The 57,671-nt window shown below is 51.0% G+C and carries 51 protein-coding genes (2 of these 51 running past the window's edge); 42 read left to right on the top strand and 9 right to left on the bottom strand.

From position 1 onward, the window contains the following. The 4 genes from K2F33_RS23845 to K2F33_RS23830 all read right to left on the bottom strand — a co-directional run. A protein-coding gene (locus tag K2F33_RS23845; RefSeq protein WP_076165561.1) for a carbohydrate ABC transporter permease crosses the window boundary here: on the bottom strand, window positions 1-449 show its 5' end (the start). Its footprint begins 481 nt before the window's first position; 449 of the gene's 930 nt are visible here — the first part of the coding sequence; its start codon is at window positions 447-449; the stop codon falls past the left edge of the window. Window positions 450-462: 13 nt separating this feature from the next. Continuing rightward, the gene (locus tag K2F33_RS23840) at window positions 463-1,419 is read right to left on the bottom strand and encodes an ABC transporter permease (RefSeq protein WP_263878928.1); all 957 of its coding nucleotides are present in this window, start codon (window positions 1,417-1,419) and stop codon (window positions 463-465) included. A gap of 260 nt (window positions 1,420-1,679) precedes the next feature. Then, a complete protein-coding gene (locus K2F33_RS23835) occupies window positions 1,680-2,558 on the bottom strand; it encodes an alpha/beta fold hydrolase (RefSeq protein ID WP_263878926.1) in 879 nt (292 codons plus the stop codon). A 145-nt stretch (window positions 2,559-2,703) separates the two neighbouring features. Then, complete coding sequence (locus K2F33_RS23830) at window positions 2,704-4,122, bottom strand: MocR-like pyridoxine biosynthesis transcription factor PdxR (RefSeq protein ID WP_263878924.1); 1,419 nt, start codon at window positions 4,120-4,122, stop codon at window positions 2,704-2,706. A gap of 464 nt (window positions 4,123-4,586) precedes the next feature. Between K2F33_RS23830 and K2F33_RS23825 the strand changes: the two genes are divergently transcribed. From K2F33_RS23825 to K2F33_RS23810, 4 genes are all read left to right on the top strand, one after another. Further along, entirely contained in the window at window positions 4,587-5,258 is a 672-nt protein-coding gene (locus K2F33_RS23825; protein ID WP_089547296.1) for a helix-turn-helix transcriptional regulator, read from the top strand. Between the two features lie 41 nt (window positions 5,259-5,299). After that, entirely contained in the window at window positions 5,300-6,475 is a 1,176-nt protein-coding gene (locus K2F33_RS23820; protein WP_263878923.1) for a MalY/PatB family protein, read from the top strand. A 34-nt stretch (window positions 6,476-6,509) separates the two neighbouring features. Then, the gene (nhaC, locus tag K2F33_RS23815; RefSeq protein WP_263878921.1) at window positions 6,510-8,036 is read left to right on the top strand and encodes a Na+/H+ antiporter NhaC; all 1,527 of its coding nucleotides are present in this window, start codon (window positions 6,510-6,512) and stop codon (window positions 8,034-8,036) included. Window positions 8,037-8,153: 117 nt separating this feature from the next. After that, window positions 8,154-8,540, top strand: coding sequence for a RidA family protein (locus K2F33_RS23810; protein ID WP_076165546.1), 387 nt, complete (start codon window positions 8,154-8,156; stop codon window positions 8,538-8,540). A 156-nt stretch (window positions 8,541-8,696) separates the two neighbouring features. Here the strand turns inward: K2F33_RS23810 and K2F33_RS23805 are convergent, their stop codons facing one another. After that, entirely contained in the window at window positions 8,697-9,308 is a 612-nt protein-coding gene (locus K2F33_RS23805) for a nitroreductase family protein (protein WP_076165544.1), read from the bottom strand. Window positions 9,309-9,640: 332 nt separating this feature from the next. Here K2F33_RS23805 and K2F33_RS23800 point away from each other — a divergent pair, with 332 nt between their 5' ends. From K2F33_RS23800 to K2F33_RS23710, 19 genes are all read left to right on the top strand, one after another. Next, window positions 9,641-11,773, top strand: coding sequence for a GMC family oxidoreductase (locus tag K2F33_RS23800; protein WP_076165542.1), 2,133 nt, complete (start codon window positions 9,641-9,643; stop codon window positions 11,771-11,773). A gap of 171 nt (window positions 11,774-11,944) precedes the next feature. Then, entirely contained in the window at window positions 11,945-12,802 is an 858-nt protein-coding gene (locus tag K2F33_RS23795; protein WP_076165540.1) for an SDR family oxidoreductase, read from the top strand. A 241-nt stretch (window positions 12,803-13,043) separates the two neighbouring features. Then, window positions 13,044-13,970 carry a VanZ family protein gene (locus K2F33_RS23790; protein ID WP_076165538.1) on the top strand — a complete coding sequence of 309 codons (927 nt, stop codon included), beginning with the start codon at window positions 13,044-13,046 and terminating at the stop codon, window positions 13,968-13,970. Window positions 13,971-14,215: 245 nt separating this feature from the next. After that, window positions 14,216-14,761 carry a helix-turn-helix domain-containing protein gene (locus K2F33_RS23785; RefSeq protein ID WP_076165536.1) on the top strand — a complete coding sequence of 182 codons (546 nt, stop codon included), beginning with the start codon at window positions 14,216-14,218 and terminating at the stop codon, window positions 14,759-14,761. Between the two features lie 158 nt (window positions 14,762-14,919). Beyond that, a complete protein-coding gene (locus K2F33_RS23780) occupies window positions 14,920-16,443 on the top strand; it encodes a response regulator transcription factor (RefSeq protein WP_263878906.1) in 1,524 nt (507 codons plus the stop codon). 32 nt (window positions 16,444-16,475) lie between these two features. Continuing rightward, on the top strand, window positions 16,476-18,266 hold the full coding sequence (locus K2F33_RS23775) for a cache domain-containing sensor histidine kinase (protein ID WP_076165531.1): 1,791 nt from the start codon (window positions 16,476-16,478) through the stop codon (window positions 18,264-18,266). Window positions 18,267-18,378: 112 nt separating this feature from the next. Continuing rightward, window positions 18,379-19,758 carry an ABC transporter substrate-binding protein gene (locus K2F33_RS23770; protein ID WP_076165529.1) on the top strand — a complete coding sequence of 460 codons (1,380 nt, stop codon included), beginning with the start codon at window positions 18,379-18,381 and terminating at the stop codon, window positions 19,756-19,758. A gap of 39 nt (window positions 19,759-19,797) precedes the next feature. Next, a complete protein-coding gene (locus tag K2F33_RS23765) occupies window positions 19,798-20,688 on the top strand; it encodes a carbohydrate ABC transporter permease (protein WP_076165527.1) in 891 nt (296 codons plus the stop codon). A gap of 5 nt (window positions 20,689-20,693) precedes the next feature. Then, a complete protein-coding gene (locus K2F33_RS23760; RefSeq protein ID WP_076165525.1) occupies window positions 20,694-21,524 on the top strand; it encodes a carbohydrate ABC transporter permease in 831 nt (276 codons plus the stop codon). A 127-nt stretch (window positions 21,525-21,651) separates the two neighbouring features. Continuing rightward, window positions 21,652-22,722, top strand: a complete 1,071-nt coding sequence (locus K2F33_RS23755) for a M24 family metallopeptidase (protein ID WP_263878901.1) — start codon at window positions 21,652-21,654, stop codon at window positions 22,720-22,722. Window positions 22,723-22,744: 22 nt separating this feature from the next. Continuing rightward, window positions 22,745-23,941, top strand: a complete 1,197-nt coding sequence (locus K2F33_RS23750) for an NAD(P)/FAD-dependent oxidoreductase (protein ID WP_263878898.1) — start codon at window positions 22,745-22,747, stop codon at window positions 23,939-23,941. Next, on the top strand, window positions 23,938-24,939 hold the full coding sequence (locus K2F33_RS23745) for a proline racemase family protein (protein WP_263878896.1): 1,002 nt from the start codon (window positions 23,938-23,940) through the stop codon (window positions 24,937-24,939). The genes K2F33_RS23750 and K2F33_RS23745 overlap by 4 nt, the downstream gene beginning before the upstream one ends. Before the next feature lie 27 nt (window positions 24,940-24,966). After that, window positions 24,967-25,965, top strand: coding sequence for a proline racemase family protein (locus K2F33_RS23740; protein ID WP_263878894.1), 999 nt, complete (start codon window positions 24,967-24,969; stop codon window positions 25,963-25,965). 43 nt (window positions 25,966-26,008) lie between these two features. Beyond that, window positions 26,009-26,908, top strand: a complete 900-nt coding sequence (locus K2F33_RS23735) for a dihydrodipicolinate synthase family protein (protein WP_263878892.1) — start codon at window positions 26,009-26,011, stop codon at window positions 26,906-26,908. 28 nt (window positions 26,909-26,936) lie between these two features. Further along, on the top strand, window positions 26,937-28,376 hold the full coding sequence (locus tag K2F33_RS23730; protein ID WP_263878890.1) for an aldehyde dehydrogenase family protein: 1,440 nt from the start codon (window positions 26,937-26,939) through the stop codon (window positions 28,374-28,376). A gap of 10 nt (window positions 28,377-28,386) precedes the next feature. Further along, window positions 28,387-28,659: a (2Fe-2S)-binding protein gene (locus tag K2F33_RS23725; protein ID WP_263878888.1), complete on the top strand. Its 273-nt coding sequence runs from the start codon at window positions 28,387-28,389 to the stop codon at window positions 28,657-28,659. Then, window positions 28,659-28,991 carry a 2Fe-2S iron-sulfur cluster-binding protein gene (locus K2F33_RS23720; RefSeq protein WP_076165512.1) on the top strand — a complete coding sequence of 111 codons (333 nt, stop codon included), beginning with the start codon at window positions 28,659-28,661 and terminating at the stop codon, window positions 28,989-28,991. Before K2F33_RS23725 ends, K2F33_RS23720 begins: the two co-directional genes overlap by 1 nt. Beyond that, on the top strand, window positions 28,988-30,235 hold the full coding sequence (locus K2F33_RS23715; protein WP_263878884.1) for an NAD(P)/FAD-dependent oxidoreductase: 1,248 nt from the start codon (window positions 28,988-28,990) through the stop codon (window positions 30,233-30,235). Before K2F33_RS23720 ends, K2F33_RS23715 begins: the two co-directional genes overlap by 4 nt. A gap of 1 nt (window position 30,236) precedes the next feature. Continuing rightward, entirely contained in the window at window positions 30,237-32,552 is a 2,316-nt protein-coding gene (locus tag K2F33_RS23710; RefSeq protein ID WP_263878882.1) for a glycoside hydrolase family 127 protein, read from the top strand. A 104-nt stretch (window positions 32,553-32,656) separates the two neighbouring features. Here the strand turns inward: K2F33_RS23710 and K2F33_RS23705 are convergent, their stop codons facing one another. Together K2F33_RS23705 and K2F33_RS23700 are read right to left on the bottom strand one after the other, a co-directional pair. Next, window positions 32,657-33,940 (bottom strand): MFS transporter, encoded by a 1,284-nt coding sequence (locus K2F33_RS23705; protein ID WP_263878880.1) that lies wholly within the window; start codon window positions 33,938-33,940, stop codon window positions 32,657-32,659. Window positions 33,941-34,331: 391 nt separating this feature from the next. Continuing rightward, the gene (locus tag K2F33_RS23700; protein ID WP_263878878.1) at window positions 34,332-35,207 is read right to left on the bottom strand and encodes an NAD(P)-dependent oxidoreductase; all 876 of its coding nucleotides are present in this window, start codon (window positions 35,205-35,207) and stop codon (window positions 34,332-34,334) included. A 151-nt stretch (window positions 35,208-35,358) separates the two neighbouring features. Here K2F33_RS23700 and K2F33_RS23695 point away from each other — a divergent pair, with 151 nt between their 5' ends. After that, entirely contained in the window at window positions 35,359-36,216 is an 858-nt protein-coding gene (locus tag K2F33_RS23695; RefSeq protein WP_089547318.1) for a LysR family transcriptional regulator, read from the top strand. 102 nt (window positions 36,217-36,318) lie between these two features. Here the strand turns inward: K2F33_RS23695 and K2F33_RS23690 are convergent, their stop codons facing one another. Further along, window positions 36,319-36,873 carry a TetR/AcrR family transcriptional regulator gene (locus K2F33_RS23690; RefSeq protein WP_263878875.1) on the bottom strand — a complete coding sequence of 185 codons (555 nt, stop codon included), beginning with the start codon at window positions 36,871-36,873 and terminating at the stop codon, window positions 36,319-36,321. Window positions 36,874-37,035: 162 nt separating this feature from the next. Here K2F33_RS23690 and K2F33_RS23685 point away from each other — a divergent pair, with 162 nt between their 5' ends. The 6 genes from K2F33_RS23685 to K2F33_RS23660 all read left to right on the top strand — a co-directional run bounded on the left by K2F33_RS23685 (window position 37,036) and on the right by K2F33_RS23660 (window position 43,285). Next, window positions 37,036-38,010 carry a ketopantoate reductase family protein gene (locus K2F33_RS23685; protein ID WP_212968480.1) on the top strand — a complete coding sequence of 325 codons (975 nt, stop codon included), beginning with the start codon at window positions 37,036-37,038 and terminating at the stop codon, window positions 38,008-38,010. A gap of 81 nt (window positions 38,011-38,091) precedes the next feature. Then, window positions 38,092-38,673, top strand: a complete 582-nt coding sequence (locus K2F33_RS23680) for a dihydrofolate reductase family protein (protein WP_263878873.1) — start codon at window positions 38,092-38,094, stop codon at window positions 38,671-38,673. Between the two features lie 78 nt (window positions 38,674-38,751). After that, the gene (locus K2F33_RS23675; RefSeq protein ID WP_263878871.1) at window positions 38,752-39,435 is read left to right on the top strand and encodes a response regulator transcription factor; all 684 of its coding nucleotides are present in this window, start codon (window positions 38,752-38,754) and stop codon (window positions 39,433-39,435) included. Next, the gene (locus tag K2F33_RS23670) at window positions 39,432-41,291 is read left to right on the top strand and encodes a sensor histidine kinase (RefSeq protein ID WP_263878869.1); all 1,860 of its coding nucleotides are present in this window, start codon (window positions 39,432-39,434) and stop codon (window positions 41,289-41,291) included. The genes K2F33_RS23675 and K2F33_RS23670 overlap by 4 nt, the downstream gene beginning before the upstream one ends. Window positions 41,292-41,477: 186 nt before the next feature. Further along, window positions 41,478-42,155, top strand: a complete 678-nt coding sequence (locus K2F33_RS23665) for a GDSL-type esterase/lipase family protein (protein ID WP_263878867.1) — start codon at window positions 41,478-41,480, stop codon at window positions 42,153-42,155. After that, entirely contained in the window at window positions 42,152-43,285 is a 1,134-nt protein-coding gene (locus K2F33_RS23660; protein ID WP_263878866.1) for an acyltransferase family protein, read from the top strand. The genes K2F33_RS23665 and K2F33_RS23660 overlap by 4 nt, the downstream gene beginning before the upstream one ends. A gap of 79 nt (window positions 43,286-43,364) precedes the next feature. Here K2F33_RS23660 and K2F33_RS23655 read toward each other — a convergent pair whose 3' ends face one another. After that, entirely contained in the window at window positions 43,365-44,441 is a 1,077-nt protein-coding gene (locus tag K2F33_RS23655; RefSeq protein ID WP_263878865.1) for a GntR family transcriptional regulator, read from the bottom strand. 202 nt (window positions 44,442-44,643) lie between these two features. On the opposite strand from K2F33_RS23655, the gene K2F33_RS23650 reads away from it, so the two are divergent. The 12 genes from K2F33_RS23650 to K2F33_RS23595 all read left to right on the top strand — a co-directional run. After that, window positions 44,644-45,360, top strand: a complete 717-nt coding sequence (locus K2F33_RS23650) for a MerR family DNA-binding transcriptional regulator (protein WP_263878864.1) — start codon at window positions 44,644-44,646, stop codon at window positions 45,358-45,360. A 118-nt stretch (window positions 45,361-45,478) separates the two neighbouring features. Continuing rightward, on the top strand, window positions 45,479-46,216 hold the full coding sequence (locus tag K2F33_RS23645) for an SDR family oxidoreductase (RefSeq protein WP_263878863.1): 738 nt from the start codon (window positions 45,479-45,481) through the stop codon (window positions 46,214-46,216). A gap of 208 nt (window positions 46,217-46,424) precedes the next feature. Beyond that, window positions 46,425-47,339: a tetratricopeptide repeat protein gene (locus K2F33_RS23640; RefSeq protein ID WP_263878862.1), complete on the top strand. Its 915-nt coding sequence runs from the start codon at window positions 46,425-46,427 to the stop codon at window positions 47,337-47,339. Window positions 47,340-47,398: 59 nt separating this feature from the next. Further along, window positions 47,399-47,830 carry an SRPBCC family protein gene (locus K2F33_RS23635; RefSeq protein WP_263878860.1) on the top strand — a complete coding sequence of 144 codons (432 nt, stop codon included), beginning with the start codon at window positions 47,399-47,401 and terminating at the stop codon, window positions 47,828-47,830. Between the two features lie 94 nt (window positions 47,831-47,924). Beyond that, entirely contained in the window at window positions 47,925-48,392 is a 468-nt protein-coding gene (locus tag K2F33_RS23630) for a MarR family transcriptional regulator (RefSeq protein WP_152404539.1), read from the top strand. Between the two features lie 156 nt (window positions 48,393-48,548). Next, window positions 48,549-49,961 (top strand): MDR family MFS transporter, encoded by a 1,413-nt coding sequence (locus K2F33_RS23625; protein WP_076165474.1) that lies wholly within the window; start codon window positions 48,549-48,551, stop codon window positions 49,959-49,961. A gap of 302 nt (window positions 49,962-50,263) precedes the next feature. Beyond that, a complete protein-coding gene (locus tag K2F33_RS23620) occupies window positions 50,264-52,093 on the top strand; it encodes a cache domain-containing sensor histidine kinase (protein ID WP_263878857.1) in 1,830 nt (609 codons plus the stop codon). After that, window positions 52,068-53,582 (top strand): response regulator transcription factor, encoded by a 1,515-nt coding sequence (locus K2F33_RS23615; protein WP_263878855.1) that lies wholly within the window; start codon window positions 52,068-52,070, stop codon window positions 53,580-53,582. Before K2F33_RS23620 ends, K2F33_RS23615 begins: the two co-directional genes overlap by 26 nt. 167 nt (window positions 53,583-53,749) lie before the next feature. Beyond that, entirely contained in the window at window positions 53,750-55,081 is a 1,332-nt protein-coding gene (locus tag K2F33_RS23610) for an ABC transporter substrate-binding protein (protein WP_263878853.1), read from the top strand. Window positions 55,082-55,102: 21 nt separating this feature from the next. Next, complete coding sequence (locus K2F33_RS23605; RefSeq protein WP_145133505.1) at window positions 55,103-55,969, top strand: carbohydrate ABC transporter permease; 867 nt, start codon at window positions 55,103-55,105, stop codon at window positions 55,967-55,969. Between the two features lie 98 nt (window positions 55,970-56,067). Then, window positions 56,068-56,874: a carbohydrate ABC transporter permease gene (locus K2F33_RS23600; protein ID WP_263882436.1), complete on the top strand. Its 807-nt coding sequence runs from the start codon at window positions 56,068-56,070 to the stop codon at window positions 56,872-56,874. A gap of 168 nt (window positions 56,875-57,042) precedes the next feature. Further along, a protein-coding gene (locus tag K2F33_RS23595; protein ID WP_263878850.1) for a Gfo/Idh/MocA family protein crosses the window boundary here: on the top strand, window positions 57,043-57,671 show its 5' portion. Its footprint extends 478 nt past the window's final position; 629 of the gene's 1,107 nt are visible here — the first part of the coding sequence; the start codon lies at window positions 57,043-57,045; its stop codon lies off the right edge, out of view.

Raw genomic sequence — 57,671 nt, 5'->3', positions numbered from 1 at the left:
TCTTTCAGACCCAATAAATTCGTATTGATAAAGTAGCTGGACACCAAACCGCCGTTGAACACCATCGGAATGAATACGATCCAGGTCAGAAACCCCTTCAGCTTGTAGTTGGGGCGGGAAATGACGTAACCCATGGATGCGGTCAGCAGGACGCCGAGCACGGTCCCAATCACAGTGACAAGAACCGACACACCGAGCGCCCTCAAAATTGTCGTCCCCTGCTTGGCGATATAGGCGTATGCATCACCCGATAGTACGGTCGGCAGTAAATGATATCCCGTCTCACGGATCGAGTCTTCACTGGAAAATGAGATGGACAGAACCACAACGACAGGAATGACACAGATCAGCGCCAAGACGATAAATATCAGATGGAAAATGACGTCGACGACTCTGTGGGTACGATTAAATTTCTCCAGGCCCGTATCGTAAGCCGTTCTTGTTGACATCGACCCTACCTCCTTACATCATTGCGCTTTCCGGATCGATTTTGCGGACAATCCAGTTAGCGATCAGAATGGTGGCACAGCCCAGGACGGACTGCACGAATGCAGCAGCGGAGGCCATCCCGACAGTAGCGGTTTTCAGCTGCTTGTATACCATGACATCGATGGTCGTAGACACGTTGAACAAGGAATTGGAGTCCCGCGTGACCTGGTAGAACAAGCCGAAATCGGTGTAGAAAATGCGCCCGACCGCCAAGATGAACATCATGACGATGACCAGCTTCAGCATCGGCAGCGTAATGAATCTCGTCTGCTGCCAGATCGAGGCGCCATCGATAACCGCGGCTTCGTAATACGTGCTGTCAATGCTCGTGATGGTGGCCAAGTAGATAATCATTCCGTAGCCAAGGCCTTTCCAGACGTTTAAGAGAATCAGGAAGAACGGCCAGTATTTCGGTTCCATGTACCAGTTCACCGGATCGCTGCCCATACTGACGAGCATTTGATTGACGATCCCCTTATCGAAGCTTAGGAAAGCCCAGCCTACGGCGGATACGACCACCCAAGATAAAAAATAGGGAAGGAACATCATCGTTTGATAGATTTTGCTGGCCTTCCGGCTGTGCAGCAGTCCTACCATAATGGCGAATAGAACAGGGAGGACGATGCCAAGAACGATAAAGATCAGGTTGTATCCAATCGTGTTGCGGATAATGATCCAAGCATCGTTCGATTTGAACAGGAACTCGAAGTTTTTGAAGCCGATCCACGGGCTGTTGAACACATTGCTCAGGAATCCGCCGCTAATTCTAAAATTTTTAAAGGCGATAATGATCCCAAACATAGGCAGAAAGCAGAAGAGGATATACCATATGGTCGTCGGCAAGGCGAGCAGGGTCAGTTCTGTATCCTGCTTGTGCCAATGCGGACGTAAGCGCTTACGTTTGTGGCTTTGCTCGGCTTTTGAACTCATGTTAGTCACTCCTTCCGGTGGTTTCTCTATTGCAGCTTGCGCTTCGTAAATTCATTGTATAAAAGGAAGATTCCATGCTTCCAGATAACAAACTTGATACTATAGTCAAAAAACGTTAGGTGAACATGAAATTTTGTCGAAATAAACGCATAAAGGCACCCGGTTCCTACGACCGGATGCCTTTTTTAAATGGTGAATTAAGGAGCTTATTTGAATGATTATCGATGGGATCATCTTGAAAAGCGTTAGCGGAATATCTTCTATCCGTCCAACAAATTAGACACGAGCCAGGGCTTGATGACCTGAAGCACGGTCTCCGGGTGCATGGCTTTGGTATGGTCCATCCCGTCTCCCGTTAAGATACGAACGTCCCAGCCCCTTTCTTCCAAAGCTTGTTGGTTTCTCTGCAATATCCCGGCAATGTCCACAGTGACGCCGCCGAAGTTTTCCCCATACACGATCGTATCTTTCTCTCCGGCAAAAGCCAGCTTCGGAACGGCCGGGTTCAGACTCACCGCCCGATCGTCAAAATCCATCAAATGCTGGTACAGCGTCATAAACTGTTTGGTCTGATTCGCGTCGATCTTGACCTGAACCTGGTCCCAATCCACCTTTTCCGGACTGCTCGAATCCTGCCAATCTTTCATGATAGGGGTATTTTGATTGCGTACAGCTTGTTCATAAGTACTGCGGGTCACCACCATCATTTCTTTATAGGGCCCGTCCAATGGCGGAAATCCGCCCATGATCAAGCTCTCCAGCCGCTCCGTACGGATAGCCAGCTGCAGACCGACCAGCGCCAGCCAGGAGTAACCATAATAGCTAAAATGGCGGACATTCATTTCGTCGGCGATGAGCAGGAGATCTTCTACGATCTGGTCTGGTGTCAGATGGTCGGGATTGGGGTGCTTCATGCGATGGCCTTCATAGTCAAAGTACAAGACTTGGAACATATCAGCCAGTCCCTCGACGAAATGCTGTCCGGATTCGGGGTCGACCCCCCACAGCTTAAGGCTCTCAGCTTCTTGGCCGTACACAGATTCCTTGGCGACAGGCAGCATGATTGTTTTGCCTCCGGGTCGTCCTGCCAAACCAACTTTGATTTCGGATGAATCCTTGAGCTTGATGACTTTCTCCATTTATTTCACTCCCCAATGGTTTATACAGTCATCATATAACATTCATGCAATCTTTCGGTTTCGGTGATTAACTTACTTGATATACTTGAACTTATTGCAAAAGTATATTGTTGTAGCACTTGAAGGTACAACTTTAAACTATATCTCAGATCCTTCTCCAAGATTCCGTAAATTGCTGGATTCTTCGCAGCCCTTCAGCGATTTCCCTCTCTGTCAGATTCCCGTATCCGAGTACCACCTTACCGGGGGAGCGGCCTTTTAACACCGCATAGTCTTCAAAAGATGAGAGGCGGACGCCGAGCCCTTCCATGTTGTGCCAGTCCACCGGCCCGTAAGCATGCTGCTTAAAATGGAGCTGGACATGCATTCCAGCTTCGTCACCCAGCAGTTCGACGCGGTCGCCGAATAAGCGGCGGCATTGTTCCGCTATATATACGCGTTTACGTTTGTATATCGCTCTCATTTTGTGAATATGCCTGTCAAAATGCCCGTCCAATATAAAACGCGCAAGTGCCGATTGCATGATACCGGAAGTTGTCAGGTTTAGTTCCGTTTTGGTGCGAATGACCGGCTCGATCAGTTCCGGGGGGGCAACGAGGAATCCGATCCGCAGGGCGGGCGACAGCGTTTTGCTAAACGTGCCTGCATAGATGACCTTGCTCGGGGCAAGAAGCTGCAGCGGAGGGACCGGCCCGCCTTTATGCCGGAACTCGCTGTCATAGTCGTCCTCTATGATATAGTGTCCAGCCTTTTCAGCCAGCGCAATAGCCATCTGCCTCCGTTGAATCGAGAGAATGCTGCCTGTCGGGTATTGGTGGGAAGGCGTCAGCACGATCAGACCGGCAGGTGAGTTATGCTCGATCCGTTGGATCTGCATTCCTTGATGATCAACCTCGACCGGATGGATAGTATAGTTTAATCTTTGGAAAATATCACCGACAAACCCGATCGTCGGCTCTTCGGTGTAAACCGTATGAAAACGGTCCGAGAGGGTAGACGCCAGCAGCAGGATTCCTTCGGAGGTTCCCGACGTAATGACGATTTGGTCCATGCTGCACGCCATACCTTTGACCCGGTACAAATAATCGGCAATAGCCTCACGCAGTGCAGGCAGCCCTTGAATATTGCCATACGAAAATATGTCTTCCACCGCCGAATCGGTAATTTCCCGTACGTATTTGCTCCAAAGCCTGCGGGGGAAATGAGACAAATCAGGCAGACCTCCGTCAAAGTCGATGAGCTTCGGTTTCTTAGGAACGGACTCGGATTGAGCGGTTGATGCTGATGAAGGCATAGGGTCGATTTTCATAGCTTTGCGGGTTTCGATGCCCTCAGCGACAAACGTTCCGGAGCCGGCTCTGGACGTCAAATACCCTTCGGCGGTCAATTGCTCATACACTTCGATCACGATGTTGCGCGCAATCCCAAGGTCCAAGGCGGCCCGACGTGTCGGAGGCAGCTGGAGACCGGGTGTGAGTGCACCACTCTCAATTTCCTGACGCAGGTAACTGCATAACTGCTTGGTGACCGAACCTGCCCCTGCAGCAGCTCTAAATCCGAACATAGCCATGTCTCCTTTACATTGGTTCTTCTTATATACAACTTTCCGGCTCCTATGATGACCAATTATCACCATTATACGGAAGCTGAAGAACACGCACAAAGGGGGTGAAAGGATGTTTAAACGTGCAATGGGTGCCGAGTGGGGCAGATTGCCGAGCTTGTGGCTTTGAAAGAAGAGGAACTTCCAGATTGATTAACGTAAGATATATTATGTAAACTAAAGCTAATTTGATAAAAATTTATCATGCTGAAGCCGCCTGCCTTGCGGCTTTTTTGCGCTATTAAAGCATGGGTAATCCATGTCCTTATCAAAAAAACAAATTCCGACATGTTTCGCGCACTTTTGCAAAATAATGATTGAAACCGTTTTAAAAATGTAATATACTCTTATCACGATAATAAATTATTATATTGATAAATTTTATAACAACACATAAGGTTTACAGGGAAGGAGACCATCCGTACATGAATGATAACCGGCAGTTCCTTGAGAAGTTTTTTCCAATTGCCTCATTTATTGCGGCTATTATTGGGCCCAAATGCGAGGTCGTAGTCCATGACATCAGTGATCCGGAACGATCGATTATTTTTATTGAGAACGGTCACATCAGCGGGCGTAAGGTAGGAGACGCGTCCACGGACTTGGTCTTGAAACTGCTGAAAGCGGAAGCATACCGGGAAGAACAGTTTATCGCCAACTATAAGGCTTCGGGAAAGATGGGGCAAAGCTTTAGATCGTCCACCTTTTTTATCAAAAACGACGACAACGAGCTCGTCGGGCTGATGTGTCTGAACATTGACATCACCCACATGGAGGCTGCGGCAGAATGGATTCAGCATATTTTACAAGGCGGTTCGCCGCTTCCTCCAGCTTCAATTGAGGCTCCGCAGGAAGACAAGCAGTCCAAGGAATATTTGCAGGGCAACGCGGATGATCTGCTTACTCATATGATCGCATCCGTCATCAGCAAAATAAATATTCCTGTCGACCGGTTATCCTCACAAGAGAAAATCGAGCTCGTGCGTGAGTTAAACGAGCAGGGGGTATTCTTGCTGAAAGGCGGCGTTTCCCAAGTCGCCGCAGCATTAGCGATATCCGAGCCTACTGTCTACCGTTATTTGCAGAAGCTTAAGTAATCAGGAACTGGCATACGCAGGATTAAGGAAAGGTGACATCCATGAAATATAATTTTGACCACATCATCAGCAGATACGGCACGAACAGCGCCAAATGGGACGGAATGGCCCAATCCCAGGGGAAGGACATGATCGCACTGTCCGTCGCGGACATGGATTTGCCGGCGCCGCCGGTTGTGGTGGACCGGATAACGGAAATGGCCAGACACGGCATTTACGGTTACACCGATCCGTTCCCGCCATATTACGAAGCGGTACAAGGCTGGCTGTCCAAAGCTTATGATTGGCAGGTGCCGCAGGAATGGATCGTATTCTGCCCACGAATCGTACAAGCCGTCTCGGTTCTGATCCAGAACCTGACGGAGAAGGGGGACCGCATCCTCATTCACACACCTGCTTATCAACCCGTCGCGAAGGCGGTAGCGATCAATGGCAGGCAGTTGGTTGAAAGTCCGCTGCTGCTTGTGAACGGACGATATGAGATCGATTTTGCAGATATGGAAGCGCAAATGAAGGATGGCGTGAAGATGGTCTTGCTAGTCTCCCCGCATAATCCCACCGGAAGGGTCTGGACGATCCATGAGCTGGAGCGGATCAGTGAGCTGTGCATCCAATACGATGCGCTGATCGTATCCGATGACATCCATGCGGATTTCATCCATCAGGGGCACGAGCATACCGTGATCGCCAAGCTGACGGAGCAGGTGGCAGACCGTTCGATCATTTGCACATCCCCGGGAAAAACGTTCAATCTCGCGAGTCTGGAAATCGCCAACATCATTATTCCTAACGAGCAGCTGCGGAAACGCTTTAAAGATGGGCTGCAGCAGGCAGGGATTCATAATCCGACCTTTTTTGCCGTGCCTGCCCTGGAAGTGGCCTATACGGCTTGCGATGAATGGCTGGACGAGCTTCGCGCATATATAACGGACAACATCGCCTATACGATCGATTTTATACAGGCCAATATGCCCGAACTTAAAGTCATTCAGCCTGAGGGTACCTATTTATTGTGGGTGGACTGCACCGCCTGCGGGAAGGTTGAAAGCGATTTAGTGGATTGGATTCAAAACAAGAGCAGGGTTAGTGTCAGCTACGGAACCTCATTCGGGGCGATTGGCGAAGGCTATATCCGCATGAACGTTGCCACTCCGAGGTCTCTTCTTCGGGATGCGCTGCAGCGTATGGCAGATCATTATCCTTTGCACGAGAAGTAGTTCACAATTCATTTATCCCAGGGGGAATACAACGATGACAGAGCAAACGAAGGGAAAACAAATCAAAGAACCGACGCTGTTTTTGGCCTTACTTCCGATCATAACGATGGTGGTACTGCTGTGCTTGGGATACGTCATGTTCGAGCTGCCGCCTGAACCGCTCATTATTGCTTCAACGGTTGTCGCGGGGATCATTGCAGTTAGGCTGGGGCACAGTTACAACGATATTTTGAATTCCATTGCCCAAAAAATAGCCAAAACGATGCCGGCCATTCTAATCCTGATTGCCGTAGGGCTGATGATCGGGGCATGGATGGTGGGCGGCACGATTCCGATGATGATTTATTACGGGCTTAAAATTATTAACCCGCAGTTTTTGCTCATCACCGCCTTTTTGGTGACGTCGGTCGTATCGGTCTGTACCGGTACGTCATGGGGCTCTGCAGGAACGATCGGGGTAGCATTTATGGGCGTTGGCGCCGGACTGGATGTGAATCTGGCAGCCGTTGCCGGTGCGGTGGTTGCCGGTGCCTACTTCGGCGACAAGCTGTCGCCGCTATCGGATACGACGAATATCGCGGCCCTGTCCACAGGCGTAAACTTGTATGAGCATATCGGTCATTTGCTGTACACGACGCTGCCTTCGTTTATCGTAGCCGGAATCGTCTATGTCATCACAGGTTTGAATACACATACGGCAGGTGCAGGTATCCCTGAAAAAGTAGGGACCATTATGGATACGCTGGGCACGATTTACCACTGGAATTTACTGCTCATCGTCCCGATCCTCATCGTGTTGTACGGCTCGATCCGGAAAAAGCCTACGCTGCCGGTCATGCTGCTGTCTTCAGCCTTTGCCATGGCGAACGCATTGATATTCCAGGGCTTCACATTGCATGATGTCGTAAGTTCTGTATTGAACGGGTTCGATATCGGGATGGTTCACGTCCAAGGATTCGATCCGGCTGCGGTCATTCCGGATGTACCGAAGCTTTTGAACCGCGGTGGAATGAACTCCATGATGGGAACATTGTTAATCTGTTTCAGCGCAATTACGTTTGCCGGCACCATATCGCTCACCAAATCGCTTGAGCTGATCGTGAACCGAATCCTGAAGCATGTACGCTCGACAGGGTCCATGATCGTTGCAACGATCGTGACCGGATTGACAATGATCGGCGTCACAAGCAACGGCCAAGTGTCCATCCTGATGCCGGGCGAAATGCTGCGCGAAGCATACATCCGCCGTGGACTGCATCCAAAAAATCTCGGGCGGACCGTCGAAGACTCCGCTGCGATTACGGAACCTATCTTGCCATGGACGGCAGCAGGCGCCTACATGGCCGGTACGCTGGGCGTCGCAACGCTCTCCTATCTGCCATGGGCCATGCTGTGCTGGACAGGGATCATTTTCGCCATGATTTGGGGCTTCACTGGTTTTGGGATCGCCAAACTGACGCCGGAACAGCAACAAGAAATGCTGCAAGAATATGACGGTCCGAATGCAGAAGAGTTGAATTTGAATACAACGGCTCCGACGAAGGCAGCCCATACGAACTAACGATAACCTTAATTTCCATTCAGGTACTTGCAAAAATACAGGTTGACGTTGACCAGGTTTTTGCAATTCCCATAAACATTTATACGTGCTTTCAAGCGCGACAAGGAGAGAGAAACCATGACAACACAAGAGAGACAAACCATCGCAACAACCGAAGCTCCAGGAGCGATCGGACCATACTCCCAGGCAGTTCAAATCGGTAATATGCTGATTACATCCGGACAACTCGGTATGGACACAACAGGCGTGTTCCCAGCATCCGTAGAGGAACAGACACAGCGATCGCTCCTCAATGTAAAAGCAATTCTCGAATCAGCGGGCTTTACCATGAACGATGTGATTAAAACGACGGTATTTTTGCAGGATATGAACGATTTTCAGAAAGTCAATGAGGTGTACGCCACGTTCTTCACAGAACCTTATCCGGCACGCAGTGCGGTTCAGGTAGCCAAGCTGCCAAAGGGTGGTCTGGTGGAGATCGAAGTGATTGCCGTCAGGGTTTAATTTGAAAATGTAGACATAACAGCCCCTTGGTTCTCCAAGGGGTTGTCCTCTTTTCGCGGGACTAAATGCAGCACAACAAAAGCTGGCCAAGATCGGCCAGCTTTTTAAATAGGTGGTATACATAATGGTTAAATAGATGCGATGGAGCGGCTTACTTTACTCGAATTTCCCTTCAAAAACAAGTTCGTTCAGCGGGCGGCGGTCATTTGGCACTTCGCGCTGCTGGATTGCTTCCGGAAGTACGGATTTATCGCCCAGGTAGCCGAGAGCAATCACGGCGTGAAGCTCGATGTGATCCGGTACGTTCAATATGTCACGGGCTTTATTGCGGTCAAAACCGCCGATGGCATGCGTATGCAGACCGAGGATCGTCGCTTGAATCGCCAAGGAAGCCCAGGCTGCGCCGGCATCAAAAGCGTGCGCACCGTTCGGGTCGCCGTTTTCTCTAAGCTTGTCGGAAGCGACAACAATGAGAACTGGCGCACTGGATGCCCATGTTAAATTGAATTCGTTTAAAAATGAATGAAATGTGCTGAGCTGCTCTTCGGTTTTAGCGACGATAAAGCGCCAAGGCTGATCATTATAAGAAGAAGGAGCCCAATGTGCGGCTTCAAGGATGGTATAAAGGTCCTGATCACTGACTTTACGGGTGGAAAAAGCCCGTGTAGACCAGCGATTTAGAAATAGCGGGCTTACCGGGTATTCGGATTTGCGCTGTCCTTGCACCTCCGGCAAAATTTCATTGACGATGGATTGAACGTTGCTCATATGCGATTTCTCTCCTTTTTAAATAAATATTTGCAGTGTTGTCATTGCTGCTTACTTAAACTTACGTACTTACTAATTAAATATAATTAAATATATGATTTAACTTGGATATAGTCAAATCAAAATCTTTAATGGATGATTAGGTATATTTACAGAATGACCATGGCCGCAAGCAGGGTTTAGAGACGAATAAAGAGAATTCTAGATGCATCTCTTATAGTGAGAACGGTTACGGTGAACCGGCAATTTTGCATGAAGAACAATTGTAGTCTCTACGAATGTATCGAAAAAACAAGAAGCGAATATCCGAACGAGAAGAAAGGTGGCAGCAAATGAATCAGAACGATCAAACATCCCGGTTAGTCGAGTGGCATTCTATATTGGAAGCGGTTTCTAACCGGTTTATCCCGGAAAATGAATGGCCGTCTGCGGCCAACGGAGGAGCACTCGTCTATATGGAACGTAGGGCGGATGAGGATCCTTCAGCTTGGAACAAGCTGATCGAACCCGGCCTCCGCGCACTCGAGTCGGAAGCATTGGCCCGGTATGGGCACGCATTTTCAGAAATGTCCGAGGAACAACAGGATGGATTGCTGCAGGATGTCCAGCATGACCGGGTCCGCGATTGGCCTGTTTCGTCCGCAATGTTCTTCAACGCATTGTTGGAGCTTGTCGTCGAAGGCTATTATGGAAATCCTGAATCCGGCGGGAATCGCGAGGGTAAATCATGGGAAATGATCGGTTTTCGGCCGGGTCCGGTATCCGGCCAGCAGGGATCGCCAATCGAAGCCGATTTGCCTTTACGAACACTAGATCAGCTTCAAGACCGCTACGATGCCGTCGTGATCGGAGCCGGGGCGGGCGGATCGGTAGCGGCGGCGGTGCTGGCTGAGTCGGGCATGCGCGTTCTCGTCATCGAACGGGGCCGTTGGCTTCGGTACGACCAGGTAGGCCGGGACCATTTGCGCAACCACCGGCTGAGCAAATTCGGCCACAACACCGGACCTGATCTGGAGGGCAGTCCGCGTACGTTTCTTGCTGAGGCTGGGGAAGAGAGAATCACAGCTCCGCATGAAGGAGATTACCACAACAATGCCATGACGGTTGGCGGCGGTACGCGGGTGTACGGCGCTCAGGCCTGGCGGTTCCATCCGGAGGATTTTCGAATGGCAAGCCACTACGGCATCCCGGACGGGAGCTCCCTTAGCGACTGGCCGATCTCGTACGAGGATCTGGAACCTTATTATGTGAGGGCCGAATGGGAGGTGGGCGTATCCGGTGACGGGAACGCCCACACCGGGCATGCCAAGCGAAGCCGGCCTTACCCGATGCCGGCGATGCCCTTGACGACGGAAGCGCGGCGGCTGGCGGAAGCGGCAGCCCGTTTGGGATGGGACGCCGGATCGGTCCCGCTGCTGATCAACTCGGTCGAACGGGACGGCAGGCCGGCATGCGGACAGTGCGGCCAATGCGTTGGCTTCGCTTGTCCAACCAACAGCAAAAACGGGGGACATAACACGATGCTCGTCCGGGCGGCCGCCTCCGGTAACTGCGATATCATCTGCGATACGATGGTGGAGCGGATTGAGACGGAAGGCGGGAAGCGGGCCACCGGGGTAAGGCTGGTGCAGGAAGCAGGCGGGAAGATCCGGCGTCAACTGGTGGCAGCCGGTCAAGTCATCGTAGCTGCCGGCGCGATCGAAAGCGCGCGTTTGCTGCTGAACTCGGCTACCGATGCAGAGCCGGACGGCATCGGCAACCGTTCCGGCCAAGTCGGCCGGAATCTGCAGGGGCATGTCTACACGGGCGCGTACGGTCTCATGGACGATCCGATCCAGGACGGTCTTGGCCCTGGTGTCAGCATCGCTACGCTTCGCTTCGCCCATGACAATGGCGGCGGCGTGATCGGTGGCGGACTGCTTGCCAACGAATTTACCCGGCTTCCCCTTATTCATTGGTACAGGGCACTTGCTCCAGACGCTCCGAGATGGGGGCTGGCAGGCAAAGAAGTGATGCGTGACAGCTATTTGCGCACCAGCCAGATCCAGGGACCGATTCAAGAGATCCCGACGTCGGAATCGAGAGTACGTCTCTCACGAACGGTCAAGGACCGTTTCGGTATGCCAGTCGCCCAGCTCTCGGGCCAGGTTCATCCGGAGTCGCTTCGGGCGGCAGCGATGCTGGGCGAACAGGCCGAGAAGTGGCTCTGGGCTGCCGGTGCGCGCCAGGTTTGGCGAACAACTCCGGGAACCGGGCTTAGCGGCGGACAGCATCAGGCAGGCACGCTTCGGATGGGGGATGATCCCGCCACTTCGGTCACCGATCCGATGGGACGCGTACACGGTTACGACAACCTGTGGGTGAGCGACGGATCCGTGCATGTAACCAACGGTGGAGTGAATCCGGTACTGACGATTCTAGCTTTGGCATTCCGCACTTCGGAAAACATCGTGAAGCATGGCTAAAACGGTTATCAGCTGTAAATACCAGAATGTTAGTGAGATAACCCTCCATCAATTGGCGTGAGGAAAGTTCGGTTATAACCTTTTATTACCATTTGATTGTGGTAGGATGATTGTATATGGAATCGAAATGATTCCTCACGCACAATACCTTTCTGAAAGGAAGCACATCGGATGAAGCTGGTTATCACAGGAGCCACGGGAAACTTAGGCGGGCTCGTTATAGACCATTTACTGAAAAAGATTCCGGAAAGCCAGATCATTGCAGTCGTTCGAAATCTGGATCAAGCTGCTTCGCTGACGGAGGCAGGGCTGGAAGTCCGCCAAGGCGATTACAACGATCCGGAAACGCTTCGCGCAGCTTTTGCAGGCGGGATCAAACTGCTGTTTGTATCCAGTCCGGATACCGATGATCCGCTGCGGATCGTTCAGCATGCCAATGTAATCAAAGCCGCCAGAGATGCGGGGATCAGGCATATTGCCTACACCAGCTTCGCTTTTGCCGAGGAAAATCCGTTTGCACTCGTTCATATGGCGACCGAATATGCTATCCGCGCGACCCGTATTCCATATACCTTTTTACGAAATGGCGGATATGCGGAGTTTTTCATCAATGACCACCTTCAAGAAAATGTAGAACGCGGGGCGATCTTCACCAACACAGGCACAGGGAGATTGAATGCGGTCAGCCGCAGCGATCTGGCACTTGCTGCCGCGACGGTACTGACCGGGGAAGGACACGAAAACAAGGAATACACGCTGGTTTCCAATCGTCCATGGAGTTTCGATGAGTTGGCGGAAATTCTCTCCGAAGTTTCAGGTAAGCACATCATCCATCAAAAGGTTTCCTTCGACGAAGAGAAGGCCATGCTCGTTCAAGCAGGCTTATCGGAATCTTTAGCTCAAACGACGGCCTTTATCTATAACACTGTTGCAGAAGGAACTATGGAGAAAACGACCGACGATTTACATCAATTGATCGGACATCAGACGACGCTTAAAGAACTTATAACAAAAGCTTTGCAAGCCTAGGCAAAACTGGTAGACAGCCGCTTGAAGTGTTCGTGTCCACTGCGAACTGCTGGTCCTAGGTAACATTCAAGAAGGGCAACGGGTGAGGGTTCACCTGATGCCCTTCTTTTTGCCGCGTCCCAATGTTCCCTTACATGACAACCGTGTAAGTTTGGTGTAAGAATGAACCCTAGGAGAAGTATGAATCTTGGGATAAAATTGCATGAGATATCCACTCATTTCGCAATAGGGAGCAGAATTTATGGCAAAGAATCGCAAGGTTATCCTGATCATCACCATCCTTTATACAGTCCTCATTTTGTACTTTATGTTTTTTGCTTTTGGTAGAATCGGGGCATCGCACCAGATTACAGAGTACGAATTTATTTTTACGCCCCTTGATTTTTATCATGTACCGGATTTGACTGATTTGTTTCGATTTTCCTTAATGGCTCTGTTTGGTTTTGGCAACTTCGCTGCATTTATTCCTTTCGGCTTTTTGATTCCGATGTTGTTTCCCATGCGCTACGTTCGATTTATTACATTGTTCTTTTTGTCCATCATGGTGGTCGAAACGGTGCAGATGCTCTCTTATCTGGGCAGCGGCGATATCAACGACGCGATTCAGAATTCAATAGGGGCTTCCATCGGATACGCGGCTTACAAATTAGGATCAAACGCAAAAACGATAAAGAAGCAGCTTGTGATTTCCGGATTTTCCGCATTGTTCATTTTCGCTGCCGTATGGGGCTGCTGCGAAGTTATCGAAACGGCGCTGACAAAAAAAGAAGGACCGTTCATTGCAATCAACGAAGTGAAGGACGCCAGTGGAAATACAGTTCAACACACAGCACCATATCGTTTTGAGTTGGGCCGCGAACAGGTGCTGCCTCAGTACAATGTGTTCAGTTTCAAAGAGCAAACTGCAGCAGTTTACACCTCTGAACTAAGGGGAAGAGATATCATCCTCTACTTCAAGTATGGAGCAACGGGGAAGCTGGGAGGAACACTTGCGATTTCGGTCGATGGGCAGCAGCTTCTGCTGACAGAAGCACCAACCTATCAAGAGGGAACTGCTGAAACGTACGAAATTCCAATTGAGAAAGCGAATAAACTAACGATCACCGTTAAGGGAAATGCGAGATTGTGGGATCTCGGTTACAGGGAAATGAAGTATTTCTGGAATTAGTGCTTGTTGAAGCGCGAAAGTTTATGATTCATTATATTAATCATTTATGTGATTAATTATCGAGAACAGGGAGTGTCCTTGCTGCGGAGATTCCTTGTTTTTTTGCTGTAAATGGTGGTTTTCCGTCCTTTCGCACACAGCTAAAATGCTGAATACATTGGAAAATTTTATTGACAATCGTCATTAAATATTGTTTCATTTTATTAAACTAAGTTGAATTTCATTCTATTTAGGAGATCAATCTGATGGAATTGGGGAGTAAGATCCGAAAAATTCGCAAGGACCAAAATCGGACCCTGGACGAAATCGCTCATGCCTGCGGCTTTACCAAAAGCCTGCTGTCCAAAATCGAAAACGGAAAAACGGTGCCGCCCATCGGCACGCTGATCAAAATCGCCGAGGCGCTTGGAACCAAAATATCCATCTTGCTTGATGACAGCGACCAAAACGGGACGGTGTATACCACAATGTCGGGGACCCTGGATAAGATGGTCACGTCGGAGAAAGGATATTCGTTCTCGGCCATCGCGGCCGAGCGGCCCGAGAAGTTGATGCAGCCCTTTTATTTTGTAGCGAAAAAAGGGAAGACGGAGAAGCGGACGGTCTCCCATGTCGGGCAGGAATTCATTTATGTGCTCGAAGGGACCATGATTTATTATGTCGGCCAGGAAGCTTATACACTGCATGCCGGCGACAGCCTGTATTTCGACTCCTACGAAAATCATAAATATACGCCCATCACGGATGAAGTAAAGTACTTGTCGGTTTTCTGTTCGGATTCCAAAGCTTGAGTCCGTCTAACCGACAATGCCCGGTAAGTTGATGTCTGTCCTTGTTGTAACATGCTCATACAGGATTCTTGTAAACGGTTGGCAGCGCCATCACCTTCAATTTACTTGAAACCCGGATGGGCATTTTTTGTACCATTCATACGCAAGGGGGATTGGATATGCTGAACGTCTTAGTCGTTGACGACGAACCAAAGCACAGACAAGGGTTGTCGCGGATGCTGAAAAATCTGAAGCCAGAGTATCACATCTTTAATGCCCGGGATGGTGCGGAAGCGCTGGAAAGGATGGAGCTCCATCCGATCGATTTGGTATTTACCGATATCCAGATGCCGATCATGGACGGACTCGAATTCGTGGAACATTTGACCCGCCGCGGGGGGAGCGAAAGCGTGGTAATTTTGAGCGCATACTCGGATTTCGCCTATGCACAGCGCGCGCTGCAGCTCGGGGCAAGCGATTACCTGCTCAAGCCGGTGGAAGCCCAGAAGGTTACGCCTCTCCTTCAGAAAGCCGAACATAAGGCGGGAGCCCTGCGTGAGGCGACCATCGAATCGGCTTTGTCCGAATTGCTGAAGGGAAGTCCTGCCGAAGCAGAAATCACTTTGCTGCAGAGATCCTTTTCAGGCTGGAGACGCGGAATCTCGCTGGGTGCCGTGATCCACACAAGCGGTGCGGACCGGAAGCGGATGTTGTCCCTGCTTAAACGCATGCTTGCCCGCATCATGGAGGAAGCCGGACTTGCCCATGCCTTTTACGTTACGGATCAATGGTTGACGGGGGTGATCCTTAGCGCCGACGTATCTTTTGACATCATCTATGCGCTTGAAGCGCAACTGCAGGAACTGATCGATCATTTTCGAAATGACCATGAGAGGGAACTAACATTTGGCTTTGGCAAGTATTTTACGGAGTGGGGGCAAGAAGCACATTCATCTAATCAGCAGGCCCGAATTGCACTTCAAAGCTTATTTTACGACGGGCCGGGGAAATTGTATAAGTCTGACCAACAGAACCCTAAAGACCCGTCCGCGATCATCCATTTAGATGCAGGCAAACTGGCCAAAGCGATTCTATCCGGCAAAAAGGATGGCATTCATGCGTGTCTTATGACTGAACTGGATCGTACATTGGCCCAGGGTTATCCCGATCCTTCCAGGTTGAAGTATTCCGTCGCCGCCTCGATCCACCATGTCACTTCAATTTTGAAGGAGAAGGGGCTCTCTCACACTCCCGATGCCGTTTTTGAAGGAGCACTGATGCGCTGCAGCCGCATGGACGAATTACGGGAGACATCGTGCCAATGGGCTCTAGATATGGCCAATCATATAGACCAACGGAGACAGTGTAAAAGTGAGACCGTGGTGGACAGCTGCAAAGCCTATATTGAAGCCAACTATGGTGAGGAGGATTTGTCCCTGAGCACGCTGGCCGTGAAGTTTCATTTTAACCCTTCGTATTTTTGTATTCTGTTTAAAAACCACACCCGTATGACCATCCACCAATACATCACCCATATCCGAATGAGGGCGGCGGCCAGCCAGCTGCTGCATACCTCCCAGAAAGTTTATCAAGTGGCCGAGAACGTGGGCTACAGGGACGTGAAATATTTTATCCGGCTGTTTCGGAAGGAGTACGGCACAAGTCCGGATGAATACCGCCATTTATCCGCTACCCGCATATAAGGAAGGGATGTTCATTGAGAAGCCGCCGATGGATGCCGCGATTTCAGGATCTGAGCTATCGAACCAAGCTGATGTTATCCTATGCCCTCATCGTCACAATTCCCCTAATGATACTTAGCTATAGATATTTTGTGTCGAGCAGCGGGTTTATTTCCGACTTTGCCAGACAGAACCTGTACTCCATTGTGAAGCAGAACAACGAAATTATGGACGCCGAGCTCGCCAGGGTCGAAGACAGCAGCCTCGCTTTGATCGCGGAGCAGGTTCTGTACGAACAATACCTCACCGCCGACCCGAAAGACGAATACCAAATGTTCACGATGGAGAAAAAGGTAAGCCGGGCGCTGAATACATATTTTCCAGACTTGAAGCACATGTACTCGATCCACTTAATCACCAGCTATTCAGACATCGGGCCAACCGGTGCTACGACCTTCATCCCTTATGAAGGGTTTAACCAAACAGCCCTGTATCAGGCTGCCGTACAAGCGGATGGGGGAATGGCTTGGGTCCCGACGTTTTCGTTCGGTGACATGTTTCATCGGGATGATGGTTCTCCCGTGCCCTCTGAGAACGTTCAGCTTCTGGCCGGCGTCCGTCTGCTAAAATTGTTTCGGATCAATAACGGGGAGGTGATCGAGCTGCAGGGTGCAGCCGAGCTTCCCGTGCTGGTTATTACCTATCAGCCCGATTATTACCGTTCCCGCTTCGCCAGCGTGCTCCCATCCACCGGGGCTTCTTTTTTTATCATGAGCCGGGACGGTCAGAGGGTAGCCGATTCGCAGGAAAAGGATTCCACGATGGATGAAACCTCATTGAAAAGAATGGCGGGGATGAAAAGCGGCACTCTCACGATCACAAGAAACGGTAAACCGCTCATCGTATGCTTCGACACTTCCGATGTGACCGGCTGGATTTCCGGTGTCACGATCTCGCCGGAGGCGCTCGGCAGCGCCTTTTTGCCGGAGGTGAAGTCGTACACGTTCTATTTGACGCTGATCCTTCTGCTGCTCTCGCTTCTCTTGGCATTTTTTCTGGCCAACTCCATCACCAAGCCCATTCAACAGCTGCTTCGAGCGATCAAAAAAACAGGAGAAGGGGAATTCGATACCCGCATCCCGGTCAAATCCTATAACGAGATGGGACTGCTCATCCACAAGTACAATCAAATGAATGTTAAAATCAACAACCTGATCGAAGAGAATTATAAGGTGAAGCTGAGAGAAAAAGAAACCCAGATTATGTCTCTGAACATTCAGCTGAATCCGCATTTTCTGTATAACACGCTCAACATCATGAACTGGACGGCGCTCGAAAACGAGCAAAACGAATTGAGTGCCATGATCGTCAGCCTGTCTTCCATGCTGCAGTATACTTCCGCAAGCAATCAGGACATCGGCGATCTGGAGGAAGACCTGAATTGGTTGAGGCATTATTTTTCGATTACCGAGCAGCGGTTTGAAGGCAAATTCACGGTAACCTATGACATCTCGCCTGAGCTGTATGCCTTCAAAGTCCCGAAGCTGTTCCTGCAGCCCTTTGTTGAGAACGCCATCGTTCATGGCTTCGCCCGCCTGCACAGCGGTGGAAAGATTGTGATCCGGGGGCGGCTTATTGGGGACGAGCGGATCTTCATGGTAGAGGATAACGGAATCGGCATCCCGCATCACAGATTGGCTGGTTTGACACGGGAAGAGAGCCGCTCCATCGGCATCCGCAACGTTGATCTGCGAATCAAACTCATCTACGGTGATTCCTACGGCGTGACCGTAACCTCAGAAGAACGCAAGGGGACAACCGTCATCATCAAACTGCCGAAATGAACAACACATAAAAATTGTCCACCATTCCAAAAATGTTCGAATTTTCTTTGAACCTCCGCCTTTTTACAATGAATTTACAAACATCAATTCCATGTGATTGGAGGGTAAAAGAATGAGGATTTCCAAATTTCTCGCTGGGTGCGCCTTACCCGCTTTACTGGCTATAACCGTTTCCCTTTCGGGCTGTTCGGGCAGCGGAGGATCAGTCCAAAGTGAAGGTGGCACCAAGGATGGGGGCAACGGGGAAGAAAAGGTCACGCTAAAGTTTGCTTTCTGGGGAGACACGATCGAAAAGAAGACGGTCACGGAAGCGCTCGAAAGCTTTGAGCAGAAAACCGGGATTCAGGTGGAGCCTATGCACATTCCGGCGGACTATTTGACGAAACTGACGACAATGGTCGCAGGCAATGTCGCACCCGACCTCGGATATTTATCATCCGGAGCGGCATTAAGCTGGGGGAAAGACGGGAAGCTTCTGAACCTGGCTCCGCTGATCGAGGAGGACAAGGAATTCAAAAAGGAAGATTACCTGGATCAAGTTTGGTATGAAATCGAACCGGGCAATACGATCGGCATGAGTACGGCTGTAGAAGGTTACGGACTCATGTACAACAAGGATATGCTTCTTGAAGCAGGTGTGGAGCTTCCTCCCACGCAGGCAGATAAGGCATGGGACTGGGACACGTTCATTCAGTACGCAAAGAAGCTGACCTTGGACGATCAGGGACGAAATGCGCTCGACCCTAATTTTAATCCGAATAAGATCAAGCAGTTCGGCCTCCAATACGACCCGTACAACATGATGGCTGCGGTGGTCTCGAACGGCGGCAATTTCCTGACGGAAGACGGTAAGGGATTCGGCCTGGCGAAGCCGGAGGCGATCGACGCGATTCAAAAGCTGGCGGACTTGATGTATGTGCACCACGTATCGCCGACTCCGCTGCAGACCAAGAGCCTGCCTGACATGGCGCTCCAAACCAAGAAGGTCGCCATGACCGTATCCGGCAACTGGGCGCTTCAGGCTTTTGCAGAACAGGATTTCAATCTTGGCGTCGGTGTCCTGCCTAAATTAATGAAAAGCAATACGCTGCTGGACGGCGCGCCGACGGTCATTTTCAAATCGACCAAGCATCCGAAAGAGGCATGGATGCTGTATAAGTACATGGCGGATCCAGAATCGGTGCTGCCGCTGATCGAAGGCGGCTTGTGGATGCCGCTCAAGAAAGAGTGGTATACGAATCCGGACCTCATCAATAAATGGGCGTCGGGGAACAAGGCTCACCCGGAGGGATACACAGATGCTTACATGAAACAGACGATTGAAAACGGCATCCGGACCCCGGGCTTTGAAGTGAAGAACCTGGATAAAATCAATGCGCTGGTGACCCCTGCCCTTGACTTGGTATGGACCGGCAAGAAGTCAGCGGAGGAAGCACTGAAAGAGATCGAACCTAAAGTACAGCCGCTGATTGAAGGCTATTACGGCAAATAACCCCGTCCGAACGAACCGATCCAGAAAGGAGGGATTCCAATGCTGCACAAACGCCGTATCGCCGTGGCGGGCATTCTCTTCGCCCTGCCCAGCATCTTTGGTATTATGCTGTTTGTCGTTCTGCCCATGCTCACCAGCTTGTTGCTCAGCTTTACGGATTACCGGATCGTGAATACGCCCAAATTCATCGGGTTTACGAATTATAAGCGGCTTTTCGACGGAACGGATCCTTATTTTTACAATTCGCTGTGGGTGACCTTTAAATACGTCATTCTCCGCGTTCCGCTCGGACTGATCGTCTCATTTATCGCCGCTTTCCTGCTGAACATGGAATTTATCCGCGGCAAATCGGTGTTCCGCACGATCTTCTATCTGCCGGCGATCGTGCCTGCTGTTGCGTCCTCGATGATCTGGATCTGGCTGTTCAGCCCGGACCTAGGGCTGTTCAACAGCTTCCTGGAAGCGCTGAACCTGCCTACCCTAAATTGGCTGTACTCTGAAAATACGGTGGTTCCTTCCATTGTGATCATGAGCCTGTGGGGAATGGGGAGCACGATCATTATTTTCCTGGCCGGCCTCCAGGGTGTACCCAGATCCCTGTATGAAGCGGCCATCGTGGATGGGGCAGGGGCGGTCCGGAAGTTCCGCCATATCACCATTCCGATGATGACGCCGATCATTTTCTTCAACCTGATCATGGGGTCGATCGGGGCTTTCCAAGTATTCACGGAAGCCTTAATTATGACGCAGGGAGGACCGAATAACGCCAGCTTGTTCTACAACTACTATATTTACCGTCAAGCTTTTCAGTTCGGCGAAATGGGGCAGGCCTCAGCCATCGCCTGGATCCTCTTTATCATCATCCTGATCGTCACGGCGATCTTTTTCCGGACATCCAAGTCCTGGGTATTTTACGAAAGTGAGGTGTAGCGCCCATGAGGAAAAGCCGCCGGGTCTCGCAGATCATCGTATACGCCATTCTCATCCTGGGGAGTGTTTTCTGTTTGCTGCCATTGTTCTGGTTAGTGCGCAGCTCCATGATGTCATCCATGCAGATTTTCGAGATGCCGCCCAAATGGATTCCCTCGCCGTTTAAGTTTCAGAACTATGCGGAGGCGCTGACGACCATCGATTTTCTCCGTTTTTTTCGGAACACCTTGACCATTACCGCCAGCTGTCTGATCGGAGCGCTCATCAGCAGCTCGCTCGGGGCATACAGCTACGCAAGGCTTGACTGGCCGGGGAAGAAGTTTTTCTTTGGACTGCTGCTCGCCAGCATGATGCTTCCCGGCGCGGTCACGCTGATACCCACCTTTATCGGGTGGAGGCTTGCAGACCTGATTAACACTTACGTACCTTTGATATTGCCGGTTTGGTTCGGTTCCGCATTCGACATCTTTTTGCTGCGACAGTTTTATGCCGGCATCCCGAGAGATCTCGATGAAGCGGCTTATGTGGATGGTGCGGGCCCATGGACGATTTTCTGGCGGATCATCATCCCATTATCCAAACCGCCTCTGATCGTCATCGGCTTATTCTCGTTCATGAACTCGTGGAACGATTTCATGGGACCGCTTGTGTACTTGAACGAAGAAAGCAAGTTTACGCTGGCCCTTGGACTGCAAATGTTCCAGTCGCTTCACAGCGCGCAGTGGCATCTGCTTATGGCAGCCTCCACCGTGGTCATCCTGCCGGTCATTATCGTGTTTTTCATCGGCCAGCGGTATTTTATCGAGGGGATTACGCTGACTGGCATGAAAGGATAAGGAAGCAAATTTGCAGATTTGTGCAGCCGTCATTCAACAGGGTTGAATCTCGTTACATTAGATTGATTATCAAGAAACCATTGCATCCTTTGCAGCTGCGAGGATGAATAAGGAGTGTGAACCTAACATGGAAGCACAGCGCCTCATCAAGGTAAGGGAAGAGCTTGAGCGTCATGGTATTGATGGCCTCTTGATTTCAAGCCCGTATAACCGCAGATATGTGACCGGATTTACGGGTACAGCCGGCTTTGTTGCCATTACGAAAAATCAGGCCTTGCTGATCACCGACTTTCGCTATACCCGTCAAGCGTCGGAACAGGCCAAAGAGTATCAGGTTGAACAGCATACGGGCCAGCCGCTTGAAATGATTCGGGAGAAGCTGAGTGCCGCAGGAGTGCGGAAGCTCGGCTTTGAGCAAAATCATCTCACTTACGAGTCATATCAAACCTATGTTGAAACCTTTCAGGGCTTTGAACTGATCCCGACGCAAAATATTGTGGAAAAGCTGCGTGGAATCAAAGATAAGCGGGAGCAGGAGCACATTCGAAAGGCGATCGAAATTACAGACTTGGCCTTTGAGCACATTCTGGGCTTCATGAAGCCGGGCGTTACCGAATTGGACGTTGCCACGGAGCTTGAATACTTTATGCGCAAAAATGGTGCCATCTCTTCCGCGTACCCGACGATCGTGGCTTCCGGTGTACGTTCGGCGCTGCCGCATGGTCTGGCCAGCTCCAAGCCGCTGGGAAGGGACGAATTTGTGACGCTCGATTTCGGCGCGAGCTACGAGGGATATTGTTCCGATCTGACGCGGACAGTTTTTATTGGTGATCCGACGGAGCGGCATCAAGAGATTTACCGGATTGTGCTTGAAGCCAATCGAAAGACCTTGGAAGGCTTAAAGCCGGGGATGACCGGAAAGGAAGGAGACGCTTTGGCTAGAGACTCCATTGCCGGCTATGGGTATGGGGAGTATTTCGGACACGGGCTCGGTCATGCATTTGGCCTGGAGATCCATGAACTGATGCGCCTTTCCGAAAAGACGGAGGATCGGCTGGAGCCCGGCATGGTTTTGACCGTTGAACCCGGCATCTATCTGCCCGACTTTGGAGGCGTCCGCATTGAGGATGACATTCTCGTAACGGACACCGGGATTGAAGTGCTGACGAAATCAAACAAAGAGCTGATTGTCCTATAAAACGAAAGAAGTGATTGCATCCATGCGTGATGAAACCGCAGAAATCGTCATCATCGGGGGAGGGATCATCGGCATGTCCATTGCCTACTATACCGCGAAAGCCGGCATGGACGTACTCGTCGTGGAGCAGGGGGAAATCGCCGGCGGTACCTCTTCCAAATGCGACGGCAACATCCTCGCCATCGACAAGGATCCGGGCTTCGACAGCCAGATGTCGTTGAAGTCCCAGGAGTTGGTCAAGGAGTGGGTACGGGATCTCGATGAGGAGTTCGAATACCGGGCTCCCGGAAGCATTCTGGTCTGCGAGTCGGACGATGAGATGATTGCCGCCGAATCCTGGGTTGCACGCCAGCGTGAAGCCGGCCTGCCCTTCCGCATGCTTGATCAAAAGGATCTAAGGGACGAATGGCCTTATATGGCCGAAGACCTGCCAGGCGGATTGGAATGCGCGACGGATTCAACGGTCAATCCGGTGCTGCTGACCTACTCGCTGGCGTCCACAGCCCGGCGTTATGGGGCAAGGCTTCGAACCCATACGTCCGTCACCGGCATTCAGCTTGACGAGGGCAGGAAAGTACGCGCCGTCGAAACCTCGGAGGGCAGAATCCGCACGAGCACCGTCATTAATGCAGCCGGGGTATGGGCGAAGCATATCGGACGGATGGTGGGCATCGATATTCCGATTGAGCCCCGCAAGGGACATATTCTTGTCGCATCGCGGTGGGCGAACATCGGGAAACGGAAGGTGATGGAGTTCGGATACTTGATGAGTAAATTCGGCGGCACCCGTTCCGTGGACCCCAAATTCGACCGATATGGCGTTGCACTGGTCTTCGAGCCTACCGCTTCGCAAAACTTCCTGATCGGCTCCAGCCGCCAATTTGTCGGGATGGACAGCGGCGTAGATCAGCAGGTTATCAGCTTGATAGCGGAAAGAGCCATTCGGTTTTTTCCTGTGCTGGAACAGATTCCGCTCCTGAGAACCTATGCAGGACTGAGGCCGTGGACGGCGGATCATCTGCCGATCGTTTCCGCAATCGACGAAGTCCCCGGATTCTATGTGGCCGCGGGGCATGAAGGGGATGGGATCAGCCTGGCGGCCGTAACCGGGAAGGTGATCAGCGAAATGCTCAGCGGGGCGGCGACCTGCATTCCGGTGGACCGTCTTCGGTATGACCGCTTCCGTAACATGCCGCACCCCCAGGAGGTGATTCGATGAGATGGTCCAAGATGGTTACCACGATCGACACGCATACCGGCGGGAATCCGACCCGGACCGTCATGTCCGGGGCTCCGGAGCTCTTCGGGAAAACGATGACCGAAAAGATGGTCTACATGTCCGAGCATCATGACGATTTCCGCCAAGCGCTGATGTTCGAACCCCGCGGGCACGAGGTCATGTCCGGCTGCATCTTGACTCCGCCATGCGATGAGAAGGCCGACATTGGGGTCGTGTTTATCGAAACCGGAGGGTATTTGCCGATGTGCGGCCACGATACGATTGGGCTCTGTACGGCACTGATCGAGGCGGGATATTATCCGGCAACTAAGGACATGATCCGGCTCGACACGCCGGCCGGCCTTGTGGAAGCCAGGCTCGAGATCGAGAGAGGAAAGGTCCGTCAGGTCACCTTTACGAATATTCCTTCTTTTCTCTACAAGCAGGATGTCCGGGTGCAGGTCGGCGATCTCGGTGAGGTCTCCTTGGATCTTGCTTACGGCGGCAATTTTTACGGGCTCGTCGATGCCCGATCACTGCATTTGCCTCTGGTTCCCCAGCGGGCTTCCGAGATCGTCCGCACCGCCGTCCGGATCCGCGACGCGGTGAATATCAGCTTTGAAATTGTACATCCCGAAATTCCCGTCATTCGCGGACTGACCCATATTGAGTTCTACAGCGATCCGGTGTCGCCAGTCGCCCACTGCCGGAATACGGTCGTCGTCCCTCCCGGGGGGATTGACCGCTCCCCCTGCGGAACGGGCACATCCGCCAAAGTAGCCGTGCTGCGTGCCAAGGGCGAGCTGGCAGTCGGAGAGGAATTCGTCCACGAGAGCATCGTGGGTTCGATGTTCCGCGCCCGTGTCCTGGAAGATACGACTGTCGGCCATCTGCCGGCTGTGATTCCGCAGATTTCCGGCTCGGCTTGGGTGATGGGCTTTCACCAATTCATTCTTCAGGAACGGGATGAACTGAATACGGGGTTCTTCCTGCTCTAAACATCACTACGACGGGGGGCCAGCAGTATGGAAACGAAAAAATGGTATGCGGCGATCGATGTGCATTCCTGCGGACAGCCGCTGCGGATCATCACGGGCGGCCTGCCGCCATTGGCCGGTTCGACGATGCGCGACAAGGCTTTGTTGTTCCAGCAGCATCATGATGACGCAAGGAAGCTGCTGATGTCGGAGCCGCGCGGCCACTATGCAATGACCGGTGCCATCATTACAGCGCCGGTGACGCCGGAAGCGCGATTCGGTTTGCTGTTCCTGAACCAGCAAGGTCTTGCATTCGTCAGCGGGCACGGAATCATTGCCGCGGTCACGGCTTGGACCGCGACGGGGCAGATTGCCCCGTCCGATGCGGCAGCGGGTATATTGATCGATTGCCCTTCGGGAACCGTCCAGGTGGTCGCTGATGTGGAGGGAGACGAGGTTCAGTCGGTGTCGTTTCGGAATGTACCCAGTTATGTGCATACGGAGCAATTTCCCGTCACAATCCAGGGAAGGGAAATCAGGGTGGACGTCGCTTTTAGCGGGGAATTTTATGCCGTGGTGGAAATGGGCGAGTTCGGAGCAACGTCCTTAGAGCCCCATCAGCTTAGGGAATGGGCGGGTATGATCCGCAGTGAAGCCGAATGCCGGCTTGAACTTCGGCATCCGCAGCTGGATTGGATATCCGGTATTCACGGCGTGTTCTTTTATCAGCGGGATGAGCGTGATCGTCTGTTCTTCCGCAGCGCTTGCGTATTTGCCGGGGAGCAGCTTGACCGGTCGCCAAGCGGGGCCGGAGTATGCGCTCATTTGGCGGTCCTTAGCTCCCGCGGACGGCTCGAACCCGGACAGCAGGCCGTGTATCAGGGGATCAGCGGGGTTAGAGTCATAGGAAGCATCGCCGGGGACGGCCTGCTGGCCGGCAATAAAACCGTCATTCCTCAGTTGACGGGAACCGCCTATGTACTTGGTTTTATGAATTTCGTATTGGATCCGGACGATCCGCTACCGGATGGGTTCGTACTGAATTAGCCTTACGAATATCAACTTGAACCATGAGAGGAGACAGCTTGATATGCCAAAATTTGAAGGGGTTTATGTTGCGATCGTTACACCGTTTACGGCCACATTTGATGTGGACTACAAGCGTCTAACTGAACTATGTGACTGGCTCATCACACAGGGCGTCAACGGCTTGGTTCCGACAGGATCGCTAGGAGAATATGCCACGTTGACAAATGAGGAGCGGGCAAAGGTCGTTCATACCGTCATAGAAGCCGCGGCGGGACGCGTACCGGTTGTCGTCGGTTCAGCCGCTCCATCCACGAGGCAAGCCGCGGAGTGGGTCCGGCATGCGAAGGATTCGGGTGCTGCAGGCGTTATGGCCCTGCCGCCGATCCAGTACCGTCCGCTGGAGCATGAGGTCATTGCCCATTATGAAGCGCTGAATGAAGTCGGCCTGCCGATGATCGCCTACAATAATCCGCATGATTATAAGGTCGATTTAACGCCGCAGCTGCTCGCCAGGCTTTCGAGACTGGAGCATCTCGTGGCGGTGAAGGAGTTTTCGGGCGATATCCGCAGGGTGCACGACATCCTCGAATATACCGATCTGGATGTGATGATTGGCGTCGACGACTTAGCCATGGAAGGTCCGCTGATGGGGGCCGTGGGCTGGATTTCCGGGGTGCCGAATGCGCTGCCTAAGGAAGGCGTGGAGCTTTTTAATCTGGCGAGACAAGGGAATGTTCAGGAAGCGACTGCGCTGTACCGCCGCCTGCTCCCATTGTTCCATTATGATGCGAGTCCCCAGTTAGTGCAGTCGATCAAGTACATGATGGAGCTTGCCGGATTCCCGGTTGGTCCGACCAGACCTCCGCGTCTTCCGCTTCCGGAAGCTGAGTATGAAGCGATTCAAAGGGCATTTGAGCATGCCGTTAACCGTCATCCTGCCGGTGAAGCGAAGAGCTCATAAGAAGAGATTGAAAAAGGAGGGTTAGCGTATGGTACACAGCCGAAATTGGATTGGCGGAGAGTGGATCACCCCCGCGTCGGATGAGCTGGCCGTGAAGAACCCGTCCAACATTCATGAGGAGATCGGGGTGCTTCATCTGTCGGATGCATCGCATATCGCTCAGGCGGAGCAGGCAGCCCGAGCAGCATATCGTTCCTGGTCCCGTTTGACCGGTGCCGCCCGAGGTGAGCATTTGTATCGCATGGCGGGAGCGCTCGAGTCCGCCTCCACGGATGTCGCCCGCCTCGCCAGCATGGAAATGGGGAAGCCAATTACCGAAATGCAAGGCGAAGTCATCCGGGGAGTCAACCTGCTTCGGTATTATGCGGCGGAAGGCGTCCGCTCTAACGGAGTGGTCATCCCCGCAAGCGAGCCGAACGTGCTCCAGCATACGAAGAAGGTTCCTTTGGGTGTGGTAGGTGTCATTACGCCATGGAATTTCCCGGTGGCGATCCCGTTATGGAAAATCGCACCTGCGCTCATTTGCGGCAATACGGTGGTCTGGAAGCCAGCGGAGAACGCCTCATTGACCGCCACCCTGCTGTGCGAAGTTTTTGCGGCAGCAGCTCTTCCGCCAGGCGTCCTGAACCTGGTGGTCGGCAAAGGAAGCAGGATCGGCGACGCCCTTCTGGAGCAGATTTCCCTTGACGCCGTAAGCTTTACTGGCTCCACGGCGACGGGAACCCGCATCGCCCAAATTTGTGCGAAACGAAACATCAAGTATCAGACCGAAATGGGCGGAAAAAATGCCGCCGTGATCCTGAATGACGCCGACCTGGAGAAGACGGTTCCGATGATTGTGAGCGGCGCGTATCGTTCGGCCGGCCAGAAATGTACGGCAACCAGCCGAATCATCATTGAATCCGGAATTTATGACGAATTTATTGAAGCGATGAAGAAGGCGATCGACGGAATTAAGCTGGCTCCATCGCTGGATCCGTCGGCTTATCTTGGACCTGTCGCTTCCGCAAGCCAGTATGAAACGGTAATGTCCTATGTGAAGCTTGCGCGGGAGCAGGCTGATATCGTAGCCGAAGGCCGCTCTGCCGAGGCGAACGAAGAAGGGTATTATATTCCGCCGATCGCAGCTACTGGCGTAGACCCGAACCATCCATTGATTCAGGAAGAAATTTTCGGACCGGTTACCGCGATGTTGAAGGTTGCTGATTTCGACGAGGCGATCGCCTTATGCAATCAATCTCTATACGGACTCAGCGCTTCGTTATTTACCCGGGATTTGTCTTATGCGCATCGTTTCCTGGATGAGGCTCAGGCCGGGATGGTCCGCGTCAACCAGGAAACAGCCGGCGTGGAGTATCAATCCCCGTTCGGCGGCTTGAAGCTGTCGAGCTCACATTCGCGCGAGCAGGGGCAAGCCGCGCTCGATTTTTATACCGAGCTGAAAACCTGCGCCATCCGGTATTGGTAGGAGGCCGGCTATGAATACATCAAACCTGATCGTTTGCCGTTGTGAAGAGGTGACTATGGAACAATTGGAGGAAGCCTACCAATCGGGCTGCTGTACAGCCAGGCAGATCAAAATGAAGACGAGAGCGACAATGGGAGCCTGCCAGGGCCGGGTGTGCAGACAGATGCTCGACGCCTGGGTTCATATGAAGAACCCGCAGTTACCCCGGGATGCGGAGCAGCTGTCTTACCGTCCGCCGATCCGTCCCGTCACGTTCGGGCAGCTGGCGAAGGGAGAGGTGTAATGGACAGAATTGAAAATCATCCGATCTTGGGACCGAGGAAAACAAAGCGGGAACCCGTAGATTTCACGTTTAACGGGGAGAAATGGGCCGGGCTGAAAGGCGAGCCGATTGCGGCTGCGCTGCTCGCCTTGGGCCTACGAACACTGCGTCGGCATGAGGAGTCGGGCAGCCCCCGCGGTCTGTACTGCTCCATCGGCCACTGCATGGAGTGCCGGGTGAACGTGCAGGGCAAAGGTTCGGTGAGAGCCTGCCTGACTCCTTTGGAAGCGGGGATGTGCATCTCGGAAGGGGAGCGTCTTCCCAATGAGATTACGGGGAGGAGGCTTCCATGACGCAGGCGATTCCTTTTGATCTGTTGATCGTCGGTGCCGGTCCGGCAGGATTGTCGGCGGCTGCGGAAGCTGCCAGCCGAGGTCTCCGCGTTGCCGTGGTGGACGAATTTCCCGAACCAGGAGGCCGCATGTTAGGGCAGTTTCACGAGGAGAAAGGACATTGGTGGGTCGGAAGACAGGTGGCCGAGCAGCTTCTCGACAAGTGCTCCGCGCTAGGAGTAAAGATTCGGTGCGGAGTATCCGTCCACAGCATCCTGCGAAGCGGCGCCGTTTGGGTCCTGAAGACCTCCGAAGGATCCATGCAGGCAAGGAACGTACTGCTCGCCACAGGCAGCGCTGAAATTCCCCACCCCCTGCCGGGGTGGACGCTGCCGGGTGTCATGTCGATCGGCGCCGCACAGGTGATGGCCAATGTCCATTACGTCAAACCGGGACGCCGTGGCTTGATCATAGGCGTCAATGTGCTCGCCATGGCGATCTCCCGCGAGCTGTCGGTGAGCGGCGTTTCGATCGCAGGCATCGTCCTGCCCGGGATTGGGCCGATAACCGGCAAAGAAGCATCGCCAAAAGAGAGCCTGAAGGAACTGATGGGGATGGCCCATTTGGCGCCGTCACCGCTGATGAGGATCGGAGGAAAAGCTGCAAACGCTTTGGGGATAGCGGGTTTCGTATCGAGGTTCATTCCAAGGAGCGGGATCAAGATTTGGGAAATCCCCTTACGTTTGCGAACCGTTGCCGTATCCATTAACGGGCGCAGCCAGGTTCAATCGGTCACCCTTGCGGATGTCAACGGAGAAGGCGCCGTTATTCCGGGAAGCCAGCGGGAGGAGCTTGTTGATTTTGTGGCGATTGCTGGAGGGTTATACCCTTTGGCCGAATTGGCGTCGGTAGCCGGCTGTTCGTTTGTGTATGCGGAAGAGCTGGGGGGCCACGTACCGGTTCACGATGAGCAAATGCGGACTCCGGTGGAAGGGCTGTACGTAGCCGGAAATATTACCGGAATCGAGAGCGCGCTTGTGGCCATGGCTCAAGGGCGCCTTGCGGCCGCCACGATTTGCGGTGACACTGGACTTCCCGGTCAACATCATGAGCGCGAAGTGCTGGAAGCCATGCAGGATGTGCGACGCGTGCGCGCCTCCGCGCTCATTCAATTCCGGCCGGGCATCCAGGAGGCCAGGGATCAATTTTACCGGAAGTGGGGCAGGTTTCAGAGGGAGAAGCACGGGATAAAGAAGGAGGGATGACATGAGTTCCAATCACGATGACGAAATGATCGTCTTAAAAGACATGGAAGCCCTGTATCTGGGTAATCTCGGCACAGTCGAATTCGACATCAACCTGCCCAGGGAAGGAAAGTACGGATCGGAGATCTCCTGGCAGTCGGGAGACAGCCGGTTCATCAAGGATGACGGCAAGGTGGCCCGTCCAAAATACGGTCTCGGCACACGGACCGTTCCGCTTATTGCGACGTTCCGCCATGGAGAAACCGTAAAGGAACAAGTGTATCATGTGACCATTTTGGAAGAAGAAAATAACATCAAAGTTTCACGGATTCATCCCATATCCCTGAGGGCTGAACTCGGTGAGGTGGTATATTTGCCTTCCGTCGCGGTGGTTGAAACCGAAGAGCACGAGGTCATAACCCATGCTGTGAATTGGGTAGGCGGGGAAGAACGCGTGTTTCAAGAAACCGGACCTGCAGCCGCACGAGGCTTTCTCAAGGATACGGAAATTCCGGTCACTGCGGAAATTTTGGTTCAAGCCGAAGTTGAACAGGAAAAGATGGATCCGCTTCCGACTGTACTAAGCTTTTCTCCAGGCGCAGTCCGGCTTGGCGGCGAAACAGCCTTTCAGGCTGCCCAAAACCGAAGCTTGGCATTTCTGAAATCCGTCAATGACGATCAAATGCTGTATAATTTCCGGGCTGCTGCCGGATTGGATACGAAGGATGCCCCGGAAATGCTCGGCTGGGATTCGCCGGATTGTTTGCTCAGAGGACATACGTCAGGGCATTACCTGTCCGCCCTGGCACTCTGCTACGCGGCAACAGGGGATAGAGACATCAAGAAAAAGGCGGAATATATGATCGGCTCGTTAGAGGAATGCCAGCAGGCTTTTTCTACAAAACCCGGTTATCAAGAGGGATTCCTGAGCGGTTACTCCGAGGAGCAATTTGACCGCTTGGAATCATTTACGAGATATCCGGAAATTTGGGCGCCTTATTATACGCTGCATAAAATCCTCGCCGGATTGCTTGACGTTCATCGTCTTCTTGACAGCGACACCGCACTCGGGATCGCCGACCGTCTCGGCGACTGGGTATATCACCGATTAGGCAGGCTGCCCAACCACGTGCTGAAAACGATGTGGAGCATGTACATCGCCGGCGAGTTCGGCGGCATGAACGATTCGCTTGCGGAGCTGTACCAATTGACCCGTAAACCAAGCCATCTGGCGGCGGCTAAATGGTTTGACAATGACCGGCTGTTCGTTCCGATGCTGGAGCGCATCGATGCGCTCGGCGGGCTTCACGCCAATCAGCATATACCGCAGGTTATCGGTGCCCTGAACATATTTCGGGCTACCGGCGAGAAGAAATATTATGAGATCGCGCATTTCTTTTGGCATGCGGTGACGAATGCCCACATCTATTCGATCGGAGGAACGGGTGAAGGCGAAATGTTTCGGCAGGCGGGCAAGATCGGGGAATACCTCAGCGATAAAACCGCTGAAACCTGCGCTTCCTATAATATGTTAAAGCTGACGAAGGAATTGTTCGGTTATGAACCTGCGGCGAAATACATGGATTATTACGAACGGACGATGTTTAATCATATCCTGGCTTCGGGCGACAGCAAACCAACGGGAGGAAGCACGTACTTCATGCCGCTAGAGCCAGGAGGCAGAAAGTCATTCGATTCGACAAGCAACACCTGCTGCCATGGCACCGGCTTGGAAAATCATTTTAAGTATCCTGAAGCGATCTATTTTTACGATGAGCAGTCGCTGTTCGTCAATCTCTTTGTGTCTTCCACCTTGGATTGGGCGGAGAAGGGGATAACCATAGCACTTTCTGCGCAGAAGCATGAACCGGGGCAGATTACACTGCGGATACAGGGTGATGGTAGGTTTATTTTGAAAATCCGCCGACCTTACTGGAGCCCGGAAGGCGGCGGCGTCGAGATCAACGGCCGCCAGGTCGATTACATGCTGGGGCCAGACGGTTATTGGTCCCTGGATCGGGATTGGAAGGACGGCGATGTGATTTATTTGAGGCTCGACTGCCGGATTCGTCTGGAATCGGCTCCTGACCGGAAAGAATGCGTATCGCTTGCTTACGGGCCTTATATTTTGGCTGCGGTATCGGACTCGAAAGAGTTCCTGCGGCTTCCGCTTCAGGAAGGAGATTTGGACAGCCAATTCGTCAAGGAAACCGGACCGCAAGGGCTCCAATTCCGCTATATAAAGGACGATGTAACATTTATTCCGATGGCAGATGTCCACAACGAGAGCTATCACGTTTACTTTTTAGCCGAAGGTTCAACCATGGATCGGGGATAAAACAAAATTCGGCAAGTCACAATAGGAGTTATAATTTGATTAATCGAATCAGATTAAAACCTTAACGCCGCCGGTAATATACCGGCGGCGTTAAATTTTCTATCCTATAGGTCGATGTCTGAATCTAAACGGCGAACCTGGCGGGAGGATAGCGTCCACATCGCCCCGAGGAGCAGCAGAAGACCACTTACTATGAAGATGAGCCCAATCGAGGTCGCATTTTCTGAACCGATGATCCAGGTAAGCCAAGGGGACAGCTTCGTTCCAAGGAGGAACCTTTCGAGCCATTGATCGGCCATCGGTCCCGTAATAAGGAAGGACATGGGCGCCATGAGGGCACATAACTGGCCATATGCGGCAAATACTCGTCCTTGAAGGGAAAGGGGCGTTTTACGCTGCAAAATGGAGTAAAACAAAGCCCCTGTCATCGCGAGTGGAAGCATAAGCAAAAATACGGCGGCTCCCAGAACGATGACATGAGTGCTCGTTCCGAGCAGGACAAACATCAAGGAGGTGAGGATTGAACCGCTGAAGATGAACCGGATTTTATACCGAAAATGCCCCCACCATACAGCAGCAGCCGCACCGGCCAAAGCACCGGCATTCATTGCTCCCAACAGCAAGGTCAAGGCATCGCTGCTCCCTGTGCGCTGCAGGAAAAAAGGGATAGCCAGCTCAAGCGGCCCGTTCAGAATAAAATTCCACCATCCAAAATACAGAAGCAGATAGAGCAGCGGTTTGTTTTGCCACAAAAATCGGAAACCTTGAATGGCATCGTTCCATATGCGAATTTTCTCCAGCGGTCTTTCTTCGTGCTTCATTTCAGGCAGCGGGAGAAAAGCGACCACGCCGGTTCCTATCAGGAAGGTGAACAGATCCGCCGCCAAGATGATGCTAATTCCATACGGTTCGTAGAGTAAACCAGTCAACGGAGGGGCGATCACCCCTGCAAGCGGAAAGAGCAGCTCTTTCATGGCATTTATGCGATCCAGCTCTTCATCCATCACCATAAGCGGGATCATGGCGGAGGTTGCCGTGCTCTGAAGCGCTACAAACAATCCCTGCACGGCAGCAATAACATAGACCGGCCACAGCGTGGAATGGATGTTCATCAGGCAGATCACGAGCAGCAGCGTACAGACCGCCTGGCCTGTATCTCCGGCAATAATGGCCGTTTTGCGCTTCCAGCGGTCAGCAGCGATGCCGATCCAGCCGCCAAAGAACAAGAGGGGAAGCTCATTGAAAAGTGCCAGCAGCAGCAAGGGGGTCGATTGACCCGTTTCATGGAATAATATTAGCCCGATCGCAATGGAGGTCATGCGGCTTCCCAACATGGAAAAACCCTGCAAACCGAAAAAAACGTAAGGTAAAGCTTTAGAAGGGTACATGGCTATTCTCCTTTTATGGCAGCAAAAAAGCTCCCATGGAACTACAGATCCACGGAAGCTTGTAACTTCGGAACTGAGGAGCGCGAAAGAGCGCCTGCCTCCGACCAAAGTGCTGCTTGTTGTGCTGATGTTCTGAAGTGGGAAGCAGGAAAAAGGCGCATCGAATCAAAGCTCTGCGGATGGACAGAACGTCAAAGATGGCGATTTCCTGCTTTCGTATGCGATTAAGCCTGCACTTCAGAACGACCAGTGAGGAGCATATCCTGTCGATTCCCCTTTTTCTTTACCGATAGTAAGTGTACATATTCTATCACGCCGAATTTCTGCAGACAATATGACTTAGGTGTCGATGGAAATAAAATTTTATTTGCACCGAGGGTTTCCGTTTGCCTCATTCATTGTCCGTCCGGAGAACTTTAATGACTGCAGCAAGCTCTTCGTTTTCGTACCCGGCTTGTATCGCCTTTTCGTATAATCTCTTGGCGAAATTGGGGAAATCCGGATTGATCCGTGCTTCGCGCGCCTGCTTCACCCATAACTCTGCCGTTGACATGCAGGTTTTGACCGAGCTTTGGGGCTGATCATAAGTCTCCGACTGAATCACTTCTCCTTCATGCTTGATCATTTGCCCGAAAACAGGGGAGATGTCGGCTATCATAGAACCGAACGTATCGACCCGGTGGCCTTCGGATTCAAGAATGCGCGCGCCGTGAAAGAAGCCGAACATCGAGCCGAACATCGTGGAAAGGGCGGCTAAATCCCATGCAGAGGCGGATCCAACCGATTCGCCCAGATATATCAGGTTTCCGGCCAAGATTCTAAGAACCGGCTCACTCCGCCGATATGCGCCTTCCGAGCCTGACAGGAATAAAGGTGTATCAGGCATTCCTATCTGAGGAGGTGTTGCCATAATGGCACCGTCCAGATAATCGGCACCCTGCTCATGAGCCCACGTCTCGCTGTTCCTTGCGTCTTGAGGAGTCCCCGTGCTGAGTTCCACCACTAACTTACCGGCCATTCTAGCGGCGACATCCTCTGATCCCAAGATGCTCCGCGATATCTCATAGGTTGCCACGCATACGATAATGATTGGGCTGGCATTCACAGCAAGTGCGGCATTGGGTTCAAAAACCGCTCCTTCCTGAACGAGAGCCTCTGCCTTCTCGCTTGTCCGGTTCCAAACCGTCACCTTCTTGCCGCTGCGCAGCAAGGTCCGGGCTAACGCTGAACCCATAGGACCCGCCCCAATAACCGTTATATCACTCATGTTTGTTCATTCCTCCCCATGATTTTTTGCCGTTATTCGTGTTTGTAATCCCTCGGCTATTTCATTGTAAGGCAGGATCGATTTGGCGTATAATGATTGAAAATCATAAAAGCATCATTATTATTGATACCGAAATGAGGGTTGGTCGTACATGGAGCTATCGGATATGAAGGTGTTTCTGGCCATCGCAGAAGAAGGGAACATTTCCCGGGCTGCCGAACGATTGGGCTATGTACAATCGAATGTGACGGCAAGGATTCGCAAGTTGGAAGAAGAGTTAGGTCTTCCCTTATTTTACAGACATCCTAAAGGAGTAACGTTGACCGATAAAGGAGTGACCTTCAGTGAATACGCGAAGAGTATTCTGAATTTGTCGGAAGAAGCGGTGCAAGTCGTTAAAGAAACGGAATTTCCCAGCGGACCGCTTGCGATCGGCGTGGTGGACAGCGTAACTTGTCTGGATTTCATGGATACCCTGGCAGAATTTCAACGCCGGTATCCCGATGTTTCGCTGTCCATTTGGTCCGGGACGTCACCGGATCTTCTGACTAAAGTGCTGGACCATCAATTGGATGGAGCGTTCGTGACCGGCGAATTTGCTTCTCCGCACCTGGTATCTGAACATATCCAGCGCGAAGAGTTAACTTTGGTAACCCCGTCACATATGCGCGGGTTCCCGGATTTGTCACAGACGAGATGGGCCGTGTCGCCGGCAGGTTGTCCATTCAGGCGGGCATTGGAGGATTGGCTGCGAAGCGAGGGAGTTTCTTTCGATAATATCATCGAATTCAGCTCGCTGGAGACGCTGATCGGGTGCGTACGCTCCGGACTTGCTGCCACGCTGCTGCCGGCCTCCGTCTTAGCAGGGGACTACTCGGCGTTTGGGGCATTTCCGATTCCGGAACAGTACAGATATACGCAGACCTGTCTTATCCGCCGCAAAGATCGTTATTCCAGCAAAGCTTTCGTAGCATTCTCCAAGTTGATACTCGAATCCATGGCTGTGTAATGATGGAGGGGAAAAAATCAGACAGCGTCCTTATAGGAGGTACACACGAAGAGCCGCCAATCAGGCGGCTTTTTTGCTGCTTGTATGCGTGTCTGGTTTGCATCAGGATACCGTCGGCAGATGCTGTTCCAGCAGCATCACCAATTGTTTAACCATCACTTCTGGCGGATACGGCATCGAATTTACGACCCACCATTCCACCAGCCCCGTGATTGCAGCCGCCACAAATTGTACCGTGATCTCCCGATTCGCTCCTTGCGGAAGGCCATAAGTTTGGACCTGCTCCTCGACACCCCTGATGATGAAAGTCATCATTTGGCCTCTGAACGCGTGGGTTCCTTTTCTTGTCAACAACGTTTCGTAGATGTGCGCATGCCGTTCCAAATATTCAAACGTTTCAAGCAGCGGGCCATCGGACGCAAACAAGGTTGTGTCTTTTCCAGGCATGCAGGTCTCGTACAATTGCTTCAAGTAGCTGTCGATACACTGATCCAGCAAGTCGTATTTGTCGGCATAATGCAAATAAATGGTCCCCCGGTTTACATTAGCCCGATCCGCAATTTCGTTGATCGTAATATGCTCGATTTTTTTCTCCTCCAATAATTCGACGAAGGCTTTGAGTATCGCTTCCCGCGTTTTTGCAATCCGTCTATCCATCGTTTCTCCTTTTTTTGAACACTCGATATGTGTTTGTTGATTTATCGACAAAAGCAAGAACATTACCGATTGATGCCGTCTTATCGCATTGATATGCTAAGTCTAATCAACATTTGTTGATAAATCAATATTTGTTAAAAATAATGGAGCGGAGGAGTATTTATGAACATATTGGTTTACGGGGCAGGCGTTTTAGGCAGCTACTTGGCGCACGTACTGGTGCGCGGAGGCCATGATGTGACTGTATTGGCCAGAGGTAAGCGGGCGGAGGAACTGGAGCAGAGCGGCCTCGTCATCCGCCACTATTTTCAGCGCAAAACGACGGTCGATCGGATCCGGGTTATTCGTTCTTTGGACGCAGAGGAGAGCTTCGATCTCATCTTTGTCGTCATGACCTATCCGGATTTTCCATCCGTGCTGCCTGTACTGGCTGCGAATCAGAGCCGTCATATCGTTCTGGTAGGAAATAATGCGGATTCTCGCAGGATGCAGCATGAACTGCAGCAAATGAGCCGGACCGATAAACAGGTCGCCTTTGGTTTTCAGATTAGCGCGGGGCGGAGGGAAAATGGACGCATCGTCTGTATCCGCGCAGGCGGGCAAATGGTACTGGGCGGGATTGACGGGCCGGTTTCTTTTCGGTCATTGCTGGAAAAAGCGTTCGAAAGTACCAAATACAAGCTGGTGTTTCATAAGGATATGGACGCTTGGTTAAAGAGCCACATCGTTCCAATTTTGGCGATGAATGCTGCCTTGTTTGCCAAAGGCGGAAGGCTGCAAGAAATAGCCAAGGATAAAGAAATACGTACGCAGATCATTGCGGCGATTGATGAAGGTTTCGGGGTGCTTGAAGCCTTGGGATATACGATTACGCCTGCCGGTCAAGCAGCATTTTTCCGCAACCATAAACGGACGGCCAGCCTGGCGCTGAAAATTTACCACAGCGTGCCGGTAGCCCGATTGGTGGACGGATCTTTCGAGGAAATCGCCGCCTTCTTCGAAGCGTTCGGCGATTGGAAGCGTAATGCGGGTATACCTACTCCCCGGTTGGACGATCTTGAGAAACAGTTTTTCTTCAGTAAAAATACTGACAGCCAACACCTCCAACTGTCTTCAATTGACCGAGTTGGAGAATGAGCAATCGGTGAGAAACATGCTCCCGGGATCACTGATATAATGCATTTAATTACAACGCTTTTATGGGAGGTTGTTATTGATATGGGCGAAATCATTCTTACCATGCAGGTCTCGCTGGATGGCATTGTGTCGGACGAGCATCTTTGGATGACGCTTAGCAGGGAAATTCTTGAAGATTATCTGGATTATTATCAGACGATCGATACGATCATCGTCGGCAGAAACTCGTACGCCTCATTAGCCGAATACTGGCAGCAGGCGGAGAACTCATCCGATGCATTGGAGCAGGCCATTGCCAAAAAGATGAACGACATTCCTAAACTGGTGGTATCGCACTCCGATGTGGAACTAACCTGGAGAAACTCGGAATTATTGCTGGTGAAGGATGAGCACTCCCTTGCTGAAGAACTCCAAGCCCGTAAGAAAACCGTGCAGCGAATTTCAGTGGAAAGCGGCGTGAAGACGTGGCAAACCTTTATCGAGCACGGGCTTTACGACAAATTATGGCTGCTGGTTCATCCGGTCGTCGCATCCCAAGGCGAGCATTTATTCGCACTGGCCGGACAGCGGCAGTCGCTGCAGTTGACGCAAACCAAAACCTATTCCAACGGAGTCGTTGGTTTACAGTATCAGGCGGCAAATCAAACAGGACAACCTTTTTAGGAAGGTTGTCTTGTTTTATGGGCTTCGTTTACAATAAGATTTTATGGACTAAGAAATGCGAAAGCCGGGAGAGATTCCATGCAAGAAACGATATTAATTGCCGAAGACGAAGCCATTTTAAGGGAAATTGCCAAAGATTATTTTGCGAATGAGGGGTATGAAGTGCTGGAGGCTGCTGATGGGGAAGAAGCCCTGCATCTATTCCAAACGAACGATCCTGCGCTAATTATTCTGGATATTATGCTGCCTGAGTTGGATGGATGGTCGGTATGCCGGCGGATCCGCAAAACGTCAAATGTTCCGATCATCATGCTGACGGCCCGGTCGGATGAAGAGGATACACTGCTCGGATTTGAGCTGGGTGCCGATGATTACGTAACCAAGCCCTACAGCCCGCCTATTTTGATGGCTAGAGCGAAGCGTCTGCTCGACAGCCGTCGTCGGCAACCGGTCAACACCGTCCATCAGAGCTTGTCGCTTGGCGGCATTAGCCTGAATCTCACTTCAAGATCCGCCGCTGTTGACGGCAGAACACTTCACTTGACGTTTACGGAATATGAAATTTTAGTCCTGCTGATGAAAAACCCGGGAATGGTCATCACCAGGGAACAATTCATCGCCAAAATATGGGGGTATGAAGATGCGGGGGACGACCGGACTTTGAATACCCATATCCGCAATTTGCGCATCAAGCTCGGCGATAAGTCAAGTTTGATCACAACCATTCTTCGGATCGGCTACAAATTCGAGGATCCGGCATGAAGACGAGGATCGTTTTTAAGTTATTTTTGCTTACGGCCGCGCTGTGCATGCTGATTTTGGGTGCGGTCGTCATAGGACAGACGGTATTTTTTAAACAGTTTTACGCGAACCAGAAGGTAAAGGAAACGGTTAAATCCATCCGGAATTTCGCCAATGAATACGAGCAAACGCCGGGTAGTGAAAAAGCCATACTGCAGCTGGAGCAGAAGTTCTACGACCAGTACCATGTATGGATCACCCCGCTCGATCGATACGGGAACATGCATCAAGCGAACGATTTTGCGCTGGAAGTCAAACTGGACTCTTCCCAAGAGCACCCGGAGCTCTCGAACAAAGAAATCCGGATACCCCTCTACCATCTAGTCAACCAGGAGGAGATCCTTGGCGGGAAAACTCCCCAATTATCTCCGGGAATGCGAATCAGTATTTACGGTGTCGTCAAGGATTCCGCGCTTATTCCTTACATCATCGGAAAAACCGGAATTTTCCCTCCCGGCACGCTAGGCGCTTTAACACCGGCACAGCTGGAAGGGGGCAAAGGGCAGCCCTTTTGGGAAAACCGGCAGCTTGAGGAGCAGGTGAATCAGTATCTTCATGAGAAGTATTCCGGCACAGCGGAAACTTCACTGGTGACGATGATCATTGGGACCGTCCAAGCCGTTCATGTACCGCAGGATAGTTTCACATCTCTGTCGTATCTTGCTCCCCAATCTTTCTTTATGGAGCGGGCGCGGGCTTATCAGGCCGAGCTCCTGTTGAACCCTGGTAAAGCGGACGAACCATCCTTGCAGATTACCGACGAACACCGGAACGATATTCCCTATAAGCAGGTCGTCCTGCGGGTGAAGGATTCGGTGGGCGGAGAGGGATATCTGTTCGCTATGGTATCCCTGCAGCCTGTAGACGATGCGTTGAATATGGTCAAGGCTTATTACGGTTATGTCCTTGGTTTTGCCATCGTGTTGATTCTGTTTGCGTCCTACTATTACTCAAGGAAAATTGCCGGTCCCTTACTGCAGATCAACCGGGTTACTGAAAAAATTGCCAACCTGAATTTTTCCGAGAAGGTTCCTGTCTTGTCCAGAGACGAAATCGGCGATTTGGCCAAAAATATCAACACACTGTCTGACGCCCTGCATTCCCGTATTGAACAGCTGAAACAGGACATCGAAAAAGAAAAGAAGCTGGAAAACACACGCAAAGAGTTTATCGCGAGCGTGTCCCATGAGCTAAAAAATCCGCTCAGCGTGATGAAAAGCTGTCTCTCCGCCGTGAAGGACGGCGTAGCCCGGCACAAGAACGATTACTACATGGCAGCGTTGGAGAAGGAAGTGGACCGCATGAATTTGCTGGTCGTGGATATGCTCGAGCTGGCTAAATTCGAATCCGGCACCTACCAAATGAAGGGAGAGTCGTTTGACATTGATGAAGCCATTCACGATGCGTGCGGGCTGCTGACGCTGGATATGGAGAATAAACATTTGAATTTGATGATTCAAGTCGACCAAGCGAGAGTATGGGGCAACCGCCAACGGATCGAGCAGGTGCTTGCCAATTTTCTGACGAATGCCATTCGGTATACACCGGAAAACCAGTCGATCCATATTTCGGCCAGAGAAGAAGGAGAGGCTGTTAAAGTCAGCGTTGAGAACAAAGGTGCCAGAATCCCTGAAGACCAGCTGGATAAAATCTGGGACCGCTTTTACCGGGGAGATGCTGCACGGAAGCGGTCGGATGGAGGAACGGGACTCGGGCTAGCCATTTGCAAAAATATTCTGGAGCTCCACGGCTCCCGTTATGGCGCCATGAACACGGAGGATGGTGTCCTGTTTTACTTTTACCTCCACAAGGCTTGATGAATGCAACCATTCCCTCGCAAGGAAACGCCGGTTCTGTATGATGCAGGACGGGCGTTTTTCTTTTGTCTAGCTTGGAAGAACCATTCTTTAGCTCCTGTTGACTTCATCTTTATCTGATCTTGATTTGGGTCTTTTATGCTGTCTTACGAACTCAAGGAACAGAAATCAAGGAGGTCCTTCAACATGAAGAAAAAAATGGGGTTTATTCTGCTGGCCGGGGCGATGGCTTGTTCCATATCGGCTTGCAGCTCGGGAGTAAATGGCAGCGCGGTTTCGACAGATACACCAAGTGCGGTGAATGATCAGCAAGCGAGCACCGAAGCAAATGCTGCGCGGTCGGCATTTGCATCCAGTATGTTCGTCGGAGATTCGTTTGTGGAAAAGATCACTAAATGGCTGGACAAAAGTCAAACCATCGCCAATGCGGGAGCAACCGCTCAATTTGCCATTGAAGACGTGGATCAAATCGCCGCAAGGCAGCCGGCGCATGTGTTCATCATGCTTGGATCCAATGACCTGCTCATGCCGGTAGACGATCCTATCGCCAATTCCATGAACCATTATGCCAAGCTGATCGAGGGGATTCGTAAAGCCGTACCGAATGTGAACATCCACGTCCTATCGGTTACGCCAGTGACGGACCAAGTATTAAAAGAAGAACCGCGCTACAAACAAATCCCGGACTACAACCGTTCGCTGAAACAGATGGCCGCCCATGAAAACGTTGACTATATCGACTTGTCATCCATTTTCCAGACGGGTGCGGATCTTCATACCGAGGATGGCGTTCACTTCAAGGATGAGTTTTATCCGCGGTTTCTTCAAAAAGCGGAAGCCCATCTGAACACACCCGAGTCATGAGTAATCCGGGACAAGCTCACTATATCCCCGGTCTGGATGGGATCAGAGCGCTGGCTGTATGTGCAGTCATTGCTTACCATCTGAATTTGGGGTGGTTTCCCGGCGGTTTTTTAGGTGTCGGCATCTTCTTCGTTCTCTCCGGATATTTGATTACGGATCTGCTCGTCCGGCAGTGGGAAAGAACCGGGCGGATCGATCTGCGGGACTTTTGGGTCCGACGCGCTCGAAGGCTGCTTCCCGCCATGTGCTCGGTACTGCTCATTGTGATCGTCTGGCTCGCCTTATTTCAAACCACGCGTTTGGCCGAATTATGGGGCGATATTGCAGCGTCCTTGCTGTATGTAACCAATTGGTGGTTTATCGTTAACGACACAGCGTACTTCTCGCGGTTCAGTACAGCTTCACCGCTTATGCATTTCTGGTCTTTAGCCGTTGAAGAACAGTTTTATCTGGTCTGGCCGGTAATACTCATGCTGGGACTCCGCTTCGTTACCAGCCGCAAACTATTGTTCGCGATAATTCTTATAAGTGCTTTGGCTTCAGCCTTAGCCATGTACTTCCTCTACGTACCAGGGCTGCTGGATACGAGCAGGGTGTATTATGGAACCGACACGCGTGCGTTCTCGCTGTTGATGGGAGCCGGACTTGCTCTGTGCAGGCCCGCTGGTAATTCGGGCAAGGAGGGAAAGGGGAGAACTGGACTTTCGACAATCGCAATGGATTTCACGGGATTTGTTGGGCTAGCTGTTCTAATTTGGATGATCTGCGGGACAAGCCAATACGAACCCTTCCTGTACCAAGGCGGCATGGTACTGCAAAGTACGGCCACAGCAGCGGTCATCGCCGCGGCCGTTCAGCCCTCTACATGGATCGGGCACTGCCTAAGCTGGAAGCCGCTTCGCTGGTTGGGTATTCGTTCCTATGGAATATATCTGTGGCATTACCCGATACTCTTGCTTACATTTACAGGAGAGGAACGGTCTTTCCTTCATACAGCCGTGCAAATGACTGCTGTTCTGGTCATCGCAGCGATATCCTGGACGTACCTGGAAAAACCCATTCGCTATGGCTATAGCATCTGGAGTAGACAACGAGGAAATACAGACAAACGGTCTTCCAGGGAATCCTAGAGTTTAAAGTCAAAAAAACAACAACCTTTGCTTTTAGCGCATTCGGGTTGTTGTTTTTTTAGGAGCGGCCGCGGCAAGGCTACAGCTTTTTGACCGATTCGCGTATGACAAGCTGAGTGGACAGCAATATCTTTTTGTAACTGTTGAGCGTTTCACTGCTGCTGTTCTCGAACAGAAGCTTTGCCCCCTCGTAGCCGAGTTCCTCAAAATTCTGCTTGACGGTGCTCAGCGATACTTTGGCGTATTTGGCGCTTTCGATGTCGTCGAAGCCCATGATGGATACTTGCTCGGGAATTTTGACTCCCCGCTGGGTAAGCTGCCCGATCATTTCGAGCGCCCGCCGGTCGTTCACGCAGAAGAGTGCGGTCAGCTCGCCCTGCTGAATTTGTCTGCATAGCTTCGTATAGTCCAAATCCCGCTCCAGGTATAACAGTTCGTCAGCCGGGGCAAGGGAGGCATGTGTCATGGCATTCCGGTACCCGTTAAACCGGTCAACCTCGGTGCTCAAATGAAAATCATAAGCCGCAAATCCGATTTTTCGATGACCTTGGCCAATCAAATACTCCACGGCTTCGTAGGCGCCGTCATGGTTGTTGCACGTAATGCAATTGACGGGATAACCTGCAGGAATACGATCGAGCATGACAAAGGGAATCGACTGTCGGCGAATCTCGTTCAGATATCCCTTGGCCAACTCCGGATGGGCGGAATAAATAAGAAGTCCCCGGTTCTCGGATTGGATCAGTTTTTGAATGACCTCACGCTCCTGATCCACGTCGTTTTCCACAAATTCAATGATGAGCCTGCAGTCCTGCTGGTTTACGAACGACTGAATCCCTTTAATAATCTGCATATACGAAGCGTCATACATTTCGTTGCCGGAAATCATAAATGTGACGTAACTGGATGTTTTATGTACAGAAACGGTCGGATCGGCGACAAAGCTTCCTTTTCCCCGAATGCGGTAAATGACTCCTTCATTGACCAGCTCCGCCAGCGCCTTTCGCACCGTGATCGAGCTGACGTCAAGCAGTTTGGAAAACTCGGATTCGCTCGGAATTCGGTCATGGGTGCCAAGCTCTTTATTTTCTATTTGCAAAAGCACATAATCCTTCACTAACTGGTACTTGGGCAATGTTGAGTCGTTCTTGCTCATGTAGGTTCACCTCTTATAGACATATCCCTAATTATATCGTACATCGGGGTAAAATATATGGTTCTGCACTGCAAGGCTTGAAACAAGTTGCGACAGATACCGTATGCATGCTGATAACCCAACATTCCTTGTAGGTCAGGCCCGTAATTATTATAATATGGTTACTTAAGTTTAAGGTTTTACTTTAAAGAAGGGACCGTCCATGGACAAAAACTACACGCCGAAGCAGATGGCCACGAGACTTCATGTCAGCACCACCACCTTACGGAGATATGAAGAACTCGATTTGGTGCCAGATGTACCTCGCACATCCAGCAATAGACGGTATTACACACCGCTGCATGTACAAGCTTTCATTGCTTTACGTGCCTTAATCAAAGGATTCGAAATACCGGTCAGTTACGATGTCATGAGTTTGCTAAAAAAAGGTCACGTCGAACAGGCACTATGGACAATCAATCTCCATCAATACCATATTCAAGTAGAGAAACAACGCGTGGAAGAGATCATGGGCCTGATCCAAAAAACCGATTTCACCAAGTACAGAAACGTACATGTAACGGAAGAAATGAAAATCGGGGAAGTGGCCGCGATTGCTGGTGTAAACCCCTCCGCCATCCGCCATTGGGAAAAGGAGGGGCTTATTCGCTCCAAAAGGAACCCGGAAAACGGGTATCGGGTCTTTACGTCAGGGGAATTAAAAAAGATCATCGTACTGAGCAGTTTAAGGAAAACCGTCTATTTTATTGAAAATATGAAGCAGCTGCTTGCCGCTTTAGAGACATCTGATCTCGCTGCGATTGAACGCTCTTTCAAAGTGGCACTGCAAAAGCTGAATGAGCAGTTGAAACACCAAATGAACGGCATATCCGAAATGATGAGATACATTGAGCTCCACTCCTTCTTCGAAGAGAAATAGGCAAGAATTGAATAGGTATGTTCTAACGATGCCCAACCCCCTTTTCCTATAATGAGTACATAAGGTCGGGCACGGGAGAGACGGCACGGCCAATACATTCTAAAGGAGAGAAACGGATATGAGTTTGAATGGAAAAGTTGCCATCGTTACTGGAGCATCGAGAGGGATCGGGAGACAAATTGCGTTACAATTGGCAGATGCCGGCGCGAAGGTCGTCGTGAATTACTCCTCCAATGAGGCAAAAGCGGTTGAGGTGGTACAGGCGATTGAGCAGGCCGGCGGTGAAGCGGCTGCCATCCACGCCAATGTAGGCCGTTTGAATGAAGTCGAAGCGCTGTTCACGAATACGCTGGAGCGGTTTGGACGCCTGGACATTCTGGTCAACAATGCCGGGATCATGGGACTGGCGCCAATCGCGGAAGTGACGGAAGAAATGTTTGACCGGCATTTCGATATCAACGTGAAAGGAACGTACTTCGCTTGTCAGCAAGCGAACTTGCATATGGCGCAAGGCGGGACGATCATCAATTTTTCAACTTCGGTTGCAGGAGCCATGCTCCCGGGTTACAGCATATACGCGGCAACCAAGGGTGCCGTAGAGCAGATCACCCGACAATTGGCCAAAGAATTCGGCCCTAAAGGAATCACGATTAACACCATTTCCCCTGGACAGGTAGCAACGGATCTGTTCTTGAACGGAAAATCCGAGGAACTGATCGATTCCTTTCGCCGCATGAACGCCTTCGGTCGACTTGGAGAAGTGGACGACATTGCGAATGCGGTCGAGCTGCTGGTCAGTGACAAAGCACGGTGGATTACGGGACAGACGATTCGCGTTAACGGCGGTTTCAACTGAACAATGATGAGTCATCCGCGCTAGCGGATGGACTTGGCGATTAAAGCTTCCGGCAGCGGGAGCTTTTTTCCTTGTTGGCTATATTTGGTTCATTCTATCTATAATCATTTTTTAGCTTGTCACAGAGGGACATAGCGCATAACATTTTTGTGTAGCGATCGATTTGCTGCATGATGACTATCACCTAAGACCAAAGGAGTAATACCCATTGAACACGAATCAAAGGGCCATCGCGTGCCTTGAACAAAATAAATACGACGAAGCGCTAGCGCTTTTCAAACAAGCTGTGGAAGAGTCACGGGACGTTCAGTCTTTGACCAATCTTGCGTGGATCTATGTGCATGAAGAGGAAGATCACGAGGCAGCCTTGGCATTGCTCCAAGAGGTCATCGCTTTAAAACCGGCATCTTATTTTCCATATAATTTGTTGGGTGAGGTTTATATTGTCATGGAAAAGTGGCCGGAGGCATCGGATATACTGGCCCGGTCCCTAGCGATTCAACCTTCGGAGGAAGCGTACAATAACCTGGCGGTCGCGAGGTATCATTTGGGAGATATTCAGAGCGCTGCCGACTATTTTCAGCGTAGTGCTCAGCCCTTTGATTATGCGATGTACAGCCACATTAAATGCTTGATCGAGCTTGGGAGAGTGGAGGAGGCCAAAAGGAAACTGGACGCCTTTTCCGAAGAAGACGAAGAATTTGTCGGCCAGGTTGAAATGGCAGAATTGTATGTTGAACTGGGCTGTTTTGAGCAGGCTGTAGAATGGTTTGAAAAAGGATGGAAGTTATACTGGAAGACACCCGACTGGGTCAGCCGCTTTGTGTACGCTTTATTGAAAATTAACAAGGTCGCACGCGCACATGAAGTCCTAAGTGAAGTCATTCAGCAAAAAGCTGAGGACATCCGCGACGCAGACAAAGAGGCCTTTGACGACGATTGGACGGAGGATGAAAAGGCCGAGTATATTCAGAAACTGGCAGAGGAACAGAAGGCGTATGAGGGGCTGCTCCAACGTATTTCGGCAGGCTATATTCCTCCCATGAAATATGACACTTCCTTGCGGTCCGGCTGCTACTTGTTCGGATGCGAGCGCCATCAACATCCCGAGTATCATGAATGAAATGAGAATTCAGGCTATAATGATGTGGACAAACTCCAAAATGAAAGGAAATGGGTCGCATGAACAACGTTACCAAAATGAAGATCGGCAAACCGGTCAGTGAAGTGTTTGAAGCTTTTGTTGATCCAGCTAAAATAGGGAATTTCTGGTTTACATCAAGCTCTGAAAGATGGGAACAAGGCAAAACGATTACATTAAGTTACGACGAATACGATGCTCGGGGCGATATCAAGATCATGGAAATCAAAGAAAACCAAAAAATCGTGTTTCAATGGGGCGCCGAGGGAGAAGGGCATGAAGTTACCATTACGATTGCTGAATCGGGAATTTCCGAAAGTATCGTCGAGGTGACGGAAGAAGGGTTTAACGAAAACGAGCAGGACTGGATACGTCAATTAGTGGATAATAAAGAAGGATGGGTCTATATGTTGACTTGTTTAAAAGGGTATTTGGAATATGGCGTTCAATTGAGAGCCTCCCTGATCAAATAGTTAGCCAAATGCTTGCACAGCCGCCGATATTGTTGAAATAGAAACAAAATCTCCATATAATAGGGTCATGCACCAACGGGCGGGAGGGCAGACCATGAATAAACAAGAACAGGTCATGATGGATTTCAGGGACTTATTTAACAAGATGGCTTGGCTTAATAAATCCAAGATGGAAGACAGTCTTAAGGGGTATAAGCCCTCTGAAGTCCATTGCATCGAAGCCATCGGAAAAAATGACGATCCCAACGTAACCAAACTTGCGGAATCCCTTTATATGACGAGAGGTGCCCTAAGTAAACTAACGAAGAAGCTTATGGAAAAAGGCCTGATCGAAAGCTACCAGAAGCCGGATAACAAAAAAGAAATCTATTTTAGGCTTACGGAACAGGGGAAGTTCATTTATAACATCCATGAGGAACTGCACCAAGAGTTTCAAGAGCGGGATCAAGCCGTGTTTGAGCAGGTAACCGAGGAGCAATTTGACGCTATGCTTCGCTTCATCCAAGCGTACAGCAGGCATTTGGATGCCGAAATTATGAAACAGGGTATTAGTATTCATTAAGATGGACCCATTCGAATAATGAATAAGAGAACCGCAGGCAGTCGGGCTCTATGGAGCATGGCTGCTTTTTTGTTATGATTATTTTGTTGACAGGGAAACAAAGTTGCGTTATTGTTGACAAGGAAACAAACAACAACCTTCTGTGAGGTGATGAACATGGCAAAAGTCAAAGCCAAGGAACCAGGATTGCCCAAAGAAATGTTAATTGCCGCCTGGGCGATTGCTCTCGGAGCCATTGCCCCAATGCTGGACTCAACGATGGTGAACATCGCCATCGACCAGCTAACCAAGGATTTCAATACGACGCTGGATATCGTTCAGTGGTCCATTACAGGGTATGTTTTAGCCCTTGCGATTGCGGTTCCGGTATCCGGATGGCTTATGAATACATGTAACGGAAAGAAAATCTTTATCGGAGCAGTCATCGCTTTTGGTGTCATTTCGGTGTTAGTAGGTGTAAGCTGGGATATTTCCAGTTTCATCTTTTTTCGTCTGCTTCAAGGATTCAGCGCGGGGATCATAACGACGCTCATGTCCACCCTGTTGGTTCAAACAGCAGGTCCTGAAAATGTGGGGAAAGTGATGGCCATCGTCAGCACGCCTATGATTTTTGGACCAATTCTAGGGCCAGTCATCGGGGGCTTTATCGTTCAAGGCGCCTCTTGGCATTGGATATTCTTTATTAACGTGTTTATTGTTCTGATTGCTGCGCCTCTGATGATGAAAAAGATTCCCGACTTTGAACCGTTTGACAAAGACAGTAAACTCGATATTTTTGGAATTATTGATTTGTCCTTCATGAGTGCGGCCCTGATTTACGGCATTACGAAAGCAGCGGACCATGCATCCTTTAACAATCGTGAAACTATCCTATGGGTGGGCATGGGTCTTGCCTTAGCCGTCATTTACTTCGCTTATAATCGGATTCGAAAAAATCAAACCGTGCTTCCAATGAATTTATTTACACACAAGAGCTTCACGGCTGCGAGTATCGGCTTGTTTTTGGCGAATATTGCCGTCATGGGTCCGATGATCATCCTGCCGTTGTTCTTCCAAAACTTCCGGCATTTTACCGCCATTGAGGCCGCGCTTGCGTTAATTCCCCAAGGTGTCGGGATGCTCATTACCCGGCCGCTGATCGGAAAAATGATTGATCGGATCGGCGCGAAATACGTAGTTCTGGTCAGCCTTGTCATATCGCTTATTGGTTCCATTCCGCTAATCTCTATCACCGATCATACAAGCATGATCTGGATTTCCATCGTCTTGTTCATCCGGGGTACCAGCTTTGGAGGAATTATGCTTCCGCTTACGAGTGACGCTTATACAGGACTGGACAGCAAACAACTTCCGCAAGCAGGTGTCGGGATCAATATGATTGAAAACCTGGGTTCAAGCTTTGGTTCAGCGGTTATCGCAACTGTCGTCGCAGCGGCCCTCCAAGGAATGCAGCCAACGATAGCGAACGGATTACAGGGTTATCATACAGGATTCTTGGTATCCGCCGTTGTCCTTGCGGTAATCTGCATCCCGGGTCTATTCCTTACCCATAAAAAAAGCGCATCATAACGATCATCTCTTCACATTCAAAGGCGGATGCAGTCATTTTTGCTGCCATTCACGCAGCTTCCATATGGAACGGATGCCACCTGGCATTCGTTTTTTTGCGTGACAAGGGTTCCAGACGGCGATTAGCGAATACAGGACAATCATCCGGCGCATAGGCATCCAAAGAAAGACAACCGGAAGTATTTGGAGGAAGGTGGTGATCTGATCAGAACGATCTGAACCGGAGGATTTCCACAAGGATTTCCTCAAGAACATGGCATGGATAAAGGGAGGAGAGCCCTATCAAACGGTGGAACGATTATTTGCTGAAAACAAAAATGTTTATCGCATTCTCGGCGGTATCCCTGTTTATCGTGACGTTGACCTGCCTGATGTTTGACTACAAAAATGTAAGCGATATCAAAAGCCAAACGTTCGCACTATCGGATACGATTACGAGGCAGTTCAGCAGGACGTTCGAGCTGTATGTTCAGGACATTGAAAAATTATCCGTGTCGATCATCGGGGATTCCATCATCCAGAACAGCCTGATCGATCATTACCATTCCGACGATCCTGTGGAGCAGAACGAAATCGAGCTCACGATCAACAATCGGCTGTTCACGCATTTACAGTCGAGATCCCAATTGCAGAGCATTTACCTGTTTACATTGGACCATAATGCTTATTTTGTATCGAAAGCCAGCGGACCTAAAGTCAGTTTTCATCTGGAAGATGAAATCTGGTATCCCCGAACAGCCGAAATCATGACAAACAAGTTCATTTTACTGCCTGTCTGTGAGGAAAATACCGGAGGAGACCGCCGGGAGAAGGTCATTTCATTCGTGCGGAACATCAACCGCATCCCTTATCGGGACACCCTCGCGTATATGAAGATCAACATCAATGTGAACGTGATTAACGACATGCTCGTCATGTCCGATGCCAACGAATTTGAACGGAGCATGAGGGTTCTCATTGTGACGGACCAGGGAGACATCGTGTACGACGACAAGGACGAACTGACCGGAAACACCCATTCGGGACTGGGCAAGTCCGCATTTCAGAAATCGCCTCACTCGGGGGAACTGACGTGGATGGGGCAGCGTTACCTGTACACGATCGAGCATTCGGATTATACCAAATGGAATACGGTCATTCTTACGCCGAAAGATTTTTTACTGTCCAAACAGAAGAAGTCGCAGTATATTCTCGCTCTTGCCGGGCTGCTCGCCACAGTCCTGATCGCCTTCGTGTCTTATCTTTTGTCTCACCAGATCACGATTCCGCTGCGTAACTTGATGAAGAAAATGACGCGGGTCGAGCAGGGCGATTTCAGCCAGTACATGTCCGTTACAGGAAATCACGAAATCAGCAGGCTGAGCCGGATTTACAACAACATGCTGGACAGCATTTCCCGCCTGATCAACGAAGTATACGAATCCAAATTGGCGGAGAAAAATGCCCAGTTATCGGCGCTGCAGGCGCAGATCAATCCTCATTTTTTGTACAACACCCTGAACATCATGAAGTCAATCAGCCGTGTCCGGGGTATCGAGGAGGTTGCCGAAATGTCGGAATCGCTCGCAGAGCTGTTCCAATACAGCATGAAAAATTTACAGCACCCGGTCCCCCTTCAAGAGGAACTGAACCATATCGAAAATTACATGAACATCCAGCATCACCGTTTCGGCAGCAGGTTCGAGCTTCACGTGTCCGTCCCTGAGCATCTGCTCCATGCATCGGTATTGAAATTAACGATACAGCCTCTGATCGAAAACGCCATCATCCATGGACTGGGTAACATGAAGTCCGGCGGAAGGATTGACCTTCGGGCGATGCAAAACGGCAGCTCGTTCGTCATCGAGGTGTCCGATAACGGCCAAGGCATGGACAAGGAGCAGCTGGAAGGGCTGCGGAGCGCACTCCAGCATGCTGCACAATCGAGCCGCCGCATTCAAGACCAGCCGTATGGCATCGGACTCAGCAATATCCGTGAACGGATTCGGTTGTTCTATGGGGCTGAATACGGGATGGAGCTGGAGAGCAGCCAGGGTGGAGGGACGATCGTCCGGATTACGTTACCGTTTAGGGATCACGACAGCTGGAATAAGGAGGAGGGTTCGGATGAATATATTTTTGGTGGAGGATGAGCATTGGGCGCTTGCGGAGCTCGTCGAATTGTTCCGGATCTATGAGGCGCAGCACCGCATTTTTGCATTTGGCAGCGGAGATGAAGCGTTGGCCGCGGCCTATGAGAACACGCCCGACCTGGTAGTGACCGACATCACGATGCCGGGAATGGACGGGCTGGAATTGATCAAAGCGTTAATCGGCGTCCACCCAGACCTCAAAGCGATCGTGCTGAGCGTACATGACCAGTTTACCTATGCCCAGCAGGGAATGAAAATGGGAGTCATCGACTATTTGCTGAAGCCTGTGCGCAAGGAGGTTTTATACGCGGCCATCGATCAAACGCTTCTTCAAATTACAAACGATACGAAAAGAAAAACCGAACGTATGCATGCAGCCGTCACACAGATGCTCTTGTCTTCAGAGACCCCGGAGAATGAGTATACGGCATCGGTTACCGGGAGCCTATATTTTGCAGCATTACTGCAAATAGATGGTCATGCTTCGGAAGAGGGCGGGAAGGATACGGCGCTCGGCAGCGTACGATCGGTATTTCTCAAGCGGCTGCGGGAACAAGACCTCTACGGCATCGACGTTGGCGCGAAGCGGAAGGTTCTGCTTGCAGCCTTAGAGGATGAACAGCTTATTGCATATTGTACGTCCTGCCTTCAAATGCTCTATCAACAATTGATCCGTTCCGGAATTCAAGTGCACATGGGTTACGTCATCAAGATGAAGGGGGAGCCCCTGCACTCCAGCTATACGGCACTGAACAAAATGATCGAGGAGCAGAAGAAGTTCGGGATGTCCACATACGTAACGCCAGACACATGCACTGTAGAGGCTGAAATCGGCGAAATATGGGATCGTGCCAGGCTGCTCCAAAATTTTATCGCACAGGGAGAAATTCAAAAGGGGAAAGATACGATTCAGAGCATAGTTCATGAATTAAAGCATCATCAACTGACTTTGAAGCAGCTTACGCTGTTCATTAGTGATCTTTTCTATTCGCTCAAATATAACCTTCATGCTTCTACCAAGCGGGACACCCGGATCGCAGCGCTCCATGACGACATGCATGTACTTCACGAATTCACTACGTATGATGAATTGTCCGGCTGGCTCACCCGTAAAGTATTCGGGCTGTTCGGCGGGCAGACACCTTTAGATCAGAAACCCAAGGATCTTGTCCCCATTCTGTTAAATCATATCCATTCGAATTATGAGCATGATCTTTCACTTCAGCAGTTTGCCGCGGAACATCACGTAAGCCTCGGTTATTTGTCACGCCTGTTTAAAACCCAGACGGGGTACACCTTCTCAGACTATTTGATCAGGCACCGGATCGAAGCAGCCAAAACGCTGCTGAGTGAGGGAGCCCGCATCACGGATGTCAGCAGACTTGTCGGTTATGAGGATCCAAAGCATTTCAGCCAAGTATTCAAACGAATCGTCGGCGCCCCCCCTAAAACATACGCTCAAATGCAAAAAAGAAAATTCACCCCCTAAAAATGGGCAAAAGCACAGGTGTTCACCCACCCGTAATCCATCTAATCTTAATTTACGAGGGAACCCGGGCCCTTGATGCTGCATCGTTTCTCCCATCGAAAACGCATTCAACCTTTGAGCAATCCGCAGGATCCAATGAAGGAATCAGTTAGGGAGGTTGTATAAACATGAAGACGACGAAGAGCAAACCGCTTGCATTCGTTACCAGTATCGTGTTGATGATGACGCTGCTTGCAGGCTGCGGGGGAGGGGGCAATGCCGCCGAAGGCGATACCGGAACCGCCGGTTCAACTTCGAAAAAGACGACGCTGACGTTGATGGTCGGCAACACAGGTACAACCCTGGAGACGCTGAAAGCCGTAGCGGCAGAGGCCGAGAAAAAGCTGAATATCGCTATCGAATTCGATATTAAACCGGACGGCGGGGAAGGCGACAATCTGGTCAAGACGCGCCTGGCCACCGGCGATATGGATGATCTGCTCGTATATAACACCGGATCGCTTTTTCTGGCACTAAATCCGGAAGAGCACTTCATGGATGTTACGAGCGAACCTTTTATGGCGAATGTACTCGATTCCTTCAAGACGGTCGTCACATCCAACGGTAAAGTATACGGCGCTCCTGTGGGATCCACCAATGCAGGGGGCATTCTCTACAACAAAAAGGTTTACGCCGACCTTGGCTTATCCGTACCGAAAACATGGGATGAATTCATGGCCAACAACGAAAAGATCAAAGCAGCGGGCAAAACCGCCGTTCTCGCTTCCTACAAGGATACTTGGACTTCACAGTTGTTTGTGCTGGCCGACTTCTATAACGTTCAGGCGCAAGTGCCGAATTTCGCGGCGGATTACACGGCCAACAAGGTCAAGTATGCAACCACGCCTGCGGCTCTTCGCGGCTTCGAAAAGATCGAAGAAGTGTACAAGAAGGGCTATATGAATAAGGATTTTCTGGCAACGACCTATGACGTGGCGCTGAAAATGCTGGCCACCGGCGAAGGCGTGCATTACCCGATGCTGTCCAGCGGACTCGACACGATCATGGCCAATACGCCGGACCAGATCGACGACATCGGATTTTTCGCCCAGCCGAGCGACAGCGTGGACGTAAACGGGCTGACCATATGGATGCCGAGCGGCCTGTATATCAACAAAGACACTAAAAATGCCGACGCGGCAAAGAAATGGGTGGACTATTTTGTCTCTCCGGAAGGTCAGGCCGTATTCGCTTCCAAGGTGAAAGCGGCGGGACCATACGTGATCAAAGGCGCCACACTGCCGGACGATTCTTACGGTGCCGTAAAAGACATGCAGCATTATTTCGACGAGGGGCACACTGCTCCAGCGCTTGAATTCGTTTCCCCGGTCAAAGGGCCGAACCTCGAAAACATTACGGTCGCTGTCGGCAGCGGCATCAGCACAGGAAAGAAAGGGGCCGAAGACTACGACAAGGACGTGGAGAAACAGGCGCAGCAGCTGAATCTTCCTGGCTGGTAACCGCCGAGAAAGGAGAACTTCATGACCAAAACCAAGATGAGAACGTATTCGTATTTCTTTTTACTGCCAGCCGGCATCATTTACTTCGTCTTTTATTTGCTCCCTACCATCCTGTCGTTTTTCTTCAGCATGACGAGATGGACCTTAACAAAATGGACGTATATCGGCTTTGAAAACTATGCCACGTTTTTCTCCGAAACGTCGCTGAGCATCGGTTTCCGGAACACGCTTGTGTACGCCGTCGTGACCTGCGGGTTAAAAGTCGTGCTTGGTCTTCTGCTCGGTGCCTTCCTTACGTCCAGGGTTTTGTTCAAAAACTATTTGCGTTCGGTTATTTTCTTTCCGACTTTACTAAGTACGATCGCTGTGGGGATCGCATTCTCCACGATGATGCACCCTTCGCACGGGATGTTCAACACCGTCCTGGCCTCTCTCGGCATCACCGGGCCGGATTGGCTGGGCAATACCAAAATCGCGTTATTGTCAGTTGCGATGGTCGATGTCTGGAAGGGCGTCGGCGTCGCGACGGTCATCTACATCGCAGGGATATCGGCGATTCCCCAGGAATATTACGAAGCCTTGAAGATCGACGGAGGGAACAACTATTCCGCTTTTTGGAACATCACGCTGCCGCTGAGCCGGCCGGCCATGAACTCTGTCATTATTCTTGCATTCATCGGCGGCCTGCGCTCCTTCGATTTGATTTGGGCGATGACGAAGGGGGGACCCGGTTTTACGACCGACCTGATCGCCTCCATTATTTACAAGCAATACCAGGCCGGCTTCTATGGGCTCGCTACGGCCGGTAACGTGATCTTGTTCATCGCCGTCTCGGTGCTGGCATTTCCGCTCTATAAGTTCCTGACGAAAAGCGAGGTGAACTTATGAGCAAAGATATAAGCAGCAATCAGATGATCAAGGGCATCCGCGGAAGCAGGAGCGAGCGCGCTGACGGCAGACTATCCAAACGGGTGAGGAAAATCACCATGGGTATCGTGGCACTCCTTCTGAGTACCTTGATCTTTTGGATTCCCTTTTACTTTGTCATCATCAATTCGCTTAAAAATCAGGCGGAATCCGCGGATATGAGCATGGCTTGGCCGACCAGCTTTCATTTCCTGGACAATTATAAAGCCGTCCTGACTGCTTCGGATTACATGCTGATCCGCGCATTCATCAACAGCACGCTGCTCACTGTCCTGTCCATCAGCATCCTCGTTATTGTGGCGGCGATGGCCGGCTTCGTGCTGCAGCGCAGGGAAGGAGGGAGGACGTCCTCCTTCATTAATTTTCTTGTGCTCGCCGGGCTCATGATCCCGCCGGCCATCGTGCCGACGATCTGGGTGCTCGATTCCATCGGCTTGTTTAAGACGCTGGCGGGCATCACGCTTATCGAAGTCGCGCTTCATTTTCCGTTTGCGGCGATTTTGTACAAAGCGTTTGTGGCGACGCTCCCCCGTGAAGTCGATGAGAGCGCTTTGATCGACGGATGCGGCGGCGGCCGGTTATTTTTGAGCATCATTTTTCCGCTATTGAAGCCCGTGACCTCGACTGTGATCGTGCTGACGTCCATCAATGTGTTTAACGACTTTGTCAATCCGCTTTACTTTTTCCCCGGCGCGGACAACGCCACGATTCAGCTGACGCTGTACAATTTCATGAGCCGATTCACGACATCATGGAACTTGCTGTTTGCGGACATCGTGCTGATCTCGATCCCGCCGCTCATTCTCTTTATTTTCTTTAACAAGAAAATCGTGGCGGGGATGACAGCAGGGGCGGTCAAAGGCTAGAAGAATGACCCGGCTAAATGTGCATCACAAATCGTCCGGATCGGTGCGGTTTCTGTCCCGATCGACCATGAATCAGAAATACGCGGGGATTATGATGTTATTAGAAAACGGTTACAGACCTTCTAATTGTGGAGCAGCGAATCAATAACGGGTGAAAGGGATGAGGAAATGGCGGTCAAAATCGGAATCGTCGGCATGAATGGAATCGGGAATAACCACGCCAATTGTTATAAGGACGACGAATTGGCGGATGTTGTAGCGGTATGTGACGTCGTTCGGGAACGGGCGGATGCCGCTGCGGAAAGACACGGCGTGAAAGCCTATTACAGCGTGAAGGACATGATCGAGAACGAGCCGGATTTGCAGGTCGTGGACATTACGACTGGAGGGATCGATAACGGAAGCTGGCATTTCGAACCGGCGATGGAAGCGATCGGTTACGGCAAGCATGTGCTCGTCGAAAAGCCGCTGTGCAACGATGTCCGCGAAGGCCGTGAACTCGTTGCGTTCGCGGAGAAGCAGAAGGTGTATCTTGGATGCAACCTGAATCACTATTTCACCGCTCCTGCCGAGAAGGCGAAGGCTTACATGGACGGCGGAGAAATCGGCGAGCTTGTGTACTGCCTCGCCAAGATGGGCTTCAACGGCGGCGAAGCGAATTATGCGCCTGCCGGCTCCGCGAAAATCAGCGGACATCCGTATTTTCACATGCGGGCGTTTCTGACCCATCCGTTCAGTGTGATGCGGCATTTCTGCGGAGACATCACCCACATCCAAACGTTCTCGGACCGGCCGGG

The organism is Paenibacillus sp. PSB04 (assembly GCF_025809195.1).
GTDB lineage: Bacteria > Bacillota > Bacilli > Paenibacillales > Paenibacillaceae > Paenibacillus_AQ > Paenibacillus_AQ favisporus.
The sequence above is the reverse complement of the archived record's forward strand: the minus strand, read 5'-3'. Positions and strand labels throughout refer to the sequence as shown.

What these genes read in the sequence shown, in the direction of transcription:
- K2F33_RS23730 (WP_263878890.1), top strand. Translation starts at nt 26,937, where the DNA reads ATGGTACACAGCCGAAATTGGATTGGCGGAGAGTGGATCACCCCCGCG.
- K2F33_RS23685 (WP_212968480.1), top strand. Translation starts at nt 37,036, where the DNA reads ATGAACATATTGGTTTACGGGGCAGGCGTTTTAGGCAGCTACTTGGCG.
- K2F33_RS23835 (WP_263878926.1), bottom strand. Translation starts at nt 2,558, where the DNA reads ATGGAGAAAGTCATCAAGCTCAAGGATTCATCCGAAATCAAAGTTGGT.
- K2F33_RS23635 (WP_263878860.1), top strand. Translation starts at nt 47,399, where the DNA reads ATGAACAACGTTACCAAAATGAAGATCGGCAAACCGGTCAGTGAAGTG.
- K2F33_RS23630 (WP_152404539.1), top strand. Translation starts at nt 47,925, where the DNA reads ATGAATAAACAAGAACAGGTCATGATGGATTTCAGGGACTTATTTAAC.
- K2F33_RS23825 (WP_089547296.1), top strand. Translation starts at nt 4,587, where the DNA reads ATGAATGATAACCGGCAGTTCCTTGAGAAGTTTTTTCCAATTGCCTCA.
- K2F33_RS23755 (WP_263878901.1), top strand. Translation starts at nt 21,652, where the DNA reads ATGGAAGCACAGCGCCTCATCAAGGTAAGGGAAGAGCTTGAGCGTCAT.
- K2F33_RS23675 (WP_263878871.1), top strand. Translation starts at nt 38,752, where the DNA reads ATGCAAGAAACGATATTAATTGCCGAAGACGAAGCCATTTTAAGGGAA.
- K2F33_RS23605 (WP_145133505.1), top strand. Translation starts at nt 55,103, where the DNA reads ATGACCAAAACCAAGATGAGAACGTATTCGTATTTCTTTTTACTGCCA.
- K2F33_RS23710 (WP_263878882.1), top strand. Translation starts at nt 30,237, where the DNA reads ATGAGTTCCAATCACGATGACGAAATGATCGTCTTAAAAGACATGGAA.
- K2F33_RS23820 (WP_263878923.1), top strand. Translation starts at nt 5,300, where the DNA reads ATGAAATATAATTTTGACCACATCATCAGCAGATACGGCACGAACAGC.
- K2F33_RS23695 (WP_089547318.1), top strand. Translation starts at nt 35,359, where the DNA reads ATGGAGCTATCGGATATGAAGGTGTTTCTGGCCATCGCAGAAGAAGGG.
- K2F33_RS23655 (WP_263878865.1), bottom strand. Translation starts at nt 44,441, where the DNA reads ATGAGCAAGAACGACTCAACATTGCCCAAGTACCAGTTAGTGAAGGAT.
- K2F33_RS23690 (WP_263878875.1), bottom strand. Translation starts at nt 36,873, where the DNA reads ATGGATAGACGGATTGCAAAAACGCGGGAAGCGATACTCAAAGCCTTC.
- K2F33_RS23705 (WP_263878880.1), bottom strand. Translation starts at nt 33,940, where the DNA reads ATGTACCCTTCTAAAGCTTTACCTTACGTTTTTTTCGGTTTGCAGGGT.
- K2F33_RS23670 (WP_263878869.1), top strand. Translation starts at nt 39,432, where the DNA reads ATGAAGACGAGGATCGTTTTTAAGTTATTTTTGCTTACGGCCGCGCTG.
- K2F33_RS23600 (WP_263882436.1), top strand. Translation starts at nt 56,068, where the DNA reads ATGGGTATCGTGGCACTCCTTCTGAGTACCTTGATCTTTTGGATTCCC.
- K2F33_RS23765 (WP_076165527.1), top strand. Translation starts at nt 19,798, where the DNA reads ATGCTGCACAAACGCCGTATCGCCGTGGCGGGCATTCTCTTCGCCCTG.
- K2F33_RS23665 (WP_263878867.1), top strand. Translation starts at nt 41,478, where the DNA reads ATGAAGAAAAAAATGGGGTTTATTCTGCTGGCCGGGGCGATGGCTTGT.
- K2F33_RS23625 (WP_076165474.1), top strand. Translation starts at nt 48,549, where the DNA reads ATGGCAAAAGTCAAAGCCAAGGAACCAGGATTGCCCAAAGAAATGTTA.
- K2F33_RS23810 (WP_076165546.1), top strand. Translation starts at nt 8,154, where the DNA reads ATGACAACACAAGAGAGACAAACCATCGCAACAACCGAAGCTCCAGGA.
- K2F33_RS23800 (WP_076165542.1), top strand. Translation starts at nt 9,641, where the DNA reads ATGAATCAGAACGATCAAACATCCCGGTTAGTCGAGTGGCATTCTATA.
- K2F33_RS23840 (WP_263878928.1), bottom strand. Translation starts at nt 1,419, where the DNA reads ATGAGTTCAAAAGCCGAGCAAAGCCACAAACGTAAGCGCTTACGTCCG.
- K2F33_RS23770 (WP_076165529.1), top strand. Translation starts at nt 18,379, where the DNA reads ATGAGGATTTCCAAATTTCTCGCTGGGTGCGCCTTACCCGCTTTACTG.
- K2F33_RS23615 (WP_263878855.1), top strand. Translation starts at nt 52,068, where the DNA reads ATGAATATATTTTTGGTGGAGGATGAGCATTGGGCGCTTGCGGAGCTC.
- K2F33_RS23645 (WP_263878863.1), top strand. Translation starts at nt 45,479, where the DNA reads ATGAGTTTGAATGGAAAAGTTGCCATCGTTACTGGAGCATCGAGAGGG.
- K2F33_RS23790 (WP_076165538.1), top strand. Translation starts at nt 13,044, where the DNA reads ATGGCAAAGAATCGCAAGGTTATCCTGATCATCACCATCCTTTATACA.
- K2F33_RS23720 (WP_076165512.1), top strand. Translation starts at nt 28,659, where the DNA reads ATGGACAGAATTGAAAATCATCCGATCTTGGGACCGAGGAAAACAAAG.
- K2F33_RS23785 (WP_076165536.1), top strand. Translation starts at nt 14,216, where the DNA reads ATGGAATTGGGGAGTAAGATCCGAAAAATTCGCAAGGACCAAAATCGG.
- K2F33_RS23740 (WP_263878894.1), top strand. Translation starts at nt 24,967, where the DNA reads ATGGAAACGAAAAAATGGTATGCGGCGATCGATGTGCATTCCTGCGGA.
- K2F33_RS23725 (WP_263878888.1), top strand. Translation starts at nt 28,387, where the DNA reads ATGAATACATCAAACCTGATCGTTTGCCGTTGTGAAGAGGTGACTATG.
- K2F33_RS23805 (WP_076165544.1), bottom strand. Translation starts at nt 9,308, where the DNA reads ATGAGCAACGTTCAATCCATCGTCAATGAAATTTTGCCGGAGGTGCAA.
- K2F33_RS23680 (WP_263878873.1), top strand. Translation starts at nt 38,092, where the DNA reads ATGGGCGAAATCATTCTTACCATGCAGGTCTCGCTGGATGGCATTGTG.
- K2F33_RS23750 (WP_263878898.1), top strand. Translation starts at nt 22,745, where the DNA reads ATGCGTGATGAAACCGCAGAAATCGTCATCATCGGGGGAGGGATCATC.
- nhaC (WP_263878921.1), top strand. Translation starts at nt 6,510, where the DNA reads ATGACAGAGCAAACGAAGGGAAAACAAATCAAAGAACCGACGCTGTTT.
- K2F33_RS23745 (WP_263878896.1), top strand. Translation starts at nt 23,938, where the DNA reads ATGAGATGGTCCAAGATGGTTACCACGATCGACACGCATACCGGCGGG.
- K2F33_RS23650 (WP_263878864.1), top strand. Translation starts at nt 44,644, where the DNA reads ATGGACAAAAACTACACGCCGAAGCAGATGGCCACGAGACTTCATGTC.
- K2F33_RS23735 (WP_263878892.1), top strand. Translation starts at nt 26,009, where the DNA reads ATGCCAAAATTTGAAGGGGTTTATGTTGCGATCGTTACACCGTTTACG.
- K2F33_RS23775 (WP_076165531.1), top strand. Translation starts at nt 16,476, where the DNA reads ATGCCGCGATTTCAGGATCTGAGCTATCGAACCAAGCTGATGTTATCC.
- K2F33_RS23700 (WP_263878878.1), bottom strand. Translation starts at nt 35,207, where the DNA reads ATGAGTGATATAACGGTTATTGGGGCGGGTCCTATGGGTTCAGCGTTA.
- K2F33_RS23610 (WP_263878853.1), top strand. Translation starts at nt 53,750, where the DNA reads ATGAAGACGACGAAGAGCAAACCGCTTGCATTCGTTACCAGTATCGTG.
- K2F33_RS23830 (WP_263878924.1), bottom strand. Translation starts at nt 4,122, where the DNA reads ATGTTCGGATTTAGAGCTGCTGCAGGGGCAGGTTCGGTCACCAAGCAG.
- K2F33_RS23715 (WP_263878884.1), top strand. Translation starts at nt 28,988, where the DNA reads ATGACGCAGGCGATTCCTTTTGATCTGTTGATCGTCGGTGCCGGTCCG.
- K2F33_RS23660 (WP_263878866.1), top strand. Translation starts at nt 42,152, where the DNA reads ATGAGTAATCCGGGACAAGCTCACTATATCCCCGGTCTGGATGGGATC.
- K2F33_RS23795 (WP_076165540.1), top strand. Translation starts at nt 11,945, where the DNA reads ATGAAGCTGGTTATCACAGGAGCCACGGGAAACTTAGGCGGGCTCGTT.
- K2F33_RS23760 (WP_076165525.1), top strand. Translation starts at nt 20,694, where the DNA reads ATGAGGAAAAGCCGCCGGGTCTCGCAGATCATCGTATACGCCATTCTC.
- K2F33_RS23780 (WP_263878906.1), top strand. Translation starts at nt 14,920, where the DNA reads ATGCTGAACGTCTTAGTCGTTGACGACGAACCAAAGCACAGACAAGGG.